54 protein-coding genes and 1 tRNA gene (2 of these 55 running past the window's edge) are annotated in these 57671 nt (G+C 68.7%); 34 read left to right on the forward strand and 21 right to left on the reverse strand.

What is annotated here, in order from left to right; all coding sequences use genetic code 11:
* The 5 genes from FHR72_RS12000 to FHR72_RS12020 all read left to right on the forward strand — a co-directional run.
* On the forward strand, positions 1-264 hold the 3' portion of the coding sequence (locus tag FHR72_RS12000) for a phage holin family protein (RefSeq protein ID WP_183468183.1). 117 nt of this gene lie to the left of the window's left edge; 264 of the gene's 381 nt are visible here — the last part of the coding sequence; its start codon lies beyond the left edge, outside the window; the stop codon is at positions 262-264.
* 4 nt (positions 265-268) lie between these two features.
* Positions 269-1132, forward strand: a complete 864-nt coding sequence (locus tag FHR72_RS12005) for an Fpg/Nei family DNA glycosylase (protein WP_183468184.1) — start codon at positions 269-271, stop codon at positions 1130-1132.
* Positions 1133-1181: 49 nt separating this feature from the next.
* The gene (locus FHR72_RS12010) at positions 1182-1931 is read left to right on the forward strand and encodes an SDR family oxidoreductase (protein ID WP_183468185.1); all 750 of its coding nucleotides are present in this window, start codon (positions 1182-1184) and stop codon (positions 1929-1931) included.
* 152 nt (positions 1932-2083) lie between these two features.
* A complete protein-coding gene (locus FHR72_RS12015) occupies positions 2084-2368 on the forward strand; it encodes a helix-turn-helix transcriptional regulator (RefSeq protein ID WP_183468186.1) in 285 nt (94 codons plus the stop codon).
* Complete coding sequence (locus tag FHR72_RS12020; RefSeq protein WP_183468187.1) at positions 2361-2888, forward strand: hypothetical protein; 528 nt, start codon at positions 2361-2363, stop codon at positions 2886-2888. The genes FHR72_RS12015 and FHR72_RS12020 overlap by 8 nt, the downstream gene beginning before the upstream one ends.
* Before the next feature lie 49 nt (positions 2889-2937).
* On the opposite strand, the gene pgi is transcribed toward FHR72_RS12020, so the two are convergent.
* Positions 2938-4599 carry a glucose-6-phosphate isomerase gene (pgi, locus tag FHR72_RS12025; protein ID WP_183468188.1) on the reverse strand — a complete coding sequence of 554 codons (1662 nt, stop codon included), beginning with the start codon at positions 4597-4599 and terminating at the stop codon, positions 2938-2940.
* Positions 4600-4648: 49 nt separating this feature from the next.
* Here pgi and FHR72_RS12030 point away from each other — a divergent pair, with 49 nt between their 5' ends.
* Positions 4649-6097, forward strand: a complete 1449-nt coding sequence (locus FHR72_RS12030) for an NAD-dependent succinate-semialdehyde dehydrogenase (RefSeq protein WP_183468189.1) — start codon at positions 4649-4651, stop codon at positions 6095-6097.
* Between the two features lie 209 nt (positions 6098-6306).
* On the forward strand, positions 6307-8313 hold the full coding sequence (locus tag FHR72_RS12035) for an acyltransferase family protein (protein WP_183468190.1): 2007 nt from the start codon (positions 6307-6309) through the stop codon (positions 8311-8313).
* Positions 8314-8384: 71 nt separating this feature from the next.
* On the opposite strand, the gene FHR72_RS12040 is transcribed toward FHR72_RS12035, so the two are convergent.
* Complete coding sequence (locus tag FHR72_RS12040) at positions 8385-8702, reverse strand: chorismate mutase (protein ID WP_311736125.1); 318 nt, start codon at positions 8700-8702, stop codon at positions 8385-8387.
* Positions 8703-8947: 245 nt separating this feature from the next.
* Here FHR72_RS12040 and pcrA point away from each other — a divergent pair, with 245 nt between their 5' ends.
* Positions 8948-11293: a DNA helicase PcrA gene (pcrA, locus tag FHR72_RS12045; RefSeq protein ID WP_183468192.1), complete on the forward strand. Its 2346-nt coding sequence runs from the start codon at positions 8948-8950 to the stop codon at positions 11291-11293.
* On the opposite strand, the gene FHR72_RS12050 is transcribed toward pcrA, so the two are convergent.
* A complete protein-coding gene (locus FHR72_RS12050) occupies positions 11294-11971 on the reverse strand; it encodes a hypothetical protein (RefSeq protein ID WP_311736126.1) in 678 nt (225 codons plus the stop codon).
* Complete coding sequence (locus FHR72_RS12055; RefSeq protein WP_183468193.1) at positions 11972-13018, reverse strand: M23 family metallopeptidase; 1047 nt, start codon at positions 13016-13018, stop codon at positions 11972-11974.
* A gap of 263 nt (positions 13019-13281) precedes the next feature.
* On the opposite strand from FHR72_RS12055, the gene sucC reads away from it, so the two are divergent.
* Together sucC and sucD are read left to right on the forward strand one after the other, a co-directional pair.
* On the forward strand, positions 13282-14445 hold the full coding sequence (gene sucC / locus FHR72_RS12060; protein WP_183468194.1) for an ADP-forming succinate--CoA ligase subunit beta: 1164 nt from the start codon (positions 13282-13284) through the stop codon (positions 14443-14445).
* A gap of 12 nt (positions 14446-14457) precedes the next feature.
* Positions 14458-15360, forward strand: a complete 903-nt coding sequence (sucD, locus tag FHR72_RS12065; RefSeq protein WP_183468195.1) for a succinate--CoA ligase subunit alpha — start codon at positions 14458-14460, stop codon at positions 15358-15360.
* A 90-nt stretch (positions 15361-15450) separates the two neighbouring features.
* Here the strand turns inward: sucD and FHR72_RS12070 are convergent, their stop codons facing one another.
* A complete protein-coding gene (locus FHR72_RS12070) occupies positions 15451-16542 on the reverse strand; it encodes a MarR family transcriptional regulator (protein ID WP_183468196.1) in 1092 nt (363 codons plus the stop codon).
* Entirely contained in the window at positions 16539-17669 is a 1131-nt protein-coding gene (locus FHR72_RS12075) for an ATP-binding protein (protein WP_183468469.1), read from the reverse strand. The genes FHR72_RS12070 and FHR72_RS12075 overlap by 4 nt, the downstream gene beginning before the upstream one ends.
* Before the next feature lie 152 nt (positions 17670-17821).
* On the opposite strand from FHR72_RS12075, the gene FHR72_RS12080 reads away from it, so the two are divergent.
* Positions 17822-19348, forward strand: a complete 1527-nt coding sequence (locus FHR72_RS12080; RefSeq protein WP_183468197.1) for an acetyl-CoA acetyltransferase — start codon at positions 17822-17824, stop codon at positions 19346-19348.
* Positions 19349-19493: 145 nt separating this feature from the next.
* Here FHR72_RS12080 and FHR72_RS12085 read toward each other — a convergent pair whose 3' ends face one another.
* On the reverse strand, positions 19494-20342 hold the full coding sequence (locus FHR72_RS12085) for an LLM class F420-dependent oxidoreductase (RefSeq protein WP_183468198.1): 849 nt from the start codon (positions 20340-20342) through the stop codon (positions 19494-19496).
* 201 nt (positions 20343-20543) lie between these two features.
* Here FHR72_RS12085 and sfnG point away from each other — a divergent pair, with 201 nt between their 5' ends.
* From sfnG to FHR72_RS12125, 8 genes are all read left to right on the forward strand, one after another.
* On the forward strand, positions 20544-21674 hold the full coding sequence (gene sfnG, locus FHR72_RS12090; RefSeq protein ID WP_183468199.1) for a dimethylsulfone monooxygenase SfnG: 1131 nt from the start codon (positions 20544-20546) through the stop codon (positions 21672-21674).
* 165 nt (positions 21675-21839) lie between these two features.
* Positions 21840-22751 (forward strand): DUF5336 domain-containing protein, encoded by a 912-nt coding sequence (locus FHR72_RS12095; RefSeq protein ID WP_183468200.1) that lies wholly within the window; start codon positions 21840-21842, stop codon positions 22749-22751.
* A 60-nt stretch (positions 22752-22811) separates the two neighbouring features.
* On the forward strand, positions 22812-24269 hold the full coding sequence (locus FHR72_RS12100) for a cell division protein PerM (protein ID WP_183468201.1): 1458 nt from the start codon (positions 22812-22814) through the stop codon (positions 24267-24269).
* A gap of 10 nt (positions 24270-24279) precedes the next feature.
* Complete coding sequence (purN, locus tag FHR72_RS12105; RefSeq protein WP_183468202.1) at positions 24280-24909, forward strand: phosphoribosylglycinamide formyltransferase; 630 nt, start codon at positions 24280-24282, stop codon at positions 24907-24909.
* A complete protein-coding gene (purH, locus tag FHR72_RS12110) occupies positions 24906-26486 on the forward strand; it encodes a bifunctional phosphoribosylaminoimidazolecarboxamide formyltransferase/IMP cyclohydrolase (RefSeq protein ID WP_183468203.1) in 1581 nt (526 codons plus the stop codon). Before purN ends, purH begins: the two co-directional genes overlap by 4 nt.
* Before the next feature lie 19 nt (positions 26487-26505).
* Positions 26506-27168, forward strand: a complete 663-nt coding sequence (locus FHR72_RS12115) for a hypothetical protein (protein WP_221193480.1) — start codon at positions 26506-26508, stop codon at positions 27166-27168.
* A 90-nt stretch (positions 27169-27258) separates the two neighbouring features.
* Positions 27259-28650, forward strand: coding sequence for a sigma 54-interacting transcriptional regulator (locus tag FHR72_RS12120; protein ID WP_183468205.1), 1392 nt, complete (start codon positions 27259-27261; stop codon positions 28648-28650).
* A 39-nt stretch (positions 28651-28689) separates the two neighbouring features.
* Positions 28690-30669 (forward strand): VWA domain-containing protein, encoded by a 1980-nt coding sequence (locus tag FHR72_RS12125; RefSeq protein ID WP_183468206.1) that lies wholly within the window; start codon positions 28690-28692, stop codon positions 30667-30669.
* Positions 30670-30673: 4 nt separating this feature from the next.
* Here the strand turns inward: FHR72_RS12125 and FHR72_RS12130 are convergent, their stop codons facing one another.
* From FHR72_RS12130 to FHR72_RS12160, 7 genes are all read right to left on the reverse strand, one after another.
* Positions 30674-31255 carry a DUF1707 SHOCT-like domain-containing protein gene (locus FHR72_RS12130; RefSeq protein WP_183468207.1) on the reverse strand — a complete coding sequence of 194 codons (582 nt, stop codon included), beginning with the start codon at positions 31253-31255 and terminating at the stop codon, positions 30674-30676.
* Positions 31256-31377: 122 nt separating this feature from the next.
* A complete protein-coding gene (locus tag FHR72_RS12135; RefSeq protein WP_183468208.1) occupies positions 31378-32145 on the reverse strand; it encodes an enoyl-CoA hydratase family protein in 768 nt (255 codons plus the stop codon).
* Positions 32145-33320, reverse strand: coding sequence for an acyl-CoA dehydrogenase family protein (locus FHR72_RS12140; RefSeq protein ID WP_183468209.1), 1176 nt, complete (start codon positions 33318-33320; stop codon positions 32145-32147). Before FHR72_RS12140 ends, FHR72_RS12135 begins: the two co-directional genes overlap by 1 nt.
* The gene (locus FHR72_RS12145) at positions 33317-35284 is read right to left on the reverse strand and encodes an acetyl/propionyl/methylcrotonyl-CoA carboxylase subunit alpha (RefSeq protein WP_183468210.1); all 1968 of its coding nucleotides are present in this window, start codon (positions 35282-35284) and stop codon (positions 33317-33319) included. The genes FHR72_RS12140 and FHR72_RS12145 overlap by 4 nt, the downstream gene beginning before the upstream one ends.
* Positions 35285-35313: 29 nt before the next feature.
* Positions 35314-36906 (reverse strand): acyl-CoA carboxylase subunit beta, encoded by a 1593-nt coding sequence (locus FHR72_RS12150; RefSeq protein WP_183468211.1) that lies wholly within the window; start codon positions 36904-36906, stop codon positions 35314-35316.
* On the reverse strand, positions 36903-38051 hold the full coding sequence (locus tag FHR72_RS12155) for an acyl-CoA dehydrogenase family protein (protein WP_183468212.1): 1149 nt from the start codon (positions 38049-38051) through the stop codon (positions 36903-36905). Before FHR72_RS12155 ends, FHR72_RS12150 begins: the two co-directional genes overlap by 4 nt.
* Complete coding sequence (locus FHR72_RS12160) at positions 38048-39772, reverse strand: acyclic terpene utilization AtuA family protein (RefSeq protein ID WP_183468213.1); 1725 nt, start codon at positions 39770-39772, stop codon at positions 38048-38050. The genes FHR72_RS12155 and FHR72_RS12160 overlap by 4 nt, the downstream gene beginning before the upstream one ends.
* 267 nt (positions 39773-40039) lie before the next feature.
* On the opposite strand from FHR72_RS12160, the gene rpmF reads away from it, so the two are divergent.
* The 7 genes from rpmF (at position 40040) to FHR72_RS12195 (ending at position 46677) form a co-directional block, all read left to right on the forward strand.
* Positions 40040-40213, forward strand: a complete 174-nt coding sequence (gene rpmF / locus FHR72_RS12165; RefSeq protein WP_183468214.1) for a 50S ribosomal protein L32 — start codon at positions 40040-40042, stop codon at positions 40211-40213.
* A 72-nt stretch (positions 40214-40285) separates the two neighbouring features.
* Positions 40286-40975: a response regulator transcription factor gene (locus tag FHR72_RS12170; protein WP_183468215.1), complete on the forward strand. Its 690-nt coding sequence runs from the start codon at positions 40286-40288 to the stop codon at positions 40973-40975.
* On the forward strand, positions 40975-42417 hold the full coding sequence (locus tag FHR72_RS12175) for a sensor histidine kinase (protein ID WP_221193406.1): 1443 nt from the start codon (positions 40975-40977) through the stop codon (positions 42415-42417). The genes FHR72_RS12170 and FHR72_RS12175 overlap by 1 nt, the downstream gene beginning before the upstream one ends.
* A 213-nt stretch (positions 42418-42630) precedes the next feature.
* The gene (locus tag FHR72_RS12180) at positions 42631-44001 is read left to right on the forward strand and encodes a S1C family serine protease (protein WP_183468216.1); all 1371 of its coding nucleotides are present in this window, start codon (positions 42631-42633) and stop codon (positions 43999-44001) included.
* A 29-nt stretch (positions 44002-44030) separates the two neighbouring features.
* A complete protein-coding gene (locus FHR72_RS12185; protein ID WP_183468473.1) occupies positions 44031-44576 on the forward strand; it encodes a MogA/MoaB family molybdenum cofactor biosynthesis protein in 546 nt (181 codons plus the stop codon).
* Positions 44577-45281: 705 nt separating this feature from the next.
* Positions 45282-45914, forward strand: a complete 633-nt coding sequence (locus tag FHR72_RS12190; RefSeq protein WP_183468217.1) for a porin MspA — start codon at positions 45282-45284, stop codon at positions 45912-45914.
* Between the two features lie 118 nt (positions 45915-46032).
* Positions 46033-46677 carry a porin MspA gene (locus FHR72_RS12195; RefSeq protein WP_183468218.1) on the forward strand — a complete coding sequence of 215 codons (645 nt, stop codon included), beginning with the start codon at positions 46033-46035 and terminating at the stop codon, positions 46675-46677.
* 225 nt (positions 46678-46902) lie between these two features.
* Here the strand turns inward: FHR72_RS12195 and mscL are convergent, their stop codons facing one another.
* Positions 46903-47346 carry a large-conductance mechanosensitive channel protein MscL gene (gene mscL, locus FHR72_RS12200; RefSeq protein WP_183468219.1) on the reverse strand — a complete coding sequence of 148 codons (444 nt, stop codon included), beginning with the start codon at positions 47344-47346 and terminating at the stop codon, positions 46903-46905.
* Positions 47347-47635: 289 nt separating this feature from the next.
* Between mscL and FHR72_RS12205 the strand changes: the two genes are divergently transcribed.
* Positions 47636-47989: a hypothetical protein gene (locus tag FHR72_RS12205; RefSeq protein ID WP_183468220.1), complete on the forward strand. Its 354-nt coding sequence runs from the start codon at positions 47636-47638 to the stop codon at positions 47987-47989.
* Between the two features lie 77 nt (positions 47990-48066).
* Here FHR72_RS12205 and FHR72_RS12210 read toward each other — a convergent pair whose 3' ends face one another.
* The 3 genes from FHR72_RS12210 to FHR72_RS12220 all read right to left on the reverse strand — a co-directional run bounded on the left by FHR72_RS12210 (position 48067) and on the right by FHR72_RS12220 (position 49852).
* Positions 48067-48720, reverse strand: a complete 654-nt coding sequence (locus tag FHR72_RS12210; RefSeq protein ID WP_183468221.1) for an SAF domain-containing protein — start codon at positions 48718-48720, stop codon at positions 48067-48069.
* Between the two features lie 70 nt (positions 48721-48790).
* Positions 48791-49162 (reverse strand): FmdB family zinc ribbon protein, encoded by a 372-nt coding sequence (locus FHR72_RS12215; RefSeq protein ID WP_183468222.1) that lies wholly within the window; start codon positions 49160-49162, stop codon positions 48791-48793.
* A 99-nt stretch (positions 49163-49261) separates the two neighbouring features.
* Entirely contained in the window at positions 49262-49852 is a 591-nt protein-coding gene (locus FHR72_RS12220; protein ID WP_183468223.1) for a 5-formyltetrahydrofolate cyclo-ligase, read from the reverse strand.
* A gap of 65 nt (positions 49853-49917) precedes the next feature.
* On the opposite strand from FHR72_RS12220, the gene FHR72_RS12225 reads away from it, so the two are divergent.
* The 5 genes from FHR72_RS12225 (at position 49918) to FHR72_RS12245 (ending at position 54273) form a co-directional block, all read left to right on the forward strand.
* Positions 49918-50865: a UTP--glucose-1-phosphate uridylyltransferase gene (locus tag FHR72_RS12225; RefSeq protein WP_183468224.1), complete on the forward strand. Its 948-nt coding sequence runs from the start codon at positions 49918-49920 to the stop codon at positions 50863-50865.
* 61 nt (positions 50866-50926) lie between these two features.
* Positions 50927-52210, forward strand: coding sequence for a molybdotransferase-like divisome protein Glp (gene glp, locus FHR72_RS12230; RefSeq protein ID WP_183468225.1), 1284 nt, complete (start codon positions 50927-50929; stop codon positions 52208-52210).
* A gap of 19 nt (positions 52211-52229) precedes the next feature.
* A complete protein-coding gene (locus FHR72_RS12235; protein WP_183468475.1) occupies positions 52230-52883 on the forward strand; it encodes a GNAT family N-acetyltransferase in 654 nt (217 codons plus the stop codon).
* Positions 52884-53118: 235 nt separating this feature from the next.
* The gene (gene sepX / locus FHR72_RS12240; protein WP_183468226.1) at positions 53119-54147 is read left to right on the forward strand and encodes a divisome protein SepX/GlpR; all 1029 of its coding nucleotides are present in this window, start codon (positions 53119-53121) and stop codon (positions 54145-54147) included.
* 53 nt (positions 54148-54200) lie between these two features.
* Positions 54201-54273 (forward strand) — tRNA-Ala (locus FHR72_RS12245).
* Between the two features lie 42 nt (positions 54274-54315).
* On the opposite strand, the gene FHR72_RS12250 is transcribed toward FHR72_RS12245, so the two are convergent.
* A complete protein-coding gene (locus tag FHR72_RS12250; RefSeq protein ID WP_183468227.1) occupies positions 54316-54912 on the reverse strand; it encodes a TetR/AcrR family transcriptional regulator in 597 nt (198 codons plus the stop codon).
* A gap of 137 nt (positions 54913-55049) precedes the next feature.
* On the opposite strand from FHR72_RS12250, the gene FHR72_RS12255 reads away from it, so the two are divergent.
* Together FHR72_RS12255 and FHR72_RS12260 are read left to right on the forward strand one after the other, a co-directional pair.
* Positions 55050-56126 (forward strand): phosphotransferase, encoded by a 1077-nt coding sequence (locus FHR72_RS12255; RefSeq protein WP_183468228.1) that lies wholly within the window; start codon positions 55050-55052, stop codon positions 56124-56126.
* Positions 56127-56295: 169 nt separating this feature from the next.
* Complete coding sequence (locus FHR72_RS12260; protein ID WP_311736128.1) at positions 56296-57063, forward strand: bestrophin-like domain; 768 nt, start codon at positions 56296-56298, stop codon at positions 57061-57063.
* Positions 57064-57082: 19 nt separating this feature from the next.
* Here FHR72_RS12260 and FHR72_RS12265 read toward each other — a convergent pair whose 3' ends face one another.
* A complete protein-coding gene (locus FHR72_RS12265; RefSeq protein WP_183468229.1) occupies positions 57083-57517 on the reverse strand; it encodes a DUF5313 domain-containing protein in 435 nt (144 codons plus the stop codon).
* A 21-nt stretch (positions 57518-57538) separates the two neighbouring features.
* Positions 57539-57671: the final stretch of a MarR family winged helix-turn-helix transcriptional regulator gene (locus FHR72_RS12270; protein WP_183468230.1), read on the reverse strand. Its footprint extends 353 nt past the window's final position; only the last 133 of its 486 coding nucleotides appear in the window; the start codon falls outside the window, past its right edge — the gene reads right to left on this strand; its stop codon occupies positions 57539-57541.

Below are 57671 nucleotides of genomic sequence, written 5' to 3' on the forward strand. Positions count from 1 at the left end.
TTCGTCGTGGCGGTGATATTCGGGCTGGTCAACGCGATCATCAAGCCGATCGTGCAGCTGATCTCGATACCGCTGTACATCCTGACCCTCGGCCTCTTCCACATCGTCATCAACGCGTTCATGCTATGGATCACGGCCTACATCACCGAACACACCACGCACTGGGGCCTCGTCATCGACGATTTCTGGTGGACGGCGATCTGGGCCGCGATCGTGCTGTCTGTCGTGAGCTGGCTCCTTTCGCTGGTCGTCAGGGCAGACTGAATTCATGCCAGAGCTCCCCGAGGTCGAAGCGCTCGCCGACCACCTGCGCCGCCACGCGGTGGGACGGATCGTCGGCCGCGTCGACGTCGCGGCGCTGTCGGTGCTCAAGACGTTCGACCCTCCGGTGTCCGCGCTCGCGGGTCAGGAGGTCGTCGGGGCGAACCGGTGGGGCAAATACCTGGGGTTGCAGGCCGACGGTCTGCACCTGATCACCCACCTGTCCCGGGCGGGATGGCTGCGCTGGTCGGACAAGTTCGCCGCCGCGCCGCTCAAGCCCGGCAAGGGTCCGATCGCGTTCCGGGTGCACCTGGGAACGCCCGGGGAGGCGCCAGGATTCGACCTCACAGAGGCCGGCACCCAGAAGCGGCTGGCGGTCTGGCTCGTCACCGACCCGATGGACGTCCCGCAGATCGCCTCGCTGGGGCCCGACGCGCTGTCCTTGAGCGTCGAGGCGCTGGCCGACGTGCTGCGTGGGAACGCCGGGCGCATCAAGACCGTGATCACCGACCAGAAGGTGATCGCCGGCATCGGCAACGCCTACAGCGACGAGATCCTGCACGTCGCGAAACTCTCGCCGTTCGCGACGGCCAACAAGCTCACCGAGGCGCAGCTCGCCGACCTGCACGACGCGATGATCTCCGTGCTGACCGACGCGGTGACGCGGTCGGTCGGGCAGCAGGCGGCAACCCTGAAGGGAGAGAAGCGATCCGGCTTGCGCGTGCACGCCCGCACCGGGCTGCCGTGTCCGGTGTGCGGGGACACGGTGCGCGAGGTGTCGTTCGCCGACAAGTCGTTCCAGTACTGCGCGACATGCCAGACCGGTGGCAAGGTGCTCGCCGATCGGCGGATGTCACGGCTGCTCAAGTGACGCCCACGGGATTGGGCTGTACTTGTCTAACTCGGTTATCCTTCCCCGCATGACTCGTCAGAAGATCCTGATCACCGGTGCGAGCTCGGGGCTGGGGGCGGGGATGGCCCGTCAGTTCGCCGCCAAGGGCCGCGACCTCGCGCTGTGCGCCCGCCGCCTGGACAACCTCGACGAGCTCAAAGCGGAGATCCTCGCGAGCCACCCCACCGTCAAGGTCGCGATCGCGGCGCTCGACGTCAACGACCACGAGCTGGTGCCGAAGGTCTTCCATGAGCTCAGCGAGGAACTCGGCGGCATCGACTGCGTCATCGTCAACGCCGGAATCGGCAAGGGCTACCCGCTCGGCGGCGGCAAGCTGTGGGCCAACAAGGCCACGATCGAGACGAATCTGGTTGCGGCGCTGGTACAGACCGAGACCGCACTGGAGATGTTCAAGGCTGCGGGCAAGGGTCACCTGGTGCTCGTCTCCTCGGTGCTCGGCAACGTCGGCGTCCCCGGTTTCAAGGCTGCGTATTCCGCCAGCAAGGCCGGCGTGACGTCCCTCGGTGAATCGCTGCGCGCCGAGTACCCGTCCGGTCCGATCAAGATCACGGTGCTCGAGCCCGGGTACATCGAGTCCGAGATGACCGCGAAGTCGAACTCCACCATGCTGATGGTCGACAACGAGACCGGCGTCAAGGCCATGGTCGACGCGATCGAGAAGGAGAAGGGCCGCGCGGTGGTCCCCGGGTGGCCCTGGTGGCCGCTGGTCGAGGTGATGAAGCTGCTGCCCCCGCGTTTCACCAAGTACTTCGCCTGACCCCGGCACCGCGAGCGCGCGTGTCTGCCCGCTGACACGCCGCAAATGCTGGCATTTCGTGCACCCTCGGCGCGCGTCGAGCGCGCGTCCAGTGTTGCGTCGAATGTTGCCCGCACTTGACAGGTTGTTGGGGTTTCCCAACAATTGGTCAGGTGAGTCCGGTACGACGCGGGGAAACGTTCCCCATCCACAACCGCATCGGCGTGCTGCGCGCGGAGCGACAGTTGACGCGAGCCCAGCTCGCAGAACTGATCGACGTGAACCCGCAGACCGTCGGCGCGCTGGAACGCGGCGATCACTATCCGAGCCTGGATCTGGCGTTCCGCATCTGTGAGGTGTTCGGCCTGCCCGTCGAGGCGGTGTTCGCGCGCGAGCCCTTCACCCCTCTGTCGACCGAACTCTACGGACAACACCGAGGAGGGAATGCACATGCCTGAGGCGACCCTGATCGACCGCTACCAGAATTACCGCACCCGACAGTTCCTGAAAAGCGAACGCGCATACGCGAAGTGGCTGCCCGGGTGGCGCACCCGAAGCCGGCGCCGCGCACTCGTCGTCGGACTGGCCGTCGCCTTCGCCTTCATGGCGGTGGTGAGCGTGATGTGTGCGTTCGGTATCGACTGGGCGCCACTGCTGTGGCTCCCGGCCTGCGCGCTCTTCTTTCCGCTGTGGATCGTCCTGCAGATCGTGTCCGGACGCCAAGGCGACGCCCCGCACGCGACCCTCGACGAATACGAACTCGCGCAACGCAACAGCGCCAGATCGATAGGGCTGACCCTCACCCAGTACCTGATGCTGCTGCCGATCTTCTACCTGATCTTCGGCGCGACCCTCACCGACGGAACCGACACCGACATGGCCTACGCCGGCGGGCTGATGGCGATGACCGTGCTGCTCATCGGCGGCTGCGCCCCGGCGATGATCCTGGGCTGGACCCGCCCCGACCCCGACTCCTGAGCGATTTCGGTGTCGTTGGTCACGCTGACGTTGACCAGCGACACCGAAATCACCGGGACCTGCCCCGCTCCGCCCGGTAGCGGCGCACGAGGGCGTCGGTCGACGAATCCGACTGCGGCGCAGGAGAATCGTCCTCCGTGATCACCGGCAGCAGCGCCTTGGCCTGGGTCTTGCCCAGCTCCACACCCCACTGGTCGAACGAGTCGATGCCCCAGATGACGCCCTCGGTGAACACCTGGTGCTCATAGAGCGCGACGAGCTGGCCCACCACCGACGGCGTCAGCCTCGTCGCCAGTATCGAGGTGCTGGGCCGGTTACCCGGCATCACCTTGTGGGGCACCACATCCGGTGGGGTGTCCTCGGCGGCGATCTCCTCGGCCCTCTTGCCGAACGCCAGCACCTGCGTCTGCGCGAAGTAGTTGCTCATCAGCAGGTCGTGCATGCTGCCTTTGCCGTCGGCCGTCGGGAGGTCGTCGGTGGGCTCGCTGAACCCGATGAAGTCCGCGGGGATCAGCCGCGTGCCCTGATGCAGGAGCTGGTAGAACGCGTGCTGGCCGTTGGTGCCGGGCTCGCCCCAGAAGATCTCGCCGGTGCCGGTCGTGACGGGTGTCCCGTCGGCGCGTACCGACTTTCCGTTGGACTCCATCGTGAGCTGCTGCAGGTAGGCCGCGAAGCGCGCCAGGTCATTCGAATACGGCAGCACCGCACGGGTTTCGGCGCCGAAGAAGTTGTTGTACCAGAGCCCGATCAGGCCGAGCAGCACCGGTGCGTTGGCCTCCAGCGGGGCGGTCCGGAAATGCTCGTCGACCAGGTGGAAACCCGCCAGGAACTCGGCGAAACGCTCACGGCCGATCACGGCCATCACCGACAGGCCGATCGCCGAGTCCACCGAGTAGCGCCCGCCGACCCAGTCCCAGAAGCCGAACATGTTGTCGGTGTCGATGCCGAACTCGTCGACGAGCTTGGCGTTTGTCGACACCGCGACGAAGTGCTTGGACACCGCGTCCTGTCCGGCACTGTCGCCGAGCGCGTCGGTCAGCCAGCGGCGTGCGGCCGTCGCGTTCGTCAACGTCTCCAGCGTGGAGAACGTCTTGGAGGCGATCACGAAAAGCGTTGTGGCGGGGTCGAGCCCGGCCAGCTTGGCGACCAGGTCGGCCGGATCGACGTTGGAGACGAAGCGCGCGGTGATACCCGCGTCGGCGTAGTGGCGCAACGCCTGATCGACCATCACCGGGCCGAGATCCGACCCGCCGATGCCGATGTTCACGACGGTGGTGATGCGTTCGCCCGTCGCGCCCCGCCAGTCGCCGCTGCGCAGCCGGTCGGTGAAATCGCCCATCCGGTCGAGCACCTCGTGCACGTCGGCGACGACGTCCTGCCCGTCGACGTTCAGCTGCGCGTCACGGGGCAGGCGCAGTGCCGTGTGCAGCACCGCACGGTTCTCCGAGGTGTTGATGTGTTCGCCCGAGAACATCGCGTCGCGCCGCGCGGGCAGGTCGGCGGCGCGGGCCAGATCGAGCAGGAGGCTCAGCGTCTCCCGCGTGATGCGGTGCTTGCTGTAGTCGATGTAGAGGTCGCCCACCGTCAGTGCCAGCTCGGTACCGCGGGCCGGGTCCTGGTCGAAAAGCGTGCGCAGATCCGTCGCCTTGACGTCGTCGTGGTGGCGGGCCAGAGCCTGCCAGGCAGGTGTGGCCGTGATGTCGGAACCCATGACAGGAACCCTAGTGCGGCTACTTGACCGAAGGTGTAAGACGTGGGGTATGGATAGCGCTGCACTGTTGAAGTCCGTTCCCACCGGCCTCTGGATCGGCGGTGAGGAGCGGGAGGGCACGTCGACGTTCAACGTGCTCGACCCCAGCGACGACGAGGTGCTGACCACGGTCGCCGACGCCACCGCCGACGACGCGCGCGCGGCCCTCGACGCGGCGTGCGCGGTGCAGGCCGACTGGGCGGCGACGGCTCCGCGGAAGCGTGGCGAGATCCTGCGGTCGGTGTTCGAGACGATCACGGCGCGCGCCGACGACATCGCCGCGCTGATGACGTTGGAGATGGGCAAGGTCGTCGCCGAGAGCAAGGGCGAGGTCACCTACGGTGCGGAGTTCTTCCGCTGGTTCGCCGAGGAAGCCGTGCGCATCGACGGACGCTTCACACCGAGCCCCGCCGGCACCGGCCGCATCCTCGTCACCAAACAGGCCGTCGGTCCGTGCTACGCGATCACGCCGTGGAACTTCCCGCTGGCCATGGGCACCCGCAAGATGGGGCCGGCCTTCGCCGCCGGCTGCACGATGATCGTCAAGCCGGCCCAGGAGACCCCGCTGACGATGCTGCTGCTCGCCAAGTTGATGGACGAGGCGGGGCTGCCCAAGGGCGTGCTGTCGGTACTGCCGACCAGCAACCCCGGTGCCGTCACCGAGGCGCTGATCAACGACGGGCGGCTGCGCAAGCTGACGTTCACCGGGTCCACCGGGGTCGGGAAGTCGTTGGTGAAGCAGTCAGCCGACAAGCTGCTCCGCACCTCGATGGAGCTCGGCGGGAACGCCCCGTTCGTGGTCTTCGACGACGCCGACGTCGACGCTGCCGTCGAGGGCGCCGTGCTCGCCAAGATGCGCAACGGCGGTGAGGCGTGCACGGCGGCCAACCGGTTCCATGTCGCCAATGCCGTGCGCGAGGAGTTCACCGAGAAGTTCGTGAAGCGGATGAGCGAGTTCACCCTCGGCAAGGGCCTCGACGAGAAATCGACGCTGGGTCCGCTGATCAACGCCAAGCAGGTCGCCACCGTGACCGAGCTCGTGTCCGACGCCGTGTCGCGCGGCGCGACCGTGGCCATCGGCGGGGTGGCGCCGGGCGGGCCGGGCAACTTCTACCCCGCGACGGTGCTGACCGACGTGCCGGCCGACGCCCGCATCCTCAAGGAAGAGGTGTTCGGGCCCGTCGCGCCGATCGCCGGCTTCGACACCGAGGAGGAGGGCATCGCGGCCGCCAACGACACCGAGTACGGCCTGGCCGCCTACGTCTACACACAGTCGCTGGACCGTGCGCTGCGGGTGGCCGAGGGCATCGAGTCCGGCATGGTCGGGGTCAACCGCGGGGTCATCTCCGACGCCGCCGCGCCGTTCGGCGGGATCAAGGAGTCAGGCTTCGGCCGCGAGGGCGGCACCGAGGGCATCGAGGAGTACCTCGACACGAAGTACATCGCGCTGACGAAGTAGCACCCCCACCGATCGCGGTGCTCGCCGGACGGGTGCGCCGGGCGTCAGCGCGCCTTCCGGATTCGGTACCCGCACGCCCATAGACTTCCTTGCTCGGAGGCAGGGAAGGGGCCGCGAACGTGACCGACGGCCGAGCCGTCCAATCCGGCACAGCCGGCCGAGCCGTCCAATCCGGTACAGCCGGCCGAGCCGTCCAATCCGGCACAGCCGTGACCGCGGCGCCGATCCGTGTCGGCCCGCGCCGATATGTCGGTCCGGGTCAAGCGATTCCGGCGCTCGACGGGATGAGGGCCGTCGCCGTCGCCCTGGTGCTGGCCGACCACGGCGGCGTGCCGGGCCTGTCCGGCGGGTTCCTCGGCGTCGACGTCTTCTTCGTTCTCAGCGGCTTCCTGATCACCTCGCTGCTGCTCGACGAGATCGGGCGCACGGGACGGATCGGGCTGAAAAGTTTCTGGATCCGCCGGGCCCGCAGGCTGCTGCCCGCGCTGTTGGTGATGACGCTGGCCGTCGTGGCGCTGCGGGGGCTGTTCTCCGAGGAGTCGACCGCCAGCCTGCGCGACGACGCGGTCGCGGCGTTCTTCTGGATGTCGAACTGGTTGTTCGTCTCGCAGAACACCGACTACTTCGCCCAGGGGGCGCCGCCCTCGCCGCTGCAGCACACCTGGTCGCTCGCGGTCGAGGAGCAGTACTACGTGCTGTGGCCGGTGTTGATCGCCGTCGCCCTCGCGGGGCTCGGCGCGCTGGCCTACCGGCGCGGGGTGGCGCTGTCCCAGCGCGCGGTGCGCACGACGGTGTTCTCGATGGCCGCGGCCGGGATCGTCGCCTCCGCGGCGACGACGTTCGTGCTCAGCTCCGAGGCGGGGCTCAACCGCGTGTACTTCGGCACCGACACCCGCGCGCAGGCGCTGCTCGTCGGTGCGGCCGCCGCGGCGCTGCTCGTGCGCGACTGGCGCGGTCTGACCGCGGGCCTGGTCATCTTCCGCTCGCGCTGGGCGCGCTGGGTCGCGTGGTCCCTGCCGGTCGTCGGGATGGTCGTGCTGTTCGTGGCCGCCCGTATCGCCACCGGCAGTGCCGACGAGTTCCGCAGCGGCCTGCTCCTGGTGGTCGCGCTGGCCGCGGTCCTGGTCATCGCGCCGGTGGCGCTGGCCCAGGACGGCCCCGTCGCGCGCCTGCTGTCGGTCGGCCCGCTCGTCGGGCTCGGGGCGATCTCCTACGGGGTCTACCTCTGGCACTGGCCGATCTTCCTCGTCCTCAACGGCGAACACACCGGGACCGAGGGGTGGCGGCTCTTCGCTCTGCGGTGCGCGGCGACCGTCGCGGTGGCCGCGGTGTCGTGGTGGCTGATCGAACAGCCGATCCGGGAGTGGCGGCCGGCGTTCGTGCCGATGCTGCCGCTCGCCGGGGCGACCGCGGCGACCGCGGCGGTGGTGACGATGACAGTCCTGCCGGTACGGGTGCTCCCCGAGACGCCGCAGCCCGGCCCGCTGATCGACACCGCGGCGCTGGTCGCGCCCGAGGTCCCGGTCGAGGTGTCCAGGGCGCCGCAGCCCCGCGCGCCCGGCGAGCTGCGGGTGGCGGTGTTCGGCGACTCGATCGCGTGGACGATGATGCGCTACCTGCCCGAGACGCCCGGGGTGGACTTCGCAGACTTCACCACCATCGGCTGTGGGATCGCCCGCGGCGGACCGTACGAGTACGTCGGCCAGGAGCTCCCGCAGAAGCCGGAGTGCGATGCCTGGCCCGCGCGGTGGGCGCAGCGGATAGGCCACGAGAAGCCGGATGTGGCCTTGCTGATCGTCGGCCGCTGGGAAGTCGTCGACCGCATGAGCGAAGGCCGGTGGACCCACATCGGTGAGCCCGGCTACGACGCGTATCTGCGCAGCGAGCTCGACCGGGCGCTGGACATCCTCGGTTCGACGGGCGCCCGGATCGTCGTCACGACCGAGCCGTACAACCGTCGCGCCGAGAAGGCCGACGGCAGTCTCTACCCGGAGGACGAGCCCGAACGTGTCGAGGCCTGGAACGCGCTGTTGCGCAGCGTGGTCGAGGCGCGGCCGAACGCCTCGGTCCTGGACTTGAACGAGAAACTCAGCCCCAACGGCTACTACCAGACCCGGGTCGACGGGATCAGGGTGCGCAGTGACGGCGTGCACCCGACACCCGAGGCCGTCGAGTGGCTGACGCCGTGGCTGGTGGAGGCGGTCAAACCCGAGTGATTTCGGCGTAGTTGGTCACGCTGAGGTTGACCAGCGACACCGAAATCGCTGCGGGGGAGGTGCGGGGGAGGTCAGTGGCCGAGACGGCCGCGGCCGAGGCGCAGCAGCAGCATGGCGAGGTTCTTGCCCTCTTCGCCGAGCACGCTGTAGCGCTCGATGACCTTCATCTCGCGGCTGTGCACCAGGCGGGTGCCGCCGGAGGCCATGCGGGCCTTGCCGATCATCTGCGACACCTCGGTGCGGCGCTGCACGGCCTCGAGGATCGTCGCGTCGAGGCGGTCGATCTCCTGGCGGAGCTCGTCGATATCAGGCAACGGGGCGGTTTCCATCCCTGCGTGCGTCGTCATGTCGTGGTTCTCCGAATTCTCGTTGTGGGGAGGGCCCGTCACCGGTGGATTCGGGCCTCACACACGAGACGAGCCCCGGATCGCCGAAACGGACCGCGGGGCTCTGGGAAGCAGCTAGACCACGGGCACCGTCGGCCGGTACCCGTAGAAAAATCGCTGCTGCGCAGTGAGCACGTAGAGAGTGTGCCACTTGCGCCCGCGCCTTCGCAAAGACTCGTCCCGCCGGGCCCGGCAATGTGCGCGGGTGGCCGAATCTGTCCGCCCGCAGCGGTAAGTTCGAGGACGACATGACTGTGCACGAAACCCTGAACGACGCCAGGCCGATGGCCGGTGACGATCTGCTCGAAGGACTCAACCCGCAACAGCGCCAGGCCGTGCTGCACGAGGGCTCACCGCTGCTGATCGTGGCCGGGGCCGGCTCGGGGAAGACCGCGGTGCTGACGCGGCGCATCGCCTACCTGCTGGCCGCCCGCGAGGTGGGCGTCGGCCAGGTGCTGGCCATCACCTTCACCAACAAGGCCGCGGCGGAGATGCGCGAGCGCGTGGTCAGCCTCGTCGGTCCGCGGGCGCGCAGCATGTGGGTGTCGACGTTCCACTCGACGTGCGTGCGGATCCTGCGCAACCAGGCCTCGCTGCTGCCCGGTCTGAACTCGAACTTCTCGATCTATGACGCCGACGATTCGCGTCGGCTGCTGCTGATGATCGGCAAGGACATGGGCCTGGACACCAAGCGGCATTCCCCGCGTCTGCTGGCCAACGGCATCTCGAACCTCAAGAACGAGCTGATCGCCCCGCAGCAGGCCGCCGCGGAGGCCTCCGAGGCGGAGGACGACCTCGCCCGCATCATCGCCGAGGTGTACGCCGAGTACCAGCGCAGGTTGCGGGCCGCCAACGCGCTCGACTTCGACGACCTCATCGGCGAGACAGTGGCTGTGCTGCAGGCCTTTCCGCAGATCGCCCAGTACTACCGGCGGCGCTTCCGGCACATCCTCGTCGACGAATACCAGGACACCAACCACGCGCAGTACGTGCTGGTGCGGGAACTGGTCGGCACCGCCGCGGCGACCGACGACCCGGCGAGCGTGCCGCCGGCGGAGCTGTGCGTGGTCGGCGACGCCGACCAGTCGATCTATGCGTTCCGCGGCGCCACCATCCGCAACATCGAGGACTTCGAACGCGACTTCCCGAACGCGACGACCATTCTGCTGGAACAGAACTACCGCTCCACGCAGACCATCCTGAACGCCGCCAACTCGGTGATCGCCCGCAACGTGGGCCGTCGCGAGAAGCGTCTGTGGACCGACGCCGGCGAGGGCGAGCTCATCGTCGGCTACGTCGCCGAGAACGAGCACGACGAGGCCCGCTTCATCGCCCAGGAGATCGACGCCCTCTCCGACGCGATCCCCGACTTCTCCTACAACGACGTCGCGGTGTTCTACCGGACGAACAACTCCTCCCGAGCGATCGAGGAGGTGTTCATCCGCGCCGGGATCCCGTACAAAGTGGTGGGCGGAGTGCGCTTCTACGAGCGCAAGGAGATCCGCGACATCGTCGCCTACCTGCGTGTGCTCGACAACCCCGGCGACTCGGTGAGCATGCGGCGCATCCTGAACACCCCGCGCCGCGGCATCGGTGACCGCGCCGAAGCCTGTGTCGCGGTCTACGCCGAGAACACCGGCTCGAACTTCAGCGACGCGTTGGTGGCCGCCGCCGAGGGCACCGTGCCGATGCTGAACTCCCGCTCCGAGAAGGCGATCGCTGGCTTCGTCGAGATGCTCGACGAGCTACGCGGTGGCCTGGAAGGTGAGCTCGGCGATCTGGTCGAATCAGTGCTCGACCGCACCGGCTACCGCGCCGAACTGGAGGCCTCCAGCGACCCTCAGGATCTCGCCCGGCTCGACAACCTCAACGAATTGGTCAGCGTCGCACACGAATTCAGTATCGACCTGGCCAACGCCAAAGCCCTGGCCGAGGAGGAGGGCGCCGAGGCCCAGGACGAGGACGTCCCCGACACCGGGGTGCTCGCGGCGTTCCTGGAACGGGTGTCGCTGGTCGCCGACGCCGACGACATCCCCGAGCACGGCGCGGGCGTCGTGACGATGATGACCCTGCACACCGCCAAGGGGCTGGAGTTCCCGCTGGTGTTCGTGACCGGCTGGGAGGACGGGATGTTCCCGCACATGCGTGCGTTGGGGGACCCTCTCGAACTGTCGGAGGAACGCCGGTTGGCCTATGTCGGGATCACCCGCGCCCGCCAGCGCCTGTACCTCAGCCGCGCCAAGGTGCGCTCGTCCTGGGGCCAACCGATGCTGAACCCGGAGTCGCGGTTCCTGCGGGAGATCCCGCAGGAACTCATCGACTGGCGCCGCACCGAGCAGGCGTCGAAGTTCTCGGCGCCCGTCGGCAACGCGGGCCGCTACGGCACGCCGCGTCCGGCGCCCACCCGGGCGGCGGTCGGCAAGCGTCCGCTGGTCGTCCTGGAGCCCGGCGACCGGGTGACGCACGACAAGTACGGCCTCGGCCGGGTCGAGGAGGTCTCCGGCGCCGGCGAGTCCGCGATGTCGTTGATCGACTTCGGCAGCGCGGGACGGGTGAAGCTGATGCACAACCACGCGCCCATCAGCAAGCTGTAGTCAGTCCGTTCTGCTCCACCGCGCGGTGCCGGGCAGGACGGCGCAGACGATCGCCGCCGCGGGCAGCACCGGCAGGACGTAGACCAGCGCCGGGAGGGTCGCGCCTGCGACGAACAGGCTCGCGAAGATCAACAGCGCGATGACGGCCCCGACCACGATCAGGAGTCGCGCGGTCCGGCGCCGCAGCAGCAGCGCGATCACCCCGCTGATGGATGCGGCCGCCGAGACGGCCGTGAGGAACCCCATCGCGACGCAGAACAGCGGGTCGGTCGCCCACCATCCGGTGATCAGATCGGTGGCGATGACGCCGGTGGCCCATCCGGACAGGATGCTCAGGACCGCCGTGGCGATCGCCGCGGTCGGATCGACGCGCGCGGACCGGGCTGGGCCGACGGCGGTGGGTTGTGCGCGCGAGCCGAACTCGGCGGTGTACGGCGCGACGGGCACGATCTGGGTGACGGGCTCGTGATGGATCGGCTGTGCGCCGGTGGGGTGCCGGCGCAGGATGTCCCCGGTGGTCGGCTGATGCCCCGGCGCAGATGACTCTGCGGGCCGGCTGAGGGGCTGCGGACCGGTCAGCGGCGCGCGACGCAGGATGCGGGTGCTGGTGTCGTCGTCCGCTACGGGCTCGGGCGGCGGTGTGGGGGTGTCGTCAGACGGGTCGGCGGTGTCGGCCACTCAGCCAACGTAGCCGCCGGGGCTGAGGCCCCGCTTGGCCAGCCACCCGACGGGGTCGACCCGGTCGGTGCCGTTGAGATGGACCTCGAAGTGGCAGTGCGGGCCGGTGGAGTTGCCGGTGTTGCCCATCTTGGCGATCTGGTCGCCGGCCATCACCCGCTCGCCGACGCTGACCATGATGGAGCTGTTGTGGCCGTAGGCCGTCACGGTGCCGTCCGCGTGCCGGAGCTTGACGAGGTTGCCGTAACCGCCCTCGGGACCCGCCGTGATGACGACGCCGTCGGCGGCGGCCAGGATCGGGGTGCCGATCGCGTTGGCGATGTCGATACCGGCATGCAGCACGCCCCAGCGGTAACCGAAGCCGGAGGTCCACACGCCCGTGGTGGGCATCACGAACTGCGGCTTGGTCAGGCGGGCCTCGCGCTCGGCGCGCTCCTGGGCGAATGCAGCGGCCTTGGTGATCTCTTCGGCGTGCACGGCGGAGTTCGCTGCCGGCGCCACGGTGACGACCTGCATGCCGTCCACCGAACCGGTGATGACGGCGCCGTCGCTCAGCGTGGTCTGGTCCGCGGCCAGCACCGTGTCGGCCGGCGCCTTGGCCGCTCCGTTGGTGATGTTGTAGGCCCCGGCGGCGGTAGCTCCGACGGCCATCGCGGCGACGACGAGGCGGCCCTTGACCGGCACCTCGGTCTTGCGATGCAGGCCTTTACGGCCCCGCATGTCGATGATGTCTGTGTTTGCTGTGCCGTCGCTGACATCGGTGTGGCTGTCGCGGTAGGCGCGCGCCGAGGACCGGGGCTTCGCCGCCGGCTCGGGCTGGAACTCGGTGGGAACGACGAGACGCAGCGGCGTGAGGTCGTCGGTGTCGTGCAGATCGTCGAGCTCCGGCGCGTGGATCACCTGCGCTTCGCGGTCAAAAGCCGCGTGGGGCAGGAACTCTAGATCAGCCAGGTCGCCGAATTCATTGAACGGAATGATGTCGGTGACTTCGGCCGGGCCAGGCGTCGCGAGGGCCCCGCCGGAACGAGGCAGACGATGCTGAGGCAACCTGAAAAGTCCTTAACGTTCGGGAGTCGTCGTGATCAGACCGTTACTTAGACCAGTGGACGTTAACCAAAATCCAATGCAAGTGGCAACCCGAAGTCTTATTCCGCCCCGGAATGTGACTTGAATCACGACTTGGCCGTCGGTGAGATCGACCACATGAACGGTAGGCGATGACAACGCCGGCCACCGGTGTCGATACAGTTCCCCCGAGCCCGTCGGGCCGTACCTCCAGCCGCTCACAGACAGGGAAGTTCTCAGAGTCCATGGACCTCTTCGAGTATCAGGCGAAAGAGCTCTTCGCCAAGCACAACGTTCCCACCACCCCCGGCCGGGTGACCGATTCCGCCGAGGATGCGAAGGCCATCGCCGAGGAGATCGGCAAGCCTGTGATGGTCAAGGCGCAGGTCAAGGTCGGCGGTCGCGGCAAGGCCGGCGGTGTGAAGTACGCCGCGACGCCCGACGACGCCTTCACGCACGCGCAGAACATCCTGGGCCTGGACATCAAGGGCCACGTCGTCAAGAAGCTGCTCGTCGCCGAAGCCAGCGACATCGCCGAGGAGTACTACATCTCCTTCCTGCTCGACCGTTCCAACCGCACCTACCTGGCCATGTGCTCGGTCGAGGGCGGCATGGAGATCGAAGAGGTGGCCGCCACCAAGCCTGAGCGGCTCGCCAGGGTGGCCGTGGACGCGGTCAAGGGTGTCGACCTGGCCTTCGCGCGCGAGATCGCCGAGAAGGGCCATCTGCCCGCCGAGGTGCTCGACGCCGCCGCGGTGACGATCCAGAAGCTCTGGGAGGTGTTCACCAAGGAGGACGCCACGCTGGTCGAGGTCAACCCCCTCGTGCGCACCCCTGACGACCAGATCCTCGCCCTGGACGGCAAGGTCACCCTCGACGCGAACGCCGACTTCCGCCAGGAGGGTCACGCCGAGTTCGAGGACAAGGACGCGACCGATCCGCTGGAGCTCAAGGCCAAGGAGAACGACCTCAACTACGTCAAGCTCGACGGTGCCGTCGGCATCATCGGCAACGGCGCGGGCCTGGTCATGTCGACGCTCGACGTCGTCGCCTACGCCGGTGAGAAGCACGGCGGCGTGAAGCCCGCCAACTTCCTCGACATCGGCGGCGGCGCCTCGGCCGAGGTGATGGCCGCCGGTCTGGACGTCATCCTCAACGACGAACAGGTCAAGAGTGTGTTCGTCAACGTCTTCGGTGGCATCACCGCCTGCGACGCGGTCGCCAACGGCATCGTCAAGGCGCTGGAGATCCTCGGCGACGAGGCCAACAAGCCGCTCGTCGTGCGTCTGGACGGCAACAACGTGGACGAGGGCCGCCGCATCCTCTCCGAGGCCGATCACCCCTTGGTCATCCAGGCGGACACCATGGACTCCGGCGCCGACAAGGCCGCCGAGCTGGCGAACAAGTAAGGGACACAGAACATGTCGATTTTCCTTAACGCAGACAGCAAGGTCATCGTCCAGGGCATCACCGGCGGCGAGGGCACCAAACACACCAAGCTGATGCTCAAGGCCGGCACCAAGATCGTCGGCGGCGTGAACGCGCGCAAGGCGGGCACCACCGTCAAGCACGAAGACAAAGAGGGCAACGAGATCGAATTGCCGGTCTTCGGGTCCGTCGCCGAGGCGATGAAGGAGACCGGCGCCGACGTGTCGATCGCCTTCGTGCCGCCGGCGTTCTCGAAGGACGCCATCATCGAGGCCATCGACGCCGAGATCCCGCTGCTGGTCGTCATCACCGAGGGAATCCCGGTGCAGGACAGCGCCTATGCGTGGGCCTATAACGTCGAGAAGGGCAGCAAGACCCGCATCATCGGACCGAACTGCCCGGGCATCATCACCCCCGGCGAGTCGCTGGTCGGCATCACGCCGAACAACATCACCGGCAAGGGCCCGATCGGTCTGGTGTCGAAGTCGGGCACGCTGACCTACCAGATGATGTACGAGCTGCGCGATCTCGGCTTCTCGACCGCCATCGGCATCGGTGGCGACCCGGTCATCGGCACCACGCACATCGACGCCATCGAGGCGTTCGAGAAGGACCCCGAGACCAAGATCATCGTGATGATCGGCGAGATCGGCGGCGACGCCGAGGAGCGCGCGGCCGACTACATCAAGGCCAACGTCTCCAAGCCGGTCGTCGGCTACGTCGCGGGCTTCACCGCCCCCGAGGGCAAGACCATGGGTCACGCCGGCGCCATCGTGTCCGGCTCGTCGGGCACCGCGGCCGCCAAGAAGGAAGCTCTCGAGGCGGCGGGCGTGAAGGTCGGCAAGACGCCGTCCGAGACGGCCACGCTGGCTCGCGAGCTCCTCGAGAGCCAGTAGCCGCCCCTCCCGCCGTCGCACCGCGAGCGCGCGTGTCTGCACGCCGACACACCGTCGGATCCCGTGCAGATGCGCGCGCTCGCTGCGTCTTCAGTGGTCCCGATACTGCAGATAGCGGCGCAACAGCGCATCGGTGAGGTCGTACCACGACGTCCGCCGGTCGCCGTCGACCTTCGACGAGGTGACCCAGCCGTCGGCGGCCAGCCTGCCCAGGGCTGCCGATGCCGACTGACTCGACACCCCCACGGCCTCGGCGAGATCGGAGACCGAGCGAGGGCCGCAGCCGCGGGCCAGTTCCACCACGAGTCGCTGCTCCCCGGCCGGTAGCTGCCACAGCAGATGCTGATAGTGGGGCGCCAACCGGTCGAGCAGCGCATCGACGGCCGGTGTCACGGCATCGAGGGTGGGCCTGTCCACGGCCTCGGCCAGCAGATGCCACAGCCGCGGAGAGCCGCCGATGATCTCGTGCAGCGTGGCCACCCGTTCCCGACCGGCCGCCGACCGCATGAAGTCCGCGAGCGCGGCGTCGTCGCGTCGGCCCGCACTGCGGCGCAGGAGCTCTGCGGCGTCGTCGACCTGCAGTCCGGGCAGCGTCTCGATGATGAACGAGCCGTACCACGGATACTCTCGCGAGGAGACTCCCGGGAACAGGATCGGCGAGGTGCCGAGAACCAGTACCGCCGTGGACGTTTCGACCCACGCCCGCAGGCTGCCCTGCCCCTTCTCGCCGATCGCGTCGAACACGCGGTCGAGGTTCTCGATCGCCAGCAGCACCATGCGCCCGGCCGCGGCGGCGACGATCGATGCCTCGATCCCCACCGGGTCGCGTCCGCGGCGCATCGCCTTGGCGTCGTCGTAGGCTTCGGGGCCGATGGCCCGCGCCATTTCGACGAGCAGGTCGGCGTAGGTCCCGATGGCGAGCGAGTCTTCGGAGATCGCCACCGGCAGCGTGCTTTTCGCCGTGTCCGGATCAAGCAGCGCGCGATGTACCGCCAAGCGCACGGTATGGGTCTTGCCCGCGCCGCGCGGTGCTACGAGCAGGGTGTGCGGGCGCGACCCGTCCCGGGCCGACGAGCTGATGCGGCGGGCCAGCGTGTCGATCAGGTCGGTGCGGCCGACGGTGATTGCCTCGAGGTCCTCCGCGCTGGCCCTGGTTGGTGTGAACAGGGGCGAACTACTCACCGCCGCATCGCCTTCCACGCCCGCTGCAGCAGGGGTGAGGAGAATCTGTCGGCGTCGCCCGACCGCATCAGGTAGTGGTCCAGGGTGAGTCTCTCGATGAATGACACCAGCTGCGCTCTTTCGGTGATCGGGCTGCCTTCGCTACGCAGCCGCATCAGCACGGTGTCGACGTCCGGTGGATTCCCGGCGTGGGCGTAGATGTCGAGCAGCCCGGCGATCGCCGCGGCGTCCTCGCCGTAGTAGTGGGGGAGTCGGTCGCGGTAATGGCGGAGATCCCAGGGATCGTAGGGACTTTCGATCGCGTCGAGCACCAGGAGGTCGATGAGCTCGGGGTACGGGGCGACCTGGCTGTCGTGCCACGACTTGCGGGCCGCGGCGACCAGGTGCTGGATGTAATAGGGCACGTTCTCGGCCGCCGACGCGATCGCCGCGGCCACGGCGTGCTGGTCGGTGGTCGGGGTGCCGCTGCCCAGCAGCAGGCATTCGGCGAGGTAGGTCGCGTGATCGGACCGGATCGGGCCGACGGCGATCTTGGGGATGTCGTTGACAGTGCTGGGCGCGTCGGCGGACACGTGGTGAAACCCGATGGACCCGGACAGGACGGTCGCAACCTTGCCGGGGTTCTCCTGCCGTACCCGTCGCAACAGGTGAAGAAAGGTGTCGCCGGAACCCTCCTGGGTGCGCTCAAGGTTGCGGGCCAGGACGCTGACCTCGTCGATGAAGAGCGCCAGGATGCGCCCGTCGGCCCGCCGGATCGCCCGGTCGAGCACCTCGTCGAGCGTCGCCGCGGCCCGGGTGTCGCGGGACAGCTGGACGGGGCCGGCCGTCAGCGTGAGCCGGATCCTGGCCAGTTCCTGCGCCCAGGCGGGATCCAGACGGCCGAGTTCTGCCAGCAGAGCCGAGACGAACTCGGCGTAGGTCTCGCGTTCGGCGCTGACCGATACGACGACGGCGCCCGCGTCGGCCGCCATGCGCTGGACGAGGCGCGACAGCGACGTCTTACCGTGCCTGCGGTCGCCGACCAGCACCGCACCGGAGTTCGGCAGCGACGCCAGCACGTCGTTCGATTCGCGAACGCGGCCGACGACGTCCTCGGTGGGCACCACACCACCGACGACCAGCGACATCGGGCGGACGGGCCAGTTCATTGCCGAATTGTACGTCAATTTGGATGTACATCGAAAGAGTTGTACGTCAATGATGACTCGGAGTGGAGCCGATTGGCACGGGTGGAACGTGTTCTATTAGCCTCCCGAAGTAACTGGAAAGGGGCGTGAGCATGGCAATCGATCCACGCACACCGGTGATCGTCGGCGTCGGGCAGTTCACGGAACGCATCGATGACCCCACCTACCGCGGCATGTCGGCCGTCGACCTGGCCACCGCGGCGGTGCAGGCCGCGCTCGCCGACACGGGCGCCGACCCGGCCGCTGTCGCCACGGCCGTCGACACGGTGTTCGGCCTGCGTCAGTTCGAGATCTCCGGACCCATGCCCGCGGTGCTCGGCAAGTCCGACAACTATCCGCGCTCGGTGATGAACCGGCTCGGAGGCGACCCCGCGCGGGTCGTCCTGGAGCCCGTCGGTGGCCAGAGCCCGCAGAAGCTCGTGACAGAAGCAGGCACGCTCATCGCCGGCGGTGATGCCGACGTCGTGATGATCATGGGCTCCGAACCCGGCTCGACGGCCAAGTACTTCTCGAACCGCGACGACAAACCCGACTTCACCGAGCACGTCGGCGGTCAGCTCGAGGACCGTGGACACCAGATCTACAGTTACATCGACGAATACACCGTGACCCACGGGCTGACCGGCGCACCGGTGCAGTACGGCCTGCTCGACAACGCCCGGCGCTCCCGGCTCGGCCTGAGCGTCGACGAGTACCGGCACCAGATGGCCCAGTTGTTCGCCCCGATGTCGAAAGTGGCGGCGAAGAACCCCTTCTCGTCCTCACCGGTCGAACGCTCGGTCGACGAGGTCGAAACCGTCACCGACGAGAATCGGATGATCTGCGACCCCTACCCGCGATTGCTGGTGGCCCGCGACACCGTCAACCAGGGAGCGGCCGCGATCATCACGTCGGTCGAGACCGCCCGCAGACTGGGTGTGCCGCAAGACAAGTGGGTGTTCCTCCACGGCCATTCCGATCTCATCGAGCAGGGGCTGTTGGAACGGGCCGACCTCGGCGCGAGCCCGGCCGCTGTGCACGCGGCCCACGAGGCACTGCGGGTCGCCGACGTGCGCGTCGACGACATCGCCACGTTCGACCTGTACAGCTGCTTCCCGTTCCCGGTCTTCCTGATGTGCGAGACGCTCGGGCTCACGGACGACGATCCACGCGGCCTGACATTGACCGGCGGTCTGCCGTATTTCGGTGGACCGGGCAACAGCTACTCGCTACACGCCATCGCCGAGACCGTCGCCCAGATGCGGGACAATCCGGGCGCTTTCGGCTTCGTCGGCGCCAACGGCGGCATCATGAGCAAGTATTCGGTGGGCATCTACTCGACCGAACCGGTCGAATGGCGGACTTCCCGCAGCGCGGAGCTGACGGCACAGGTGGCCGAGTTGCCGAAGGTCGCCGTGACGAAATCTCCCGAGGGAGTAGGCACGGTCGAGACGTACTCGGTGCGCTACGACTGGCCGGTGCGCACCGGGATCATCGTCGGCCGGCTCGACGACGGCTCGCGCTTCATGGCGACGACCGAGGACGCCGACCTGGTCGCGCTGATGTCCGACGGAGACCCGCTGGGCGCGAAAGTGGCTGTGCGACCGACGGACAGCGGCAACCGGGCGGTACTCGCCTAGAACACCGTCGACCCGACAGGCAACCGTGCCGTCTGCGACGACGCCGCAGGCGGCGACCCCGTCGAGTGCATCGGGGCCAGCGCAGGCGGCGGTCTCCTCGTGTAGGCCTCGAAATCCGGATCCCGCGGGGGCCCCCGTGCGCCGATTACGCCAGCGCGCCGAGCTTCCCGGCGAGGCGCTCGACGTAGCCCGCGACCTCTGATTCGGACTTGTCGGGCAGTCCGAACAGGACCTCCGTCACGCCGAGTTCGCGCCAGTGCGCCAGCTTGTCGGCGTCGGGCTTGAAATCCAGCGCGACGATCTGCGGGGCACCGTCGCGTCCCGCGGCGGCCCACGTGTCCTGTAGCAGCTTCACCGGTTCGTCGATATCGAAGTCGCGTGGCGTGGTGATCCAGCCATCGGCCGACTTGGCGATCCACTTGAAGTTCTTCTCAGTGCCTGCGGCGCCGACCAGGATCGGAATGTGGGACTGGACGGGCTTGGGCCACGCCCACGACGGCCCGAACTTGACGAACTCGCCGTCGTACTCGGCCTCTTCCTGCGTCCAGAGTGCCCGCATCGCCTCCAGGTACTCGCGGAGCATGGTGCGCCGGCGCCCGGGGGGCACGTTGTGGTCGGCGAGCTCGTCGGTGTTCCAGCCGAACCCGACGCCCAGCGACACGCGCCCGCCGGAGAGGTGGTCGAGGGTGGCGATCGACTTGGCCAGCGTGATGCAGTCGTGTTCGACGGGCAGCGCCACCGCAGTGGACAGCCGCACGCGCGACGTGACGGCCGCGGCCGTGCCCAGCGACACCCAGGGGTCCAGGGTGCGCATGTAGCGGTCGTCGGGCAGCGATTCGTCGCCGGTGGTGGGGTGGGCGGCCTGCCGCTTGATCGGGATATGCGTGTGCTCAGGCACGTAGAACGTCTCGAACCCGTGCTCGTCGGCCAGCTTGGCGGCAGCCGCGGGTGCGATTCCACGGTCGGAGGTGAACAGGACCAACCCATAGTTCATACCGGAATTAGAACGTGTTCCAATCCGCGGCCGCAAGTGGGGTACCTGCAGGCCTGCACGAACGGGGGCGGGGATCGGGGCGACGGCCGATCATGACGCCCGATCGTGACGGCCGGACACGCGCCCGCGGATGAGCCGCGTTTCCTTCATCGCGATCCATACCCATGACCGCGCCGCCCCGCGCCGGTTGCATGGCTGACCATGACGACCGAACGCATCGCCGACCACGTCTCGTTCGCCTACTGGGTGCCCAATGTCAGTGGGGGACTGGTGACCAGCGACATCGAGCAGCGCACCGACTGGAACTACGAGTACAACAAGAAACTCGCGCAGACCGCGGAGAACAACGGGTTCGAGTACGCGCTGTCACAGGTGCGCTACGAGGCCAGCTACGGCGCCGAGTACCAGCACGAATCCACCAGCTTCAGCCTGGCCCTGCTGCTGGCCACCGAGCGGTTGAAGGTGATCGCCGCGGTGCATCCGGGGCTCTGGCAGCCCGCCGTTCTGGCCAAACTGGGGGCGACCGCCGACCAGCTGTCGGGTGGGCGCTTCGCGGTGAACGTGGTGTCGGGGTGGTTCAAGGACGAATTCACCCACCTCGGGGAGCCGTGGCTCGAACACGACGAGCGCTACCGGCGCAGCGCCGAATTCCTGCAGGTGCTGCGCAAGATCTGGACCGAGGACGATGTCGATTTCCGCGGCGACTTCTACCGCATCCACGACTTCACGCTGAAGCCCAAACCGGTGAACACGCCGCAGCGGCCCAACCCCGAGATCTTCCAGGGCGGCAATTCCACGGCAGCGCGACGCAACGGCGGCTATCACGCGGACTGGTACTTCTCGAACGGCAAGGACTACGACGGGCTGACCGAGCAGGTCGTCGAGGTGCGCGACCACGCCCGCGATGCCGGCCGCGAGGTCAAGTTCGGGCTGAACGGCTTCATCATCGCCAGGGATACCGAGAAGGAGGCGAAAGACGTGCTGCGCGAGATCGTCGCCAAGGCCAACCGGCCGGCGGTCGAGGGCTTCCGCTCGGCCGTGCAGCAGGCCGGCAACTCGACCTCCGACAAGCGCGGGATGTGGGCCGACTCCTCGTTCGAGGACCTCGTCCAGTACAACGACGGGTTCCGCACCCAGTTGATCGGTACGCCCGAGCAGATCGCCGAACGCATCGCGGCCTACCGCAGGCGCGGCGTCGACCTCATTCTCGGCGGGTTCCTGCACTTCCAGGAGGAGATCGAGTACTTCGGCGCGAGGGTGCTGCCGCTGGTGCGCGAGATCGAGGACGCCGAGCGCGACTCGGCCGACGCACCGGTGCTCGCCTCGGCATGACGCGTGCGGTGCAGCGCACTGCAGGCCGTGGGCGTGACGGGGGCACTCCTGGGTGCGCTAGCGTGGTTGATCGAATCGCTCAGGCGGCTACATCACCGTCGCCGGACACCGCCGTCATCTCCGACGGCCCCGCCGGTTCCGATGCCCGCAAGCACAGGAGAGGTCATGTCGTACCCACAAGGCGCGCCCGGAGGCTCCGGCTTCCCGCCCGCTCAGCAACCGACCACCCAGTTCAGCGCGCCGACTCAGCAATTCAGCAAGGTCTCCGACGCCGACCCGACGGCCGACGGCCCGAGCAAGCTGCCGCTGTACCTCAGCGTGGGGACGGCCGTGCTGGGGCTGCTGGTCTACCTGTCGAGCTTCGGCCCGCAGTTCGTGGTCTCGGCCGCCGACAGCGCCGCCGCCGCCCAGCTGGGCAGCATGACCGTGTGGACGCTCGTCGTCGTGATCGCCGCCCTGGTCGCCGCGCTGCTGGCCGCCGTCAGCCTGTTGCCCAAGCAGGCCAACTACACCGCCGTCGCCGCAGTGGCGGCCGTCGTGGGGTTCCTGATCGTCCTCGCGGTGGTGATCTCCACGCCCAGCAATGTCTCGATCGACTGGGGCCTGTACCTCGTCATCGCGTTCTCGCTGCTGCAGGCCGCCGTCGCGGTGGTCGTGCTGCTGTTCGACTCGGGCATCATCACCCCGCCCCAGCCGCGCCCCAAGTACGACCAGCATCAGCAGTACGGGCAGTACCCCGGCGCCTACTACGGGCAGGCGCCCGGCCAGCACGGCGGACCGCAGCACCAGCAGGGTCCGCAGCAGCAGCGGCCCGGGTACCCCACCCCGTACGGCGGCGGTGGCTACCCCGGTTCCGGCCAGACGACCGGCGGATTCCCCGGCTCCGGCCAGACCACGGGCGGCTTCCCGGCCGCATCGCCGACGGGGCAGCCGACCGGTCAACAGTCCGGTCCGCCGACGCCGCCCACCGGCTTCCCGACCTACGGTCAGCCGCCGGCGAGCAACTCGCCGACCACCCAGACCCCGACGCAACACCAGGGGCCGTCTTCCTCGCAGTCCGGTCAGTCCCCGTCGTAGTCTGAGCCGCGCGTGCGCGAACGTCGCGCGCCCGAGCGTCTGCGAGGAGCGGCCAAACCCGTGAGCACCCGGCCAGTCGGTACACGCCAGGCGCGTGAACTGCTGCGGGTCGCGTTCGGGCCGTCCGTGGTCGCGCTGGTGATCATCGCCGCAGTCGTGCTGCTGCAGCTGGTCATCGCCAACAGCGACATGACAGGAGCGCTCGGCGCCATCGCCAGCATGTGGCTGGGGGTGCACCAGGTCCCGGTGTCGATCGCCGGCAGCGCCCTCGGCACCATGCCGCTGCTGCCGGTGCTGTTGATGGTGTACGGCACGGCTCGCACGACCGCGGCTGCGACGACCAGTACGTCCTGGTTCGTGACCCGGTGGGTGGTCGCCTCGGCGCTGGGCGGACCGGTGCTCATCGCCGCGATCTGCCTGGCGGTCATCCACGACGCGGCGTCGGTGCTCACCGACCTGCAGACCCCCGACGCGCTACGGGCCTTCGGCGGGGTGTTCGTCGTCCACGCGATCGGCGCGCTCCTCGGTGTGAGCTCCCGCATGGGGCGCCGACTGCTGCGCGGATCACCACTGCCGCACTGGCTGCCCGACGCGTTCCGGGCCGCGGCGGCGGGTGTGCTCGCCCTGATGGGCCTGTCGGGCGCACTGGTCGCGGGGTCGCTGATCGTGCACTGGTCGACGATGCACGACCTGTTCTCGATCACGGATTCGATGTTCGGACAGTTCAGCCTGGCGGTGCTGTCGGTTCTCTATCTGCCCAACGTCATGGTCGGCACGGCCGCGGTGGCGGTCGGTTCCAGCGCCCATGTGGGTCTGGCGACGTTCTCGTCGTTCACGGTGTTCGGCGGCGACGTGCCGGCGCTTCCGGTGCTGGCGGCGGTTCCGACGCCGCCCCTGGGCCCGGTCTGGGTCGCGCTGCTGATCGCTGCGGCGGTGTCCGCGGTGGCGCTCGGTCAGCAGTGCGCGCGACGGGCACTGCCGATTGCGGCCGCACTGGGCAAGGTGGCGGTGGCGGCGGGGGTCGCGGCGGCGACCATGGCGCTGCTCGGCTATGCCGGCGGGGGCCCGCTCGGGAACTTCGGCGATGTGGGCGTCGACCAGACCACCTTCGGTCCGGCGGTGTTCCTGTGGTTCGCCGGCATCGGCGGCCTCACGGCGGTCATGTCGGGCGGTGTCGCGCCGCGGGTCCGCAGGCCCAAGCCCGCACCGGAACCCGACGACGACGACATCGCAGACGACATGGCAGACGCCGACGAGGCTTCTCCCGACGACGCTTTTCCCGACGAGGTCGGTGCGTCCCCCGTCGACGACGATCCGCTCGTCGGGGACGAGCCCACCACCCAGGAGATCCCGACCGGCGAACCGGAGCGGGACCGATCCGCGATCGTGTTCGACGGCGAGCCGGCCGTCGCCGAACGGACGTTCGTGGACAGCGCGCCGGCCGCGGATCTGGATCCCGAGGACCACTTCGTGGTGGACGACGACGGCACCGATGAGCACCGCCGCGGCGCCCACTAGGCTCTCCAGCGTGCAATCCGAGGTTCGTGTGCCCCCGAGCGCGCCGGCGCGCCTGGTGGTCCTGGCCTCCGGTGCCGGTTCCCTTCTTGCCTCCCTGCTGAAGTCGGCCGTCCGGGACTACCCCGCGCGGATCGTCGCCGTCGGCACCGACCGGGTGTGCGCGGCGCTCGACATCGCCGAGGGGGCTTCGGTGCCCACCTTCACCGTCGCGTTGACCGACCACCCGGACCGCGCCGCGTGGGACCGCGCGATCACCGAGGCCGCCGCCGCGCACCAGCCCGACCTCGTCGTCTCGGCGGGCTTCATGAAAATTCTTGGCCCCGAGTTCCTTTCACGATTCCCCGGGCGTGTGCTGAACACCCACCCGGCGCTGCTCCCTGCCTTCCCCGGGTCGCACGCGGTCCGCGAGGCGCTGGACTACGGGGTGCGGGTCACGGGCTGCACGGTGCATCTCGTGGACGCGGGGACCGACACTGGGCCCATCCTGGCCCAGCGGGCCCTTCCCGTGCTCGACGGCGACGACGAGTCGGCACTGCACGAACGGATCAAGGTGATCGAACGAGAGCTTCTGGTCGACGTGGTGGCCTCGGTGGCGACCCGCGGTGTGACCTGGACAGGACGAAAGGCGACCCTAGGATGAGCGACAACGATTTCCGGCGGCCCATCCGGCGCGCCCTGATCAGTGTCTACGACAAGTCCGGCCTGGTGCCGCTGGCGCAGGGTCTGCACGAGGCCGGAGTCGACATCGTCTCCACGGGGTCGACCGCCAAGAACATTGCCGCAGCCGGTATCCCGGTGACCCCGGTCGAGGACGTCACAGGCTTCCCCGAAGTTCTCGACGGCCGGGTCAAGACGCTGCACCCGCATGTCCACGCTGGACTGCTCGCCGATCAGCGCAAGCCCGAACATGTTGCGGCACTTGAGCAACTCGGCGTCGCGGCCTTCGAGCTCGTCGTCGTCAACCTCTACCCGTTCACCGAGACCGTGAACTCCGGTGCCGGCGAGGACGAGTGCGTGGAACAGATCGACATCGGCGGTCCGTCGATGGTGCGCGCCGCCGCCAAGAACCACCCGAGCGTCGCCGTCGTCGTCGACCCCCTCGGCTACGACGGCGTGCTGGCCGCGGTCCGCGGGGGTGGCTTCACCTATGCCGAGCGGAAGAAGTTGGCGTCGTTGGCGTTTCGGCACACCGCCGAGTACGACGTCGCCGTGGCGTCGTGGATGGGATCGGTACTGTCGCCCGAGGAGAATGCGGCTGCTGCCGGCGGGCTGCCCCCGTGGCTGGGGTCGACGTTCCGGCGCTCGGCCACCCTGCGCTACGGCGAGAACCCGCACCAGCAGGCCGCGCTCTACACCGATGACAGCTCCTGGCCGGGGCTCGCGCAGGCCGAGCAGTTGCACGGCAAGGAGATGTCGTACAACAACTACACCGATGCCGATGCCGCGTGGCGGGCCGCGTTCGATCACGAGGACACGTGCGTCGCAATCATCAAGCACGCCAACCCGTGCGGCATCGCCGTCTCGTCGCAGTCAGTCGCCGATGCCCACCGTAAAGCCCACGAGTGCGACCCGCTGTCGGCGTTCGGCGGCGTGATCGCCGCGAACACCACGGTCTCCGTCGAGATGGCCGAAACGGTCTCGGGCATCTTCACCGAGGTCATCATCGCCCCGGCGTACGAGCCGGGCGCCGTGGAGGTGCTGTCGGGAAAGAAGAACATCCGGGTGCTGGTGGCGGCGGAACCTCAGCTCGGCGGTGCGGAATTCCGGCAGATCAGCGGCGGCCTGCTGCTGCAGCAGCGCGACGCGCTCGACGCCTCCGGGGACGATCCGAACAACTGGACGCTGGCGACCGGCGACCCGGCAGACCCTGCGACACTGGCCGATCTCGTCTTCGCGTGGCGGACGTGCCGGGCGGTCAAGTCGAACGCGATCGTGATCGCCAAGGACGGCGCCACGGTGGGGGTGGGCATGGGTCAGGTCAACCGCGTCGACGCGGCGCGACTGGCCGTCGAACGGGCGGGCGAGCGTACCCGCGATGCGGTCGGCGCCTCCGACGCGTTCTTCCCGTTCCCCGACGGACTCGAGACCCTGATCAGGGCCGGGGTCAAGGCCGTCGTCCACCCCGGTGGATCGGTGCGTGACGACGAGGTGACCGCGGCGGCGCAGGCCGCTGGAATCACGTTGTACCTCACCGGCGCACGACATTTCGCGCACTAGACGGGTGAACGGGGTGAGCATGCGACGTCGCGCGGCGGTGGCAGTGGTCGGAGTCTCGGTCACGCTGGCCATGACGTCGTGCACCCGGGTGATCGACGATGCCCGGGTGGTGGCCGCCGAACCCGGGCAGGTGTTCGGGTCGGCCGCGTCGGAGCAGGAGTGCACGCCGGTCGACACCGAACTCGTCGACGTGCCCGCCCCGGCCGGTGCGTCGGGCGACACCGATCCGGTGCTCCGCATCCCTCAACCGCAAGGGTGGGAGAGGATCACGGCGCTGGACTCGGAGATGATCCGGTTCGTGATGCGCAACGACGGCCTCGAGTTCGACGGGGTGGCGCCGACCGCGGTGGTCACGCTGGAATCGCATCGCGGCGAGATCACACCGCCGGAGTTCTTCGACTCGCAGCGCCGGCAGGTGACGCAGCTCGGTGTCACCGACCTGACCCTCGAAGACACCACGCTGTGCGGTCTGCCCGCCGTCCGCGGCCACTACATGTCCCCGCTGATGGGTACGGCTGGGCCGCGGCGGGCCGAACTGCTCAGCGCCGTGATGTTCACCGAGGGCATGACCTACGGCGTGGCCGTCACGCTGCAGAGCGCCGACGAGGACGACCCGGCGTTCCGCAGCGACGCCCAGGAGATCCTCGACGGCTTCCAGATGCTGCCGCCGGGGAGCCGCTGAACCGCGGATCGGCGCGGTCGACATCCGCTGCGGGCGAAATCGCGCAGGGGGAACGGTGCCTAATCCAGCAAGCAGTCGTAGCTTGGAGAGGTGACTTCACCTAACGACCTTCCCCGCACCGTCGGCGAGCTGCGGGCTTCGGGGCACCGGGAACGCAGCGTCAAGGCCGAGATCCGGGAGAACCTGCTGGCCGCACTCGCCTCGGGGGCGCCCGTCGACGAGGTGTGGCCGGGCATCCTGGGTTTCGAGGACACCGTGCTGCCGCAGCTGGAGCGCGCCCTGATCGCGGGACACGACATCGTGCTGCTCGGCGAGCGTGGCCAGGGGAAGACGCGGCTGCTGCGTGGCCTGACCGGGATGCTCGACGAGTGGACGCCGGTCATCGCCGGAGCCGAACTCGGGGAACATCCCTACAGTCCGATCACCCCGGAGTCCATCCGCCGAGCGGCCGACTCCGGTGACGACCTTCCTGTGGCGTGGCGGCACCGCAGCGAGCGCTACACCGAGAAGCTCGCCACCCCCGACACGAGCGTCGCCGACCTGGTCGGCGACATCGACCCGATCAAGGTCGCCGAGGGGCGCAGCCTCGGCGACCCCGAGACGATCGCCTACGGTCTCATCCCCCGGGCACACCGCGGGATCGTCGCGGTCAACGAGCTTCCCGACCTCGCCGAGCGCATCCAGGTGGCGATGCTGAACGTGATGGAGGAACGCGACATCCAGGTGCGCGGCTACACGTTGCGCCTGCCACTGGACGTCCTCGTCGTCGCCAGCGCCAACCCCGAGGACTACACCAACCGCGGCCGCATCATCACCCCGCTGAAGGACCGCTTCGGTGCCGAGATCCGCACGCACTACCCGCAGGAACTCGACGCCGAGGTCGGCGTCATCGTGCAGGAGGCGCACCTGGCCGCAGAGGTTCCCGAGTACCTGCTGCAGATCCTGGCGCGGTTCGCCCGCAGCCTGCGCGAGTCCAGCTCCATCGACCAGCGCTCGGGGGTGTCGGCGCGGTTCGCGATCGCGGCCGCCGAGACCGTCGCCGCGTCGGCCCGGCACCGCGCCGCGGTTCTCAACGAGCAGGAGCCGGTCGCGCGCGTGGTGGACCTCGCCTCGATCGTCGACGTGCTGCGCGGCAAGCTGGAATTCGAATCCGGTGAGGAGGGGCGCGAACAGGCCATCCTGGAGCACCTGCTGCGCCGCTGCACGGCCGAGACCGCGCAGCGGTTGCTCGGTGGGATCGACGTCGGCCCCATCGTGACCGCGGTGGAGGGCGGCTCACCGGTGACCACCGGTGAACGGGTCTCGGCGCGTGACGTGCTCGCCGCACTTCCCGAGGTGCCCGCGGTCGCCGAGATCCAGAAGCGGCTCGGCGCGCAGTCCGAGGGCCAGCGCGCCGCGGCGATCGAATTGGCGCTCGAGGCGCTGTACCTGGCCAAGCGGATCGACAAGGTGTCGGATCAGGGCGAAACCGTCTATGGCTGACGCCGGTCGACACTCGAGCAGTGATGAGGGGTGCGGCAGTTGAGTAGGAAACTCTCGCGGTATTCGCGGTACACGGGCGGGCCCGACCCGCTGGCGCCTCCGGTCGATCTGCGTGAGGCGCTGGAGGCCATCGGCCAGGACGTCATGGAGGGCACCTCCCCGCGGCGTGCGCTGGCCGAGATGCTGCGGCGCGGCACGAAGAACATGCCGGGTGCCGACAAGCTCGCCGCCGAGGCCAACCGTCGTCGTCGAGAACTGTTGCAGCGCAACAACCTCGACGGGACACTCGCCGACATCAAGAAATTGCTCGACGAGGCGGTCCTGGCCGAGCGCAAGGAATTGGCGCGGGCGCTCGACGACGACGCCCGGTTCGGCGAGCTGCAACTCGAATCGCTCTCACCGTCGCCGGCCAAGGCGGTGCAGGAACTCTCGGAGTACGACTGGCGCTCACCGGAGGCGCGCGCGAAGTACGAGCAGATCAAGGATCTGCTCGGCCGCGAGATGCTCGACCAGCGGTTCGCGGGCATGAAGGAGGCGTTGGAGAACGCCACCGATGAGGACCGGCAGCGCGTCAACGAGATGCTCGACGACCTCAACGATCTGCTCGACAAGCACGCCAACGGCCAGGACACGCCGCAGGACTTCCAGGACTTCATGTCCAAGCACGGCCAGTTCTTCCCGGAGAATCCCCAGAACATCGACGAGTTGCTCGACTCGCTGGCCAAGCGTTCCGCCGCAGCGCAGCGGTTCCGCAACAGCCTCAGCGAGCAGCAGCGCGCCGAACTGGATTCGTTGGCGCAGCAGGCTTTCGGATCGCCGTCGTTGATGAACGCGCTGAACCGTCTCGACGCGCACCTGCAGTCGGCCCGCCCCGGGGAGGACTGGTCGGGTTCGCAACGGTTCTCCGGCGACGATCCGCTCGGCATGGGCGAGGGAGCCCAGGCGCTGGCCGACATCGGCGAGCTCGAACAGCTCGCCGAGCAGCTGTCACAGAGCTATTCGGGCGCGTCGATGGACGACGTCGACCTCGACATGCTGGCCCGCCAGCTGGGTGAGGACTCCGCGGTGGATGCCCGTACCCTGGCCGAGTTGGAGCGGGCGCTGATGAACCAGGGCTTCCTCGACCGCGGATCGGACGGGCAGTGGCGGTTGTCGCCGAAGGCGATGCGCCAGCTCGGTCAGGCGGCGTTGCGTGATGTCGCGCAACAGCTTTCGGGTCGCCACGGCGAGCGCGACACCCGCAGGGCCGGTGCGGCCGGTGAGCTGACGGGCGCGACCCGGCCGTGGCAGTTCGGCGACACCGAGCCGTGGAACGTGACGCGGACCCTGACGAACGCCGTGCTGCGGGAGGCCGGCGTCAGCAAGGACCGTCCGGGCTCGCGGCTCCAGATCACGGTCGACGACGTGGAGGTCTCCGAGACCGAGACCCGCACACAGGCTGCGGTGGCCCTGCTGGTCGACACCTCGTTCTCGATGGTGATGGAGAACCGGTGGCTGCCGATGAAACGCACAGCGCTGGCCCTCAATCACCTCGTCAGCACGCGCTTCCGCTCGGACGCCCTGCAGATCGTCGCGTTCGGTCGCTACGCGCGCACGGTGACCGCCGCCGAGCTGACGGGGCTGGAGGGCGTTTACGAGCAGGGCACCAACCTGCACCACGCGCTGGCGCTGGCCACCCGTCACCTCCGGCGTCACCCGAATGCGCAGCCGGTGATCCTCGTCGTCACCGACGGCGAGCCCACGGCCCACCTCGAGGATTTCGACGGGGACGGGCGGTCGTCGGTGTTCTTCGACTACCCGCCGCACCCCAGAACGATCGCGCACACCGTGCGGGGCTTCGACGAGGTGGCCCGGTTGGGAGCGCAGGTGACGATCTTCCGGCTCGGCAGCGATCCGGGGCTGGCGCGGTTCATCGACCAGGTCGCGCGGCGGGTCGGAGGCCGAGTCGTGGTGCCCGACCTCGACGGCCTGGGTGCGGCGGTGGTGGGCGACTACCTGAGCGCCAAGAGGCGGCGCTAGGGGATCACGCGGCGGGCTTGCGCTTCTTGCGCTTGACGGTGACGCTGCCCCACAGCGAGAAGCCGCCGATGCGCACCAGCGGGGCGCCGGGTGAGCCCTCGCCGTCGACGCTGCTGTCGAAGGTACCCATGACCGCGACGCCGTGCAGGTCCACGTTGACCTCGGGAGGCAACAGGATCGTCTGGCCGCCCATGATCGAGTACACGTGGATGTCGACCTCGGGCGAGGTGAAGTCGGCGTAGCGCAGATCCACCACGCCCCCGCCCCAGAACGCGAACGTGGTCAGCCGGCGAGGCACGTTCCAGCGTCCGCGACGCTCGTAGCCGCTCAAGATCGCCAGCAGCATGCTCGACGGGGCGGGCCGGCACGGGCCGCCGCGGCCACGGGTCACCGCGCCGGGTAGGTCGGCGGACAGGCGGTCGAGTTCGTCGTGGGTCTGTGCCGCATACGCCCTGTTCAGGCGGGTCTCATACTCCTTGAGTTCGAGCTTGCCCGATGCGGCGGCATCGGTGAGTAGCTGGGCTACCTGAATGCGGTCGGTGTCCCCAGCCCGCATCGACCCGCTCCGAAAGGCGGGGGTGCTCATCGTTCCCCACTGCGTGTCATCGATGGCTCCTAGCCCGAAGGCTCGTCGCTGGCGCGTACATCGCCAACGAGCCTACGACGAAGATCCATACATGCAAGTAGCTTGACCAAACTGTGAGCTGGTCAGCTCACCCAACGAGGCGCCCGCTTCTCCAGGAACGCCAGCACGCCTTCGCGGGCTTCGTCGGAGACGAACAACGCCGCCGACTCCTGCGTCAATTTCTCTGCGCGACGCTCGAAGTCGTCGATGACGGCCGCTGTCGTCAGCGCCTTCGACGCGGCCAGACCCTGCGGCGACCCCTGCACGATCGCCGAAGCCAGCTCCGCGACCGTGGTCGCGACGTCATTCGTGGCGACGGTGATCAGCCCCATCTCGGCGGCCTGCGCCGCCCCGAACTTCTCACCCGTGACGAAATAGCGCCCCGCGGCGCGCGCCGTCATCTTCGGCAGCAGGATCAGCGAGATGATTGACGGGGCGACGCCGATACGTGCCTCGGTCAGAGCGAACGTGCTCGCGTTGCCGGCCACCACGATGTCGCACGCCCCTACGATGCCGAGTCCGCCGGCCCGGACATGCCCGTCGATCGCCGCGAGGACGGGCAGACGCAGCTCGAGGATGCGGCGCAGCAGACGGGTCATCTCCCGGGCCCGATCGACGGCCAATTCGGAAGGGTCCCGCCCGGCGGCCTCGCTCAGGTCCGCCCCCGCGCAGAACGTCCCGCCGGTGTGACCGAGCACCACCAGCCGCACGCCCTCATCGGCCGACGCCCGGGTCAGTCCTTCGTGCAGCTGCTCGACCAGCGCCGTAGACAGCGCGTTGCGGTTGTGTGGCGAATCGAGGGTGAGCCGTGCCACCGCGCCGTCGCGCTCGTAGGTGACCAGCGCACTCATCAGTACGACCGCGGCAGGCCGAGCGACGTCTGGGCGATGAAGTTCAGGATCATCTCCCGGCTCACCGGGGCGATGCGGGCCAGCCGGGACGCGGTGAGCACCGAGGCGATCCCGTACTCCTGGGTCAGGCCGTTGCCGCCCAGCGATTGCACCGCCTGGTCGACCGCGCGCACCGAGGCCTCGCCGGCCGCGTACTTGGCCATGTTCGCCGCTTCGGCGGCCCCGCCGTCGTCGCCGGAGTCGTACAGCGAGGCGGCCTTCTGCATCATCAGCTTGGCCAGTTCGATCTCGATATGGTTCTGCGCCAACGGATGCGAGAGACCCTGGTGCGCGCCGATCGGCGTCTTCCACACCTGGCGGGTCTTGACGTAGTCGACGGCCTTGTCGATGGCGAAGCGGCCCATGCCGACCGCGCTGGCCGCGCCCATGATGCGTTCGGGGTTCAGGCCCGCGAACAGCTGAGCGATCGCGGCGTCCTCGGAACCGACCAGGGCGTCGGCGGGCAGCCGCACCTCATCGAGGAACACCTGGAACTGGAACTCGGGGCTGATGATCTCCATCGGGATCTTGGTGAACGTGAAACCCGGTGTGTCGGCGGGCACCACGAACAGTGCCGGTTTGAGGTTGCCCGTCTTGTGGTCCTCGGTCCGGCCGACGACGAGCACCGCCTGCGCCTGATCGACACCGGAGATGTAGACCTTCTGTCCGGACAGGATCCAGTCGCTGCCGTCGCGTCGCGCTGTCGTGGTGATCTTGTGGGAGTTCGAGCCGGCGTCGGGTTCGGTGATCGCGAACGCCATCGTCACCGTCCCGTCGGCGATGCCGGGGAGCCAGCGCTGCTTCTGCTCCTCGGTGCCGAACTTGGAGATGATCGTGCCGTTGATCGCGGGGGACACCACCATCATCAGCAGCGCCGAGCCCGCGGCCGCCATCTCCTCCATCACCAGGCTCAGCTCGTACATGCCCGCGCCGCCGCCGCCGTACTCCTCGGGCAGGTTGACCCCGATGAAGCCCAGTTTGCCTGCCTCCGACCAGAGTTCGTCGGTGTGCTGGCCCGCGCGCGCCTTCTCCAGGTAGTAGTCCTGCCCGTAGTTGGCGGCCATCGCGGCCACGGCCTTGCGCAGCGCCTGCTGTTCCTCGGTCTCGATGAAACCGGTCCTGTCGGTATCGCTCACAGTTCGCCCTCTCCTGAATCCACACGCGCCAACACGGCGCCCACTTCGACCTGCTGGCCTGCTGTCACATTGAGCTCGACGAGAATCCCGTCGGCGGGTGCGGTGATGGTGTGTTCCATCTTCATGGCCTCCAACCAGACCAACGGCTGCCCGGCGGTCACCGTGTCACCCTCGGCAGCGGCGACGCGCAGCACCGACCCCGGCATCGGAGCCAGCAGCGATCCATGCGCCAGCGCGGCGTCGGGGTCCGGGAACCGCGGCAGCGCCACCAGCGACACGGACGCATCGGGTGCGTCGACGTACACGGTGTCCCCGTACCGCGCGACTTGGAACGGCCGGTCCACGCCCGCCACCGCCAGCACGACCTGCCGGGCGGTGGCCGACACCAGACCGACGTCGTCGTGGCCGTCGACGACCACGCCGTCCCGGGTGAACCGGTAACGGATGTCGTGCGTGCCGCCTTCGGTGTCCTGGTAGCTCTTCGTCTGCCAACCCGAGGCGAGATTGCGCCAGCCGCTGGGAACGGCGCCGAACACCGTTGCGGTCTCGCGGTTGTGGGCGGCGTCGGACAGTGCCGCGGCGATGCCGGACAGCTCCACCAGGCGTGCGTCGGCGACGGGCGCGGCGAGTTCCTGCAGCCCGTGGGTGTCGAAGAAGGCCGTGTCGGTGGCGCCGTCGAGAAAGGCCGGGTGGCGCAGCACGTTCACGAGCAGGTCACGGTTGGTCCGCACGCCGTGGAGCCGGGTGCGCGCGAGCGCGTCGGCGAGCATCGTCGCAGCCTGCCGCCGGCTCGGGGCGAAGGTGATCACCTTGGCGATCATCGGGTCGTAGAACACCGAGATGACCGAGCCGTCGGCGACGCCGGAATCCACACGCACACCGGCCCGTTCGACAGGACCGAACTCGGTGCCCGCGGTCGGAACGCTGAAGCGGTGGACCACACCGGCCTGCGGTTGCCAGTTCTTGGCCGGGTCCTCGGCGTAGAGCCGCGCCTCGATCGAGGCGCCCCGCGACGCCGGCGGGGCCGGGTCGAGCCGCGCGCCGTCGGCCACCGCGAGCTGCAGCTCGACCAGATCGAGTCCGGAGGTCAGCTCGGTGACCGGGTGCTCCACCTGCAGACGGGTGTTCATCTCCAGGAAGAAGAAACCACCCTGACCGTCGGCCATGAACTCGACCGTGCCCGCGCCGGTGTAGCCGATGGCCTCCGCGGCCAGCCGCGCGGCGTCGAAAAGCCTGTCGCGCATCCCCGGAATGCGCTCGACGAGCGGCGACGGGGCTTCCTCGATGATCTTCTGATGGCGGCGCTGGATCGAGCACTCGCGCTCACCTACGGCCCAGACCGTTCCGTGGGCGTCGGCCATCACCTGGACCTCGACGTGGTGGCCCGCGTCGAGGTAGCGCTCGCAGAACACCGTCGGGTCACCGAAGGCCGACTGCGCCTCGCGTTGGGCACCCTCGACCTGGGCGGCCAGCTCGCTCAGATCCCGAACCACCCGCATGCCGCGGCCGCCGCCGCCGGCCGACGCCTTGATCAGCACGGGCAGCATGTCGGCGGTGACCGTATCGGGGTCGAGTTCCTCCAGCACCGGTACGCCGGCGGCAGCCATGATCTTCTTGGCCTCGATCTTGGAACCCATGGCGGCGACGGCGTCGACCGGCGGCCCGATCCACGTCAGGTCCGCCTCCTGCACCGCCCTTGCGAAGTCCGGGTTCTCCGAGAGGAACCCGTATCCGGGGTGGACGGCGTCGGCGCCGGCGGCGTGCGCGGCGGCGATGAGCTGGGCGGCGTCCAGGTAACCGCGGGTGCCGACCAGGCGGACCCGGGCGTCGGCCTCGGCGACGTGCAGTGCGGCGGCGTCGGGGTCGGTGTAGACCGCGACCGTGCCGATCCCCAGGCGCCGGCATGTCGCGAACACGCGTCGGGCGATCTCCCCGCGATTGGCGACCAGCACGCGAGTGATCATCTGCTTCCCTTCCTGCGACACGAGCGCGCTCACATCCGGAAGACGCCGAAGTTCGACGTCCCCTCGATCGGACCGCTGGCGATGGCCGACAGGCACATCCCCAGCACCGTGCGGGTGTCGCGCGGGTCGATGACGCCGTCGTCGTAGAGCCGTCCCGACAGGAACATCGGCAGTGACTCGGCTTCGATCTGGGCTTCCACCGCCGCGCGCAGCGCCGCGTCGGCGGCCTCGTCGACCTGCTGCCCGCGCGCCTCGGCGGCGGCGCGGCTGACGATCGAGAGCACGCCCGCCAGCTGGGTTCCGCCCATCACCGCCGATTTCGCGCTGGGCCAGGCGAACAGGAACCGCGGATCGTAGGCCCGCCCGCACATGCCGTAGTGGCCTGCGCCGTAGGAGGCGCCGATGAGCAGGGAGATGTGGGGCACGGTCGAATTCGAGACGGCGTTGATCATCATCGACCCGTGCTTGATCATCCCGCCCTCCTCGTAGTCCTTGCCCACCATGTAGCCGGTGGTGTTGTGCAGGAACAGAAGTGGCGTGTCCGAGCGGTTGGCCAGCTGGATGAACTGCGTGGCCTTCTGGGACTCCTCGCTGAACAACACGCCCCGGGCGTTGGCCAGGATGCCCAGCGGATAGCCGTGCAGCGTCGCCCATCCGGTGACCAGCGACCCGCCGTAGAGGGGCTTGAACTCGTCGAACTCCGAACCGTCGACGATGCGCGCGATCACCTCGCGCGGGTCGAACGGGATACGCAGGTCGGCGGGCACGATGCCGATGAGCTCGTTCTCGTCGTGCAGCGGCGCGACGATCGGCCGGGGCGCGGGCCCGCGTTTGCGCCAGTTCAGCCGCGCGACGATGCGCCGACCGATGCGCAGCGCATCGAGCTCGTCGACGGCGAAGTAATCGCCGAGACCTGAAGTGCGGGCGTGCATTTCCGCTCCGCCCAGCGATTCGTCGTCGGATTCCTCACCCGTCGCCATCTTCACCAGCGGCGGTCCGGCCAGAAAGACCTTCGAGCGTTCCTTGATCATCACGACGTGGTCGGACATGCCGGGGATGTAGGCCCCGCCCGCGGTCGAATTGCCGAACACCAGCGCGATGGTCGGGATGCCCGCCGCGGAGAGCCGCGTCAGATCGCGGAACATCTGCCCGCCGGGGATGAAGATCTCCTTCTGGGTGGGCAGATCCGCGCCCCCGGATTCCACCAGGGAGATCACCGGCAGACGGTTCTGCAGCGCGATCTGGTTGGCGCGCAGTATCTTTCGCAGGGTCCACGGGTTGCTGGTGCCGCCCTTGACGGTGGGGTCGTTGGCGACGACGAGGCATTCGACGCCGCTGACCGCGCCGATGCCGACGACGACGCTGGCGCCGACCGTGAAGTCGGTGCCCCAGGCGGCCAGCGGGCTCAACTCCAGGAATGGCGAATCGGGGTCCAGCAGTGCTTCGATCCGCTCGCGGGCCGTCATCTTGCCGCGCGCGTGATGACGTGCGACGTACTTCTCGCCGCCTCCGGCAAGCGCTTTGGCGTGTTCGGCCTCCAGCTCCATGATCTTGGTGGCCATCGCATCGGCGGCGTCGCGGTATCCGGGGGAGCGGGTGTCGAGGGTCGACTTCAGGCTCATGACTGGTAGCCCAGTGTCTTGGCGGCCAGCGAGGTGAGGATCTCGGTGGTGCCACCGCCGATGCCGAGGATGCGCATGTCGCGGTACTGCCGTTCGACTTCGGACTCGGCCATGTAGCCCATGCCGCCGAACAACTGGACGGCCTGATTGGCCACCCATTCGCCGGCTTCGACCGCGGTGTTCTTGGCGAAGCAGACCTCGGTGATCAGGTTGTGGTCGCCGCCCAGCTGCCGTTCGACGAGCGCATGGGTGTAGACGCGGGCCACGTCGATGCGACGGGCCATCTCGGCCAGGGTGTTCTGCACCGATTGCCGGGCGATCAGCGGCTTGCCGAAGGTCTCCCGGTTGCGGCACCACTCCACGGTGAGGTCGAGGCAGCGCTGGGCACTCGAATAGGCCTGGGCGGCAAGCCCGACGCGCTCGGAGACGAACGCGGCGGCGATCTGCAGGAAGCCGCTGTTCTCGGGACCGACGAGGTTCTCCACCGGCACCCGGACATCGCTGTAGGACAGCTCGGCGGTGTCCGAGGAACGCCAGCCCATCTTGTCGAGCTTGCGGCTGACCTCGAAACCGGGCGTGCCCTTGTCGACGACGATGAGCGAAACCCCCGCCGCCCCGGGGCCTCCCGTGCGGGCCGCCGTGACGACGTAGTCGGCCCGCACGCCGGAGGTGATGTAGGTCTTGGCACCGTTGAGGACGTAGTGGTCGCCGTCGCGGACTGCGCGCGTCGTCAGGTGCCCGACGTCGGATCCCCCGCCGGGTTCGGTGATCGCCAGAGACCCGATCTTGTCGCCCTGCAGTGTGGGTCGCACGTAGGTGTCGATGAGCCGGGGGTCGCCGGTGGCGATCATGTGCGGCACGGCGATGCCGCACGTGAACAGCGAGGCGAACACGCCACCGGGGGCGCCGGACTGGTGCATCTCTTCACAGATGACGACGGCGTCGGCGCCGTCGCCACCCTCACCGCCGACCGATTCCGGGAAGCCGGCGCCCAGCAGGCCCGCCTGCGCTGCGCTGCGGTGCAGTTCGCGGGGGATCTCGCCGACACGTTCCCACTCGTCGACGTGTGGCAGCACCTCGCGTTCGGCGAAGGCACGCACGGTCTTTCGCAGGTCGTCGCGTTCGGGTGTGGTCCAGATGCTCACGAGAGCAGCTCCTCGGGTATGTCGACATGTCGGCTTCTCAGCCATTCACCCAGTCCTTTGGCCTGTGGGTCGAACCGTGCCTGGTAGGCCACGCCCTTGCCGAGGATCCCGTCGATGACGAAGTTCACGGCACGGAGGTTGGGCAGGACGTGACGGGTGACGGGGAGATTCTTCGCCTCCGGCAGCAGTTCGCGCAGCAGATCCACGGTCAGTGTGTGGACCAACCACGCGTACGCCTCGGGGGTGCGCACCCAGACCCCGACGTTCGCGCTGCCGCCCTTGTCGCCGCTGCGGGCCCCGGCGATGGTGCCCAGCGGCAGGCGCCGGGTCGGCCCTTCGGCCGGTGGCGGAGGTGGGGCGGGCGCCGGGACCTCGGCCGGGTCGGCGGTGTCGACGGCGATGGGGATGTCGGTCCGCGACCCGTCGGCGTGCACGGCGACATGCGGCACCTCCTCGGCGGGGACGTAGGCCGCGGTGAAGACCCCGTACACCTGACTGTCGCCGGGCGGTGCGGTGCTCGTGAAACCCGGATAGCTGGCGAGCGCGAGTTCGACCGCCGCCGAGGAGAACTGCCGGCCGACCGTGTTCGGGTCGGGGTCGCGGACCACACAGCGCAGCAGCGCGCTCGCCGTCTGCTCGGTGTCGGCGTCGGGGTGGTCGGTGCGGGCCAGGGTCCAGTCCAGCTCGGCGGGAGTGGCGGCAAGGGAGTTCTCTAGCTGGCTGCGCACCAGAGCGGCTTTCGCCTCGATGTCGAGACCGGTCAGCACGAACGTGACTTCGTTGCGGAAGCCGCCGAGGCTGTTCAGCGACACCTTCAGAGACGGCGGGGGCGCCTCTCCCGTGACCCCGCTGAGCCGGACGCGGTCCGGGCCGTCCCCGGACAGCGTGATGGAGTCGACGCGCAGGGTGGCGTCGGGATTGGCGTAACGCGCACCGCCGATCTCGTACAGCAGCTGTGCGGTCACGGTGTCCACCGTGACGGCGCCGCCGGTGCCGGAGTGTTTGGTGATGGTCGAGGAACCGTCGGCGTCAATCTCGGCGATCGGGAACCCGGGGTGCGTGAGGTCGGCCAGCTCGGTGAAGAACGAGAAGTTGCCCCCGGTGGCCTGCGTGCCGCATTCGATGACGTGGCCGGCGGCGACGGCGCCGGCGATCCGATCGTAATCAGTTGGCTCCCAGCCGAAATGAGCGGCGGCGGGACCGACGATCACCGACGCGTCGGTCACCCGCCCCGTCACCACGATGTCGGCCCCGGACTGCAGACAGTCGACGATGCCCCACGCCCCCAGGTAGGCGTTGGCGGTCAGGGGGCTGCCGAGGCCCAGTGCGTCGGCGCGGGGGAGCAGGTCGTCGCCTTCGACGTGGGCGACGGTCACGGCGATGCCGAGGGTGTCGGCGAGGGTCCGCACCGCGGCGGCCAGCCCCGCGGGGTTGAGGCCGCCGGCGTTGGCGACGATGCGCACTCCGCGGTCGCGCGCCTCGCCCAGGCACTCTTCGAGCTGACGCAGGAAGGTCTTGGCGTAGCCGCGGTCGGGGTTCTTCATGCGGTCGCGGCCCAGGATGAGCATCGTCAGCTCGGCGAGGTAGTCGCCGGTGAGGTAATCGAGGTCACCGCCGGTGAGCATCTCGCGCATCGCGGACATGCGGTCGCCGTAGAAGCCGGAGCAGTTGCCGATGCGGACCGGACCGGAAGCCGGCGTCCGATCAGGCGCTGACGTCACGCACACTCCTCATTGAGACTCGGTGGATCACGGTCGGACATCGACCAACCAACATCGACCAACCAACCGGTAGGTTACCGGGTACCGGCGGTATCAAGTCAAGGTCCGAGACGCGCGTCGGCGCCGGGAGGTGGCCGGGGCGATCGGCGGAGTTTGGAGCCCGCCCAGCTCACCGGCTATCCTGAACCGAACGTGCCAGCGCCCGGCCGGTCCAGGCCCGCAGGCAGTGCGGACTCAGAATCACCCCGATAGATGGAGAGCTCGATCATGGCTGTGCCGAAGCGCAGGATGTCGCGCGCGAACACCCGTAGCCGGCGCGCGCAGTGGAAGGCCACCGCAACCAACCTCGTGAGCGTGACCGTCGCAGGTCAGCCTCGCAAGGTGCCGCGTCGCCTGCTCAAGGCCGCCCGCCTCGGCCTGATTGATCTCGACCGCCGCTGATTCTCAGGAACGCCGTCGTTTTGGCGGCGCGCCTCTCAGGTCACTCTCAGACACTGGGTCGAGACTGTGGCAGTGCGCATTCTTGTCGTTGATGACGATCGCGCGGTGCGCGAATCCCTCCGGCGCTCGCTGTCGTTCAATGGTTACTCGGTCGAACTGGCTCAGGATGGCCGCGAAGCCCTGGACGTGATAGCCAGCGACCGGCCCGATGCCGTGGTGCTCGATGTGATGATGCCCCGGCTGGACGGCCTGGAAGTGTGCCGGCAGCTGCGCAGCACGGGCGACGATCTGCCGATCCTGGTGTTGACCGCCCGCGACTCGGTGTCGGAGCGGGTCGCCGGCCTCGACGCCGGGGCCGATGACTACCTCCCGAAGCCGTTCGCGCTGGAGGAACTGCTGGCCCGCATGCGGGCGCTGTTGCGGCGCACCGTGCCGGGCGACGGAGACGCCGAGTCGGCGGCCATGACCTTCTCCGACCTGTCGCTGGATCCGGTGACGCGCGAGGTCACCAGGGGCAACCGCCCGATCAGCCTCACCCGCACCGAGTTCTCGCTGCTGGAGATGCTGATCGCGAATCCCCGCCGCGTGTTGACCCGCAGCCGGATCCTTGAAGAGGTGTGGGGATTCGACTTCCCGACCTCGGGCAACGCCCTCGAGGTCTATGTCGGGTACCTGCGGCGCAAGACGGAGGCCGAGGGGGAGCCCCGGCTGATCCACACGGTGCGCGGCGTGGGGTACGTGCTTCGCGAGACCCCGCCCTGATGGCGGTCGACCCCAGGACCGCACCGTGGCCGGGTCAGCCGCAGATCCGCACCCATCCCGCCAGCTCGGTGTCGCTGAGGTGGCGGGTGATGCTGCTGGCGATGTCCATGGTGGTGATCTCGGTCGTCCTCATGGCCGTCGCGGTCTATGCCGTCGTGTCGCGGGCGCTCTACGACGACATCGACGATCAGCTCCGCACCCGCGCCCAGATGCTCATCGAGAGCGGCTCGCTCGACGCCGACCCCGGCAAGGCCATCGAGGGCACCGCGTACTCGGACATGAACGCGATGTTCTTCATCCCCGGGCGCAGCAAATTCACCGCCAACCAGAAGGACCAGACGCTTCCGGTCGGCCCTCCCGAGCAGGACGTCATGGACGGCACCCTGTGGATGTCGTTGCGCACCGTGGAGCATCAGCGCGTCCTGGCGGTCCACCTCGCCAGTGGCAACTCCCTGCTGCTGTCGAAGAGCCTCGCCCCGACCGGGCAGGTGCTCAAACGGCTCGGCTCGGTTCTGCTCATCGTCGGCGGGATCGGGGTCGCGGTGGCCGCGATCGCCGGCGGCATGGTCGCCAGCGCGGGTCTGCGGCCGGTGGCCCGCCTCACCCAGGCCGCCGAACGGGTGGCACGCACCGACGACCTGCGGCCCATCCCGGTCTTCGGCAACGACGAACTCGCGCGTCTCACCGAAGCTTTCAACATGATGCTGCGGGCCCTGGCCGAATCGCGGGAGCGTCAGGCGCGGTTGGTCGCCGATGCGGGCCACGAGTTGCGCACACCGCTGACGTCGATGCGCACCAACGTCGAACTCCTGATGGAGTCGATGAAGCCCGGGGCGCCGCGCCTGCCCGAAGAGGACATGGTCGAACTGCGGACCGACGTCATCGGCCAGATCGAGGAACTGTCGACGCTCGTCGGCGACCTGGTCGACCTCACGCGTGAGGACGCCGGCAACGCGGTGCACGACGTCGTCGAGATGTCCGAGGTCATCGACCGGTCCCTCGAGCGGGTTCGCCGGCGGCGCAACGACATCGAGTTCGAGGTGTCGGTGACCCCATGGCAGGTCTACGGCGACGCCGCCGGCCTCGGTCGCGCCGTGCTCAACCTGCTCGACAACGCCGCCAAGTGGAGCCCGCCGAACGCCCGCGTCGGAGTGCGGCTCACCCAGATCGACTCTGCCCATGCGGAATTCGTGGTGTCCGACTCCGGTCCGGGAATTCCGCCGCACGAACGCGATCTCGTCTTCGAACGGTTCTTCCGGTCGACCTCGGCGCGGGCGATGCCGGGTTCGGGCCTCGGCCTGGCGATCGTCAAACAGGTGGTGCTCAAGCACGGCGGCAGTCTGCGCGTGGCCGACACCGTGCCCGGCGCCCAGCCCCCGGGCACGTCGATGCACGTGGTGCTGCCCGGGCGCCCGTCTGCGGTCGAGCCCGCCGACTCCTAGCCGGCCCGGCCCCGACACGCCCCGCAACGCTGTCCTGGGTGACGCCCGTCACCGGCGAGAATGACGGCAACGGACGCGGACAGGCGAGGGTTCAAAAGTTGTCGGAAAGGCAATCGAACTCTAAGGCGTTTCTCAGTACGTGTGGGCACGCTGAAGTAGCAAAGTTCGTCGTTCCAGCGACAAGACCGACTCGAGGAAGAGCACCGCAGCGATATGACCAACCACCCGAGGTACTCGCCGACGCCGCAACCGGGTCGTCAGTCCGGTTATCCCGGGCAGGTTCCGCCGGCCCCCGTCGGGCAGCCGCCGACGGGTTCCTATGAGCAGCAGGGGACCGGCGCCTGGGATTGGCGTTATGCGACCGAGCAGCAGCGCCAGGCGTTCCGGTCGCCTTATGACCCGTACCCCGGCGCGCCGATGCCGGGCGGCCCGGGACAGTATCCGCGCCCGGGCATGCCGCCCATGCCGCCGCCGCAGCCCCGGAAGCGTTCGCGCGCTTCGGGTTTGATCGTGGGTGCGGTCGCGCTGGCGATGGTCTCCGCGGGTGTCGGCGGCGGGGTCGCGATGCTGGTGCATCCCGACCACGGCATCGGTATCAACGCCTCCGGTGCCGCTCCCAGCGTGCCCGCGGCCAGTGTGCCGTCCGGTTCCGTCGAGGCGGTCGCCGCGAAGGTCGTTCCCAGCGTGGTGAAGCTGGAGGTCAACCAGGGCCGGTCCTCGGAGGAGGGCTCCGGGGTGATCCTGTCGAACGACGGTCTGATTCTCACCAACAACCACGTCGTCGCCTCGGCGGCCGGCAACCCCGGTGGCCCGGGCGGGCAGAGTGAGACGAAGGTGACGTTCGCCGACGGCAAGACGACCTCGTTCACGGTGGTCGGGGCCGATCCCAGCAGCGACATTGCGGTGGTGCGCGCTGCGAACGTCTCGGGCCTCACCCCGATCACGGTGGGCTCGTCGGGCGATCTGCGGGTCGGTCAGGACGTCGTCGCGATCGGTTCGCCGCTGGGCCTGGAAGGAACCGTCACGACCGGCATCATCAGTGCGCTGAACCGGCCGGTGGCCGCCGGCGGCGACGCCCGCAATCAGAACACCGTGCTCGACGCCATCCAGACCGACGCGGCGATCAACCCCGGCAACTCCGGCGGTGCACTGGTGAACATGAACGGTGAGCTGGTCGGCATCAACTCCGCGATCGCGACCCTGGGCGCCGATGCGGGAGGCCCGCAGGGCGGCTCCATCGGCCTGGGCTTCGCGATCCCGGTCGACCAGGCCAAGCGGATCGCCGACGAGATCATCCAGACCGGCACCGCCTCCCGCGCCTCGCTCGGCGTGCAGGTCGGCAACGACGCCGGCGTGGACGGCGCCAAGATCGTCGAGGTCACGGCCGGCGGCGCCGCCTCGGCCGCGGGCCTGCCCAGCGGCGTCGTCGTCACCAAGCTCGACGACCGCGTCATCAGCAGCGCCGACGCGCTGGTCGCTGCGGTGCGCTCGAAGGCTCCCGGTGACAAGGTCACGCTGACGTACCTGGATCCGACCGGGAAGCCGCAGACGGTCGAGGTCACACTCGGCAAGGCCGCTCAGTGAGGGCGTCGGTCGGGGAGGATCGCGCCGAACTGCGCGTGGCTGCACCGCTGTCGGCACCGAGATATACGGTTGAGGTCATGGAGCAGCCTCACACGTTGGTCGGTCGGGCCCTCGTCATCGTCGTCGATGACCGCACTGCCCATGGAGACGAAGAGGACCACAGCGGTCCGCTGGTCACCGAACTGCTCGGCGAAGCCGGTTTCGTCGTCGACGGGGTGGTGGTCGTCTCCTCCGACGAGGTGGAGATCCGCAACGCCCTCAACACGGCCGTCATCGGCGGCGTCGACCTGGTGGTGTCCGTCGGCGGCACCGGGGTCACGCCGCGCGACGTGACACCCGAGTCGACGAGAGACCTCCTCGACCGGGAGCTGCTGGGCATCGCCGAGGCGCTGCGGGCCTCCGGCCTGTCGGCGGGCATCATCGACGCGGGCGTCTCCCGGGGGCTGGCCGGCATCTCGGGCAGCACCCTGGTGGTGAACCTGGCCGGATCGCGTGCGGCGGTGCGCGACGGCATGGCGACGCTAGGTCCGCTGGCGGCGCAGATCATCGCGCAGCTATCCAGTTTGGAGATCTAAACGAGTTGTCCTGCTTGGGACTAGTCCGGAATCCGCCGGGATGGGCTTCCTCATCCCGAGCGGATTTCGTGTTTGTGAAGGCGGTGCGACCTGCAATGTTAAGTACAGGTGAACAATCGGTGCCGCCAGATTGTGATCTTAATCACAAGGGATTCGAGCTGTGACGCAGCCTTCCGACGGGTCGCGAGACCTAGTTAACAGCGTGTTCGGTGAGGTGTTCCCTGAGGTATCGCGTGATGAGCGCGACCCGGGGTCACCGGACGACGAGGCCGACCGCGATCGGTGGCTCCGGGACAACGTTCCACCCCACCACGACTGACCTGTGTTTTCGCTTTAGCACCAGCAGGTGCCTTCAGTAACGCATTCACTCCCATTGACGAATACGTCGATGCGGGGTCACAAACTGCGGCGGTTTCATCGACCGGCTCCCGTCGTCGCACGGAAGGGGTCAGGGACCGCCGGGGAATGTTCAGCAAACGACGCGCAACAGAGCGTCCCGATCGACACCACCGGGGCCACGCGTTGCCGGTCAGATGCCTCCCCGTTATGTTCCTCGTGTCAACGATGAGCGAATCGTAAGAACGACATGTGGGGTTTTTAATTCCACTCACATGAAGCTCTTGCGAGGTGTGTGGTGTAGCGAGACAGCCAGGCACGGACAATCGGAACCCCGCCGGGGTTCCGTAACACATAGCTAGGGAGATCATGAAGGCAATCAGTCGGGTGCTGATCGCGATGGTTGCATCCATCGCGGCTTTGTTCGTGAGCACTGGCACCTCTCACGCAGGGCTGGACAACGAGCTGAGCCTGGTCGACGGCCAGGGTCGTACTTTGACGATTCAGCAGTGGGACACGTTCCTCAACGGTGTCTTTCCGCTGGACCGTAACCGCCTGACCCGTGAGTGGTTCCACTCCGGCAAGGCGACCTACATCGTGGCCGGCGAGGGCGCCGACGACTTCGAGGGCACGCTGGAGCTGGGCTACCAGGTCGGCTTCCCGTGGTCGCTGGGTGTGGGCATCAACTTCAGCTACACCACCCCGAACATCGCGTTCGACGGTCAGGACTTCCTCGACGGCAACCTGGCCGACACCATCGTCACCCCGCCGCTGTTCCCCGGTGTGTCGATCTCGGCTGACCTGGGCAACGGCCCCGGCATCCAGGAAGTCGCCACCTTCTCGGTGGACGTGGCCGGCCCCGGTGGTTCGGTGGCCGTGTCCAACGCCCACGGCACCGTGACCGGTGCTGCCGGTGGTGTGCTGCTGCGCCCGTTCGCCCGGTTGATCTCCTCGACCGGCGACAGCGTCACCACCTACGGCGCCCCGTGGAACATGAACTGACCTGATCGGTCTTGAGAGGTTGGCCCTCGGCGTTCGCGCCGGGGGCCGACCCTTCTACGGAGCTTTTGAGTTCGTCCAGGCACCATCCCGTTACCTGCAACCCATCCCGAGGGGACACATGAAGACCATCAGTCGGGTGCTGATCGCGATGATCGCATCCATCGCGGCGTTGTTCGCGAGCACTGGCACCTCGCACGCCGGTTTGGACAACGAGCTGAGCCTGGTCGACGGCCAGGGTCGTACTTTGACGGTTCAGCAGTGGGACACGTTCCTCAACGGTGTGTTTCCGCTGGACCGTAACCGCCTGACCCGTGAGTGGTTCCACTCCGGCAAGGCGACCTACATCGTGGCCGGCGAGGGCGCCGACGACTTCGAGGGCACGCTGGAGCTGGGTTATCAGGTCGGCTTCCCGTGGTCGCTGGGTGTGGGCATCAACTTCAGCTACACCACCCCGAACATCGCCTTCGACGGCTACGGCTTCGACGGCGGGGACCCGCTCCTGGGCTTCGGCAACAGCATCGTCACCCCGCCGCTGTTCCCCGGTGTGTCGATCTCCGCTGACCTGGGCAACGGCCCCGGCATCCAGGAAGTCGCCACCTTCTCTGTGGACGTGGCCGGCCCCGGTGGTTCGGTGGCCGTGTCCAACGCCCACGGCACCGTGACCGGTGCTGCCGGTGGTGTGCTGCTGCGTCCGTTCGCGCGGTTGATCTCCTCGACCGGCGACAGCGTCACCACCTACGGCGCCCCGTGGAACATGAACTGACCACGGTTCACCGCTGACAAGATCGGCCCCCGGCTCGCGAGCCGGGGGCCGATTTCGTGCTCACGGGCCCCAGCGTCGTCTCGACGCTATGCCGCGAAGCTGTGGTGGGGCTGGCAGTCCGGTCGAATCAGCCTGTGACTCCGCCTGTTTCAGCGTTGCCTGTTTCAACAATGCCTGATTCAGCGATGCCCGATTTCAGCGACACCCGGGTCAGCGACGCCCGATTCACTCGTCGGCGTGATCGTTTCCGGTTGTGGTCGTGCCGCCGGCTTTGCCGGTTGTCGACCCCTCGCCGGCGTTCTCCCGCAGCAGGTCACGGATCTCGGTCAACAGGGTCAGCTCGGTCTCGGTCGACGCCACCTTCGCGTCGCGCTCCTTGAGTTTCTTGAACGGAACGACGATCACGAAGTAGATCACCGCGGCCACGATCAAGAAGTTGATGGCCGCCGAGAGTACGGCGTTCAGGTCGACGTACTTGTTCGCGCCGAGAGAGATCTTGAGGATGCCGTATTCGGTGTCGGGCCCGGCGCCGATCCGGTCGACCAGCGGCTGCACCACGTTCTGGGTGAACGCGGTCACCAGTCCGGTGAATGCGGCGCCGACGACCACCGCGACCGCGAGGTCGATGACGTTGCCCCGCGAGATGAACTCTTTGAAACCCTTCAGCATGGACGTGACCCTCCTAGAGCGGTGAAATGCCAGGTCACCGAAACTTAGCGCCTGGGGCCGCCGCGGCGGCAGATCCATGCCGCCCCGCTTGCCGGCGACTGCTCGTCAGGCCACGACGGGCCGCCCGGTGAACAGAGGGTGAACCTCTGCCGGGAACCGCGTCTGCGCTGCGTAAACGCCGCCGAGAAAACTTCCCAGTCGGTAGGCGCGTCTCGGTCGTCACTGATAGCCTGTGGAGGCCTGAAAGACTTAACTGGACACGTGTGTCCATCAATCGAAGGGAATGCTGATGGCCAAGCACGCCAAAGCCCCGACTCGTAGTGCGAAGAAGCTCGGCGCCGTGGGCCTGGGCTCGTTCGCCGTGGCCGCAGCCTTCTCCACGATGGGCAGCGGGACCGCCGGCGCCGACGTCGAAGAGGTCGGCCCCGGCCCGACGGTGACCAGCCGCCAGGCTTCCGAGTTCTCGGTGATCCGCATCAACGACTTCGGTGTCGCGCGCGGCATCTCCGAGTCCCGCGTGGCCGACGCCGGCATCGTCAACGCCTATGGCGAGGTTCGCGACACGACGAAGGCTGTCGTCGGTACCACCGCCTCGGCGTTCGAGGGCGAGTACCCGACCGGTCCCGGTATCGGCGACTGGTGATCTGACCTACACGGCGCCCCCGGGGAAAACCCCGGGGGCGCTGTGCTTTTCAGGTGTGCCGGCGGCACAGGGCGCGGTCAGTGCAGGGTCAGCGTGACAGCCTGCACGAGCGCGACCCCGGCCACCGTTTTCGCGGCAGCCGCGGGCAGCGCCACAAGCACGACCCGGCCGCCGTTGCGGGCGCCCATCGCGTTCTCCTTTGCCGAGACCAGCACGACCACCGCGTCGGTGGCGACCAGCTCGGCCCGTTCGCTGTCGTCGGCGGGGGCGGCCACGATGTCGACCACGTCGCCGGGGCGCACCAGATCGGTGAGCGCCGCATCGGCGAGCGGGATCGGCACGATCCGTGCGTCCGGTCCCGCCGTGGACTCCGCGAGGCGCGGGCCCAATAGGCGGACATCGGTGACGATCTCGCCGCGCCGTGCCGGACCTGCGAATGTCTTGCCGACGACGGCATCGATCTCGGTGTGCGCGCCGTCGGGAACCGTGGACGCGGTTCGCGATTCGACACGGACATCCGCACTCGTCAGTTCGGCGCCCGGCGACAGATCGCGTGCGGTCACCACCACATCGGACCGGTCGGCGCCGGGATCGCCCCGCCACGCGGCGACCGCGGCGAGGATGACCAGAGCCGCGGCGAGCACCCGGCGCGCGGCCGGGGTGCGCGACCAATCAGGACGCAGTGCGCGGTTCAGGCGGTCCAGCAGCGACGGGTCCAGCGAATCCCCCATGGGGACACGCTAATCAGCGGCGGGCCGGATGGTCAGCCCGCACATCTGCGGCTGTGGATAACAGCGAAGGTCAGCTGGAGGCTGCTGCTGCCGGCGTCGACGAGCTGCTCGTGGACCCGGACTTGTCCGAGGAACCGGACTTCTTCTCCGACGACGACGAGGCCCCCGACGACGAAGAAGACGACGACGACGAGGATTCCGACGACGAGGACGACCCCGAAGACTCGGAGCTGCCGGAGCTCACCGAGCTCGTCTTCGACCCGGATTCCCGGCTGTCGGTGCGGTAGAAGCCGCTGCCTTTGAAGACCACGCCGACCTTGCCGAACACCTTGCGCAGCCGGCCGTGGCACTTCGGGCACTCGGTCAGGGAATCGTCGGTGAACGCCTGCACCACGTCGAACTTATTGCTGCATTCGGTGCACGCATAGGAATAGGTGGGCACACAAACCTCCGAGGTGGTCAATCTGCTTAGCACTCTACCGAGTCAAGTGCTAGAACCGCCAGCCGGTCCGGGTCATTCCCCCGCCGGCCTCGGCCGGGGTCACCGGTGGCGGTTCAGTGCGACGAGTCCCTGCCCGGGGGTGAGGGCGTGGGTCATCAGCACGTCGTGCGGTTCGCTGGGCAGGGTCTCGACCAGCTCGGCGTCTCGGACGACGGCGATCAGCAGTGCGCCGGGGGCGGCCTTCGTCAGGGTCCGGTCGTAATAGCCGGCGCCGCGGCCCAGCCGGACCCCGTCGCGGTCGACAGCCAGCGCCGGGACGAAGACCATCGACGCGCGCGCCACGGCATCGGCGGGCAGCCACGGCGGCGGGGGTTCGCGCAGCCCGAAGGGCGCCGCCACCAGATCGCCCGGGATGTGCTCGCCCCACAGCAGCGGCAGCGGGACGCCGTCGGCTCCCTCCCGCGCCACGGGCAGCAGGACCGTCACGCCCCGGCCGGCCGCGCTGTCGATCAGTGCCACCGAGCCGGGCTCCGAGCCGACGGGGACGTAGGCGCAGATGGTCGTCGCGGGCGCCACCGCGGCCGTCAGCCGACGCTCCAGAGCGGCGGCTTCGGCGTCGCGTGTTTGCCGACTCAACGACCGCCTGACCGCGACGATTTCGGCCCTCACCTGTGCTTTGGTCGCTGCCACCGAGTAGTCCTTCGAAGGGCGGGTAAGAGAGGAACAACCGACGCAGAGAGGTTAGTGTGTGAACGATGAATCGGCCTGAGGTTCCCATTCCCTACACCGCGGTCGTCCCCGCTGCGGGCCTGGGAACGCGGTTTCTGCCCGCCACGAAGACGGTGCCCAAGGAATTGCTGCCCGTGGTCGACACGCCGGGCATCGAGCTGGTCGCGGCCGAGGCGGCCGAGGCCGGCGCCGAACGGTTGATCATCATCACCTCCGAGGGCAAGGACGGTGTGGTCGCGCACTTCGTCGAGGACCTCGTTCTGGAGGGGACCCTGGAGGCGCGCGGCAAGCAGACGATGCTGGAGAAGGTGCGGCGGGCCCCGGAGCTCATCAAGGTCGAGTCCGTCGTGCAGGCCGAGCCGCTGGGTCTCGGGCATGCGGTCGGGTGCGTCGAGGCGAGCCTGTCGCCCGACGAGGATGCGATCGCGGTGCTGCTGCCCGACGACCTCGTCCTGCCCACCGGTGTGCTCGAGACGATGTCGAAGGTGCGCGCCAAGCGCGGTGGGACCGTGCTCTGTGCCATCGAGGTCGACCGCGAGGACATCAGCGCCTACGGCGTCTTCGACGTCGAGACGGTTCCCGACGCCGCCAATCCGAACGTCCTGAAGGTCAGGGGCATGGTGGAGAAGCCCAAGCCCGAGGACGCGCCGTCGCTGTTCGCGGCGGCCGGTCGCTACGTGCTCGACCGGGCGGTCTTCGACGCGCTGAAGCGCATTCCGCGCGGTGCCGGCGGCGAATTGCAGCTCACCGACGCGATCGCACTGCTGATCGAGGAGGGCCACCCGGTCCACGTCGTGGTGCACCGCGGATCTCGACACGACCTGGGAAATCCCGGGGGCTACCTGAAGGCTGCGGTTGACTTTGCGTTGGAGCGCGACGATTACGGACCCGAGCTGCGCCGGTGGCTGACCGAGCGGCTGGGTCTGGCTCCGGCAGGGGCGGCTGACGCCGCCCCGGCGACGACCGAGCACTAGCCGGCGGCACTGCCGAACGGGCCGGTCGGCGCCGACCGGTTCAACGGAAGAGAGGCGTGCTGTGCGTTCGGTGGAGGAGCAGCAGGCTCGGGTAGCAGCTGCCGCGGTGGCCCCGCGGCCGGTGCGGGTGGCGATTGCCGAGGCCCAGGGCTTGATGTGCGCCGAGGAAGTGGTCACCGAGCGTCCGCTGCCCGGGTTCGACCAGGCGGCCATCGACGGTTACGCGGTGCGCAGTGTCGACGTGCTGGGGATCGGCGGGTCCGAGGGCGAGGACGCCGAGGGCGACACCGACCGTGACGAGGGCCGGCCCCGTGAGATCAGCCTGCCGGTGATGGGGTTGATCGAGGCCGGCGCTCGGACACCGAGCCGACTGCAGCCCCGCCAGGCCGCCCGGGTGCAGACCGGGGCGCCGATGCCGACACTCGCCGACGCCGTGCTTCCGCTGCGGTGGACCGACGGCGGCGACTCGCGGGTCCGTGTACTGCGTGGGGTCCGATCGGGTGCTTATGTGCGGCGCACCGGTGATGACGTCCAGCCGGGCGACGTGGCGGTGCGCGCCGGCACGATCATCGGTCCGGCCCAGGTGGGGCTGCTCGCCGCGGTCGGGCGCGAGCGTGTGCTCGTGCATCCGCGGCCGCGGCTGTCGGTGCTGTGCGTGGGCGGCGAGCTCGTCGACATCTCCCGCACCCCCGGCAACGGCCAGGTGTACGACGTCAACTCCTATGCGCTGGCGGCCGCGGGACGCGACGCGGGTGCTGAGGTGAACCGGGTGGGCATCGTGCCCACCGACCCCGTGAAGCTGCGGGAGGTCGTCGAGGGCCAGCTCAGCAGGTCCGAGGTCGTCGTCATCGCCGGGGCGGTCGGCGGCGCGGCGGCCGAGGGCGTGCGATCGGTGCTGGCGCAGCTCGGCGACATGGAGGTCACGCGCATCGGGATGCACCCGGGATCGGTGCAGGGCTTCGGCCAGCTGGGCCCCGACGGTGTCCCGGTGTTCCTGCTTCCCGCCAATCCGGTCAGCGCGCTCGTCGTGTTCGAGGTGATGGTCCGTCCGCTGATCCGGTTGTCGCTGGGCAAGCGGCAGGCGATGCGCCGTGTCGTCCCGGCGCGGACGCTGTCGCCGATCAGTTCGGTGGCGGGCCGCAAAGGCTTCCTGCGGGGGCAGCTGATGCGCGATCAGGACACCGGTGAATACCTGGTGCAGGCGCTGGGCGGGGCGCCCGGGGCGTCGTCGCACCTGCTCGCCACCCTCGCGGAGGCAAACTGCCTGGTGATGGTTCCCAGCGACGCCGAACAGATCCGCACCGGCGAGGTCGTCGACGTCGCGTTCCTGGCCCAGCGCGGCTGAACGCGGTCTGTCAGGCGTGATGAATCTTCTCAGCTCCCGGTCGCAGCACCCGGGCTGGCCGCTGCCGGTCGGCCCGCTGCGGGTGTCGGCCGGGCTCGTGGGACTGCGTGCGATCAGGCTGCGCGACGCCGCGCAGTGGAGCCGGATCAGGCTGGCCGACCGCGCTCACCTGGAGCCGTGGGAACCCTCCACCGAGATGAATTGGGAACTGCGGCATTCTGTTTCGGCATGGCCGTCGGTGTGTTCGGGGCTGCGCTCGGAGGCCCGCAAGGGCCGGATGCTGCCGTACGCGATCGAACTCGACGGGCAGTTCGCCGGCCAGCTGACCATCGGCAACGTCACCCACGGTGCGCTGCGGTCGGCGTGGATCGGGTACTGGGTGGCCAGTGGTTCGACCGGCGGCGGGGTTGCGACCGCGGCGCTGGCGCTCGGGCTCGACCACTGCTTCGGGCCGGTGATGCTGCACCGCGTCGAGGCCACGGTGCGACCGGAGAACGCGGCCAGCCGCGCCGTGCTGGCAAAGGCGGGCTTCCGCGAGGAAGGCCTGCTGAAACGTTATCTGGATGTCGACGGGGCGTGGCGCGATCACTTGCTGGTGGCCCTGACGAAGGAGGAGCTCCACGGCTCTGTGTCCTCGTCCCTCGTGCGTGCCGGCCACGCGTCCTGGGCCTGAGCCTGCCTCGCAGTTCGCCGCCGTCACCCCACCGCGAGCGGACATCACACCCGCGCGGCGCGCCGGGCGAACGCACGAGTTTGCGGCTGCTCGCGAGGGCCTGTTGTTACTGATGTGACACGTGTGACGTTTGGTGCTTGTCTCCAGCGAATTACAGGTGTGTAATTGTGCTCGGCGCGCCGCCCACGGATGCGCTGGTCACAGCCCTAGCCTGATGGGGAAAGGAGCAGGCGCCATGCCAAGCATCCCCCAATCTCTCCTCTGGATCTCGCTCGTCGTCCTCTGGCTCTTCGTGCTCGTCCCGATGCTGATCAGCAAGCGGGACGCGGTGCGCCGAACCAGCGACATCGCGCTGGCCACCCGCGTGCTCAACAGTGGCGCCGGCGCCCGGTTGCGGCGGCGCGGCGGACCCGCTGCGGGACACCGAAGCGACCCCGACTGGCGGCCGTCCGCCGAGGACCACGACGAGGCCGAGGAAGCTCCCAGCCGCTCGGTGGTCATGGTGGCCGACGACGCCGAGGGCGTCGGCGACGAGCCCGACTATCTGGACGTCGACGTGGTCGAGGACTCCGGTGCGCTTCCGATCGCCGAGGTCGGCCTGGACGAGCCGGTTTCCGCCGAAACAGACGAGCTGACACTGGATTTCGGTGGCGCCGCCGCGCGTGACGGTGTGCGTGCCGCCGAGTCCGTCGACGCCGAGCGCGACACCTCCGAGGACACGGGCGTGTACTCCGTCGTCGACGACGAATACGAGTACGTCGACGATTCGTCGGGCATCGAAGCGCCGGCCGATGAGGACGACGACGAGCCGCGGGTCGCCAGCTCTCTCAGCGACGCCCGCCGGCGCCGGCGCGAATCCGCGACGGCCGCCGCGGTGTCTGCGCGCAAGTACCGCTTCCGTGCCAGGACCATCGCCGTCATGGCGGTGCTGATGCTGGCCAGCGCGGTGGCAGCCTTCACCTGGTCGCCGACGATGTGGTGGGCCACTGCGCTCGTCAGCGCCGTGACGCTGCTCTATCTCGCGTATCTGCGCCGGCAGACCCGCATCGAAGAGCAGGTGCGTCGGCGGCGCGCGCAGCGCATGGCGAGGTCTCGGCTCGGCGTGGAGAACACCAGCGACCGGGAGTTCGACGTGACACCGTCGCGCCTGCGCAGGCCGGGGGCCGCGGTACTGGAGATCGACGACGAGGACCCCGCCTTCGAGCACCTCGACTACGTGCCGTTTTCCCGCCACTACGACCTCCCGCGGGCGGCGGGGCAGTAGCCGACTGCGGATTTCTGCCCGCGACCGGTGGCTGATAACCTGTACCGGCACTAGGGGCTATAGCGCAGTTGGTAGCGCGTCTCGTTCGCATCGAGAAGGTCAGGGGTTCGATTCCCCTTAGCTCCACAGAGATTGAGCAGGTTCCGGGCCCGCCCCTGCCGCGACGAGCTAGTCGTTGCCGATACCCACGAGCAGAGCCGTGAGCAAGCCGTCCATCCGCAGGGTGCGGCTGCCGCCGAGCGCCGGTTGCGCCAGCAGATGGACCAGCAGGTAGCCGATGACGGCGTCGGTCACGGCGTCGACGTCGGCATCGGTCCGGAGTTCTCCGCTCGCAACACCTTTGCGCAGGCGCGTCACCAGGCCGTCGCGCTGGGGTGCGGTCAGCTGGGCGTAGAGCGCTTCGTTGTCGGTGGGGTTGGCGGCGGAGGCGGCGACCAGTGCGCGGATGAGCGCGGCGTTCGTGGATTCGGCGATGAAGGCGGAATGCTCTGCGAGCCACTGCCCGAGATCACGACGGATGTCGCCGGTATCGGGCACCGGAAAGGACCCGTCACGGCCATACGCGTCCAGTACGGCTTCGGCGACCAGGGGTGCCTTCGACGACCACCGCCGGTACAGCGTCTTCTTGCCGACTCGGGCGCGCGCGGCGACGCTCTCCATGGACAGCGCCGCGTAGCTGTGTTCGGTCAGCATTCTCCGGGTGGTTTCGAGAATGGCGTGGTGGAGCTGCACGTCTCTCGGCCGTCCGAGTTTCGCCTCCGCCATACGACGAGCTTAGGAGGCGACGCGCCGTCGAGCTCCGCCGCCGAATCGTCCGCACTCCGACGCGTCGTGCGATAGGTTTCGCACATACGACACGTAGCGTGTCGCAACTCGATCGACAATCTCGGAAGGACTCACCTATGAGTACGCCGTCGCTGTCGGTGCCGACGACGTGGGCTGAAGTCACGCCCGAGTGGATGTCGGACGCGCTGGCAAGTCATCACCCCGGCGTGCGGGTCGACGGCGTCACCGTCGAGTCGCGCGACGACGGCACCAATCGGCGCGCGCGGCTCGGACTCACCTACTCCTCGGGCAGTGGACCTGCCACCGTGTTCGTGAAAGCGGCCGATCCGGCGCACAAAGAGCTGATCCGCATGACCAGTGGCATGTTCCACGAACCGCGGCTGTTCTCCTCCGGCGTCGCCCTTCCCCTCGAACACCCGCACGTGTACGCATCACCCATCGACGAGGACGCGTACGACTTTTTCATGGTCATGGAAGACCTCGACGCCCGCGGAGCCGATCCCCGCGACTCGACGAGGCCGCTGTCCGTCGATCAGGCCGCCTCCGGCGTTCGCGGGCTGGCCCGCCTTCACGGAAAGTATTGGGGGCAGCGCGTTGTGGACGACCCGGCGCTGCACTGGCTGGAACCGTTCGAACCGTGGGACGGCATGCAGTACGCCCCGTTGCCGTCTGCGCTGGAACGCCTCGGCGACGATGCGCCCGCCGAAGTGATGGCCCTGACCATCGACCAACTCATCGACGACGTGTGGAAGCCCTTCATCCGCACGCTGACCACCTCCGCCCAGACGCTGCTCCATGGTGATCCGCACATCGGCAACACCTACGTCCTGCCCGGCGGTGAGGTGGGTTTCCTCGACTGGCAGGTGGCCCGGCGGGGCAACTTCTCGCTGGACCTGGGCTACTTCCTCCAGGGCGCGTTGACCGTCGACGACCGGCGTCGGCACGAACGCGACCTGCTCACCGAGTACCACAACTCCCTCGGTCTCCCTGACGACGAAATGCCCTCCGCCGAGGACATCTGGCTGCGCTACCGGGCGTCGGTGGCGCACGGGCTCGCCCTCTGGCTCTGCACCGCGAGCGCCGACGGGGGCCTGTGGCAGCGTCCCGAAGTCGCCGTCACCCTGGCCCAGCGATACTCCGCCGCGTACGGCGACCTCGACACCCCCGCCGCGCTGTCGGCGCTGAACGAATAGCGCGCGCAGGCCAATTGCTCCGTCAGGTATTCCGGTTCCCTCGGCGGCCGTGGCGAAGGACCCCTACAGTCGAGAAGCCGTCGGCCGGAACCTCCGGCGAAACCCTGCAATGCGCCTGTGTTGCAGGTCGGGCCGGCCGTAGGGGGAGTGCGTGATCAGTCAGTGGTTGGTGAGCAACCTTCCGTCGTGGTTGCTGCTGCTGGCGATCATCACGGCTGTCTCCGGCGGCGCCATCCTCATCCAGGTGTTCGTCCGCCGCCGCTTCCCCGACCTGAAGGGCGAAGAGCACAACGACGTCGTGAGATTCGCGTTCGGCGTCGTCGGCTTCGTGTTCGCGTTCTTCCTGGGTTTCGTCGTGTCGGCGATGTGGGGCCAGATCGGCGACGCGGACGGCCGGGCACGCACCGAGGGCGCCGCGGGGGTGCAGCTGGCCAGGACCCTGACGGTCTTCGACCAGCCCGACCAGGACCGCATCCGGGCCGCCCTGCTCGACTACGAACGCGCCGCGCTGGCCGAGTGGGACCAGATGGCGCGCAGCGGCGCACACCCGGACGCCGATGCCTCGCTGACGACTCTCTATGCCGCCTACGAGGATGTCGAGGCGCGCACCGATGCGCAAAAGACCATTCTGTCAAGTTCTTTCGGCAATCTGGACAGTCTCAGCCAGGCGCGCACACAACGTCTGCTGCAGGCACACACCGACGTGGGTCCGCCCTGGTCGCTCTGGGCCGTCATCTGGCTCACCAGCGGCCTACTGCTGGCGTGCGCCATCATCTACGACGTCGCCAAACCCGCCACGCACTACACCATGGTCGCCATTCTCGGTGTGCTGGTGGCCGTGAATCTGTTCCTGGTGGCCGAACTGTCGCACCCGTTCCTCGGCGAGATCGGCACGTCGTCGGAACCGCTGCAACAGGTCATCCGCCACCTGTCCTGACAGCGCCGTCGGCGCAGAACTAGAACGGGCTGCTGTTGGACTGGGATTGCGCATCGTCGGGCCGCGGGCCGAACCGGCGGATGTAGTCGTCGTGCATCTTCGCGTCCTTCTTGCGCTTGATCACGTCCACCAGATTGGGGTCGAGCCCGTGGATGGCCAGTCGGTGCCGGCGCCAGACCTTGTTGAGCGCCAACGCCATCAACAGCGCCCACACGTAGATCGGGGCGGTCATCTCCAACCGCATGTAGATGGGTGCGGGCAGCAGCCACAGTGGCGCCAGGATCAGCAGGGGCGGGATCGCGTAGCGGATCATGTGCCGTCGCAGCGCGCCCTGGCCGGCGAGATCCTCGGCCACCCAGCGGTTCATCGATGCCGGCAGACGCCGCCCATAGCAGTACGTGAGGTACTGCCAGAGGCCCGGCTTGTCGCTGCCGGTGGGTTCCTGGGTGTTCATGTGCCTTCCTTACGGTGACGATCAGGCCCTGAGCGCGCCGGCGGCCACGGCGGCCGTGTTGATGCGGGTCAGGATGTGGTGGAGGTGTTCGAGTTCGGCGAGGTCGACGCCCAGACGGGCGACGACGGCGGCGGGGATGTCGAGCGCGCGCTGC

Origin of the sequence: Mycolicibacterium iranicum (genome assembly GCF_014190915.1) — a bacterium.
Lineage (GTDB): Bacteria > Actinomycetota > Actinomycetes > Mycobacteriales > Mycobacteriaceae > Mycobacterium > Mycobacterium iranicum_B.

Bases quoted from the DNA above. Each gene is read 5' to 3' on its own strand.
- FHR72_RS12210 (WP_183468221.1), bottom strand. From the start codon at position 48,720: ATGGGGGATTCGCTGGACCCGTCGCTGCTGGACCGCCTGAACCGCGCA.
- FHR72_RS12075 (WP_183468469.1), bottom strand. From the start codon at position 17,669: ATGTCGCTGGTCGTCGGTGGTGTGGTGCCCACCGAGGACGTCGTCGGC.
- FHR72_RS12190 (WP_183468217.1), top strand. From the start codon at position 45,282: ATGAAGGCAATCAGTCGGGTGCTGATCGCGATGGTTGCATCCATCGCG.
- FHR72_RS12085 (WP_183468198.1), bottom strand. From the start codon at position 20,342: ATGAACTATGGGTTGGTCCTGTTCACCTCCGACCGTGGAATCGCACCC.
- FHR72_RS12145 (WP_183468210.1), bottom strand. From the start codon at position 35,284: ATGATCACTCGCGTGCTGGTCGCCAATCGCGGGGAGATCGCCCGACGC.
- FHR72_RS12020 (WP_183468187.1), top strand. From the start codon at position 2,361: ATGCCTGAGGCGACCCTGATCGACCGCTACCAGAATTACCGCACCCGA.
- pcrA (WP_183468192.1), top strand. From the start codon at position 8,948: ATGACTGTGCACGAAACCCTGAACGACGCCAGGCCGATGGCCGGTGAC.
- FHR72_RS12265 (WP_183468229.1), bottom strand. From the start codon at position 57,517: ATGAACACCCAGGAACCCACCGGCAGCGACAAGCCGGGCCTCTGGCAG.
- FHR72_RS12255 (WP_183468228.1), top strand. From the start codon at position 55,050: ATGAGTACGCCGTCGCTGTCGGTGCCGACGACGTGGGCTGAAGTCACG.
- FHR72_RS12150 (WP_183468211.1), bottom strand. From the start codon at position 36,906: ATGAGCCTGAAGTCGACCCTCGACACCCGCTCCCCCGGATACCGCGAC.
- FHR72_RS12250 (WP_183468227.1), bottom strand. From the start codon at position 54,912: ATGGCGGAGGCGAAACTCGGACGGCCGAGAGACGTGCAGCTCCACCAC.
- pgi (WP_183468188.1), bottom strand. From the start codon at position 4,599: ATGGGTTCCGACATCACGGCCACACCTGCCTGGCAGGCTCTGGCCCGC.
- mscL (WP_183468219.1), bottom strand. From the start codon at position 47,346: ATGCTGAAGGGTTTCAAAGAGTTCATCTCGCGGGGCAACGTCATCGAC.
- FHR72_RS12005 (WP_183468184.1), top strand. From the start codon at position 269: ATGCCAGAGCTCCCCGAGGTCGAAGCGCTCGCCGACCACCTGCGCCGC.
- FHR72_RS12135 (WP_183468208.1), bottom strand. From the start codon at position 32,145: ATGAGTGCGCTGGTCACCTACGAGCGCGACGGCGCGGTGGCACGGCTC.
- FHR72_RS12205 (WP_183468220.1), top strand. From the start codon at position 47,636: ATGGCCAAGCACGCCAAAGCCCCGACTCGTAGTGCGAAGAAGCTCGGC.
- FHR72_RS12180 (WP_183468216.1), top strand. From the start codon at position 42,631: ATGACCAACCACCCGAGGTACTCGCCGACGCCGCAACCGGGTCGTCAG.
- rpmF (WP_183468214.1), top strand. From the start codon at position 40,040: ATGGCTGTGCCGAAGCGCAGGATGTCGCGCGCGAACACCCGTAGCCGG.
- FHR72_RS12225 (WP_183468224.1), top strand. From the start codon at position 49,918: ATGAATCGGCCTGAGGTTCCCATTCCCTACACCGCGGTCGTCCCCGCT.
- FHR72_RS12030 (WP_183468189.1), top strand. From the start codon at position 4,649: ATGGATAGCGCTGCACTGTTGAAGTCCGTTCCCACCGGCCTCTGGATC.
- FHR72_RS12095 (WP_183468200.1), top strand. From the start codon at position 21,840: ATGTCGTACCCACAAGGCGCGCCCGGAGGCTCCGGCTTCCCGCCCGCT.
- FHR72_RS12195 (WP_183468218.1), top strand. From the start codon at position 46,033: ATGAAGACCATCAGTCGGGTGCTGATCGCGATGATCGCATCCATCGCG.
- FHR72_RS12130 (WP_183468207.1), bottom strand. From the start codon at position 31,255: ATGAGCACCCCCGCCTTTCGGAGCGGGTCGATGCGGGCTGGGGACACC.
- FHR72_RS12080 (WP_183468197.1), top strand. From the start codon at position 17,822: ATGGCAATCGATCCACGCACACCGGTGATCGTCGGCGTCGGGCAGTTC.
- FHR72_RS12235 (WP_183468475.1), top strand. From the start codon at position 52,230: ATGAATCTTCTCAGCTCCCGGTCGCAGCACCCGGGCTGGCCGCTGCCG.
- FHR72_RS12175 (WP_221193406.1), top strand. From the start codon at position 40,975: ATGGCGGTCGACCCCAGGACCGCACCGTGGCCGGGTCAGCCGCAGATC.
- sepX (WP_183468226.1), top strand. From the start codon at position 53,119: ATGCCAAGCATCCCCCAATCTCTCCTCTGGATCTCGCTCGTCGTCCTC.
- sfnG (WP_183468199.1), top strand. From the start codon at position 20,544: ATGACGACCGAACGCATCGCCGACCACGTCTCGTTCGCCTACTGGGTG.
- purH (WP_183468203.1), top strand. From the start codon at position 24,906: ATGAGCGACAACGATTTCCGGCGGCCCATCCGGCGCGCCCTGATCAGT.
- FHR72_RS12010 (WP_183468185.1), top strand. From the start codon at position 1,182: ATGACTCGTCAGAAGATCCTGATCACCGGTGCGAGCTCGGGGCTGGGG.
- sucD (WP_183468195.1), top strand. From the start codon at position 14,458: ATGTCGATTTTCCTTAACGCAGACAGCAAGGTCATCGTCCAGGGCATC.
- FHR72_RS12115 (WP_221193480.1), top strand. From the start codon at position 26,506: ATGCGACGTCGCGCGGCGGTGGCAGTGGTCGGAGTCTCGGTCACGCTG.
- sucC (WP_183468194.1), top strand. From the start codon at position 13,282: ATGGACCTCTTCGAGTATCAGGCGAAAGAGCTCTTCGCCAAGCACAAC.